The 57,671-nt window shown below is 30.0% G+C and carries 50 protein-coding genes and 1 other annotated feature (1 of these 51 running past the window's edge); of the genes, 28 read left to right on the plus strand and 22 right to left on the minus strand.

The window, feature by feature from the left end; genetic code table 11:
• The first annotated feature begins 171 nt into the window (after positions 1–171).
• On the plus strand, positions 172–1,215 hold the full coding sequence (locus VIM70_RS12475) for a PocR ligand-binding domain-containing protein (protein WP_331946090.1): 1,044 nt from the start codon (positions 172–174) through the stop codon (positions 1,213–1,215).
• Between the two features lie 80 nt (positions 1,216–1,295).
• Here VIM70_RS12475 and VIM70_RS12480 read toward each other — a convergent pair whose 3' ends face one another.
• Together VIM70_RS12480 and VIM70_RS12485 are read right to left on the minus strand one after the other, a co-directional pair.
• A complete protein-coding gene (locus VIM70_RS12480; RefSeq protein ID WP_331946091.1) occupies positions 1,296–1,787 on the minus strand; it encodes a DUF1097 domain-containing protein in 492 nt (163 codons plus the stop codon).
• A 28-nt stretch (positions 1,788–1,815) separates the two neighbouring features.
• The gene (locus VIM70_RS12485; protein WP_331946092.1) at positions 1,816–1,938 is read right to left on the minus strand and encodes a hypothetical protein; all 123 of its coding nucleotides are present in this window, start codon (positions 1,936–1,938) and stop codon (positions 1,816–1,818) included.
• A 774-nt stretch (positions 1,939–2,712) separates the two neighbouring features.
• Between VIM70_RS12485 and VIM70_RS12490 the strand changes: the two genes are divergently transcribed.
• Complete coding sequence (locus VIM70_RS12490) at positions 2,713–3,174, plus strand: peroxiredoxin (RefSeq protein ID WP_331946093.1); 462 nt, start codon at positions 2,713–2,715, stop codon at positions 3,172–3,174.
• A 122-nt stretch (positions 3,175–3,296) separates the two neighbouring features.
• On the opposite strand, the gene VIM70_RS12495 is transcribed toward VIM70_RS12490, so the two are convergent.
• Both VIM70_RS12495 and argB read right to left on the minus strand, forming a co-directional pair.
• On the minus strand, positions 3,297–4,469 hold the full coding sequence (locus VIM70_RS12495; protein ID WP_331946094.1) for an aspartate aminotransferase family protein: 1,173 nt from the start codon (positions 4,467–4,469) through the stop codon (positions 3,297–3,299).
• Positions 4,469–5,347, minus strand: coding sequence for an acetylglutamate kinase (gene argB, locus VIM70_RS12500; protein WP_331946095.1), 879 nt, complete (start codon positions 5,345–5,347; stop codon positions 4,469–4,471). The genes VIM70_RS12495 and argB overlap by 1 nt, the downstream gene beginning before the upstream one ends.
• Before the next feature lie 197 nt (positions 5,348–5,544).
• Here argB and argC point away from each other — a divergent pair, with 197 nt between their 5' ends.
• A complete protein-coding gene (gene argC / locus VIM70_RS12505) occupies positions 5,545–6,582 on the plus strand; it encodes an N-acetyl-gamma-glutamyl-phosphate reductase (protein ID WP_331946096.1) in 1,038 nt (345 codons plus the stop codon).
• Between the two features lie 107 nt (positions 6,583–6,689).
• On the plus strand, positions 6,690–7,208 hold the full coding sequence (locus VIM70_RS12510) for a GNAT family N-acetyltransferase (protein WP_331946097.1): 519 nt from the start codon (positions 6,690–6,692) through the stop codon (positions 7,206–7,208).
• 53 nt (positions 7,209–7,261) lie between these two features.
• Here the strand turns inward: VIM70_RS12510 and VIM70_RS12515 are convergent, their stop codons facing one another.
• Complete coding sequence (locus VIM70_RS12515; RefSeq protein ID WP_331946098.1) at positions 7,262–7,675, minus strand: hypothetical protein; 414 nt, start codon at positions 7,673–7,675, stop codon at positions 7,262–7,264.
• A 78-nt stretch (positions 7,676–7,753) separates the two neighbouring features.
• Positions 7,754–10,708, minus strand: coding sequence for a DEAD/DEAH box helicase (locus tag VIM70_RS12520; protein WP_414648716.1), 2,955 nt, complete (start codon positions 10,706–10,708; stop codon positions 7,754–7,756).
• Between the two features lie 224 nt (positions 10,709–10,932).
• Here VIM70_RS12520 and VIM70_RS12525 point away from each other — a divergent pair, with 224 nt between their 5' ends.
• The 11 genes from VIM70_RS12525 to VIM70_RS12575 all read left to right on the plus strand — a co-directional run bounded on the left by VIM70_RS12525 (position 10,933) and on the right by VIM70_RS12575 (position 20,574).
• Complete coding sequence (locus tag VIM70_RS12525) at positions 10,933–12,000, plus strand: FAD:protein FMN transferase (protein WP_331946099.1); 1,068 nt, start codon at positions 10,933–10,935, stop codon at positions 11,998–12,000.
• Between the two features lie 330 nt (positions 12,001–12,330).
• Positions 12,331–13,359: a 3D domain-containing protein gene (locus VIM70_RS12530; protein WP_331946100.1), complete on the plus strand. Its 1,029-nt coding sequence runs from the start codon at positions 12,331–12,333 to the stop codon at positions 13,357–13,359.
• Positions 13,360–13,526: 167 nt separating this feature from the next.
• Positions 13,527–14,420 (plus strand): ABC transporter ATP-binding protein, encoded by an 894-nt coding sequence (locus VIM70_RS12535; RefSeq protein ID WP_331946101.1) that lies wholly within the window; start codon positions 13,527–13,529, stop codon positions 14,418–14,420.
• Complete coding sequence (locus tag VIM70_RS12540) at positions 14,420–15,673, plus strand: ABC transporter permease (protein ID WP_331946102.1); 1,254 nt, start codon at positions 14,420–14,422, stop codon at positions 15,671–15,673. Before VIM70_RS12535 ends, VIM70_RS12540 begins: the two co-directional genes overlap by 1 nt.
• A gap of 259 nt (positions 15,674–15,932) precedes the next feature.
• Positions 15,933–16,934: a 2-hydroxyacyl-CoA dehydratase family protein gene (locus VIM70_RS12545; protein WP_331946103.1), complete on the plus strand. Its 1,002-nt coding sequence runs from the start codon at positions 15,933–15,935 to the stop codon at positions 16,932–16,934.
• Positions 16,931–17,689, plus strand: a complete 759-nt coding sequence (locus VIM70_RS12550) for an acyl-CoA dehydratase activase (protein ID WP_331946104.1) — start codon at positions 16,931–16,933, stop codon at positions 17,687–17,689. The genes VIM70_RS12545 and VIM70_RS12550 overlap by 4 nt, the downstream gene beginning before the upstream one ends.
• Before the next feature lie 58 nt (positions 17,690–17,747).
• Positions 17,748–18,179: a 6-carboxytetrahydropterin synthase QueD gene (gene queD, locus VIM70_RS12555; protein ID WP_331946105.1), complete on the plus strand. Its 432-nt coding sequence runs from the start codon at positions 17,748–17,750 to the stop codon at positions 18,177–18,179.
• Position 18,180: 1 nt separating this feature from the next.
• Positions 18,181–18,846 (plus strand): putative 7-carboxy-7-deazaguanine synthase QueE, encoded by a 666-nt coding sequence (gene queE / locus VIM70_RS12560; RefSeq protein ID WP_331946106.1) that lies wholly within the window; start codon positions 18,181–18,183, stop codon positions 18,844–18,846.
• Positions 18,847–18,850: 4 nt separating this feature from the next.
• Positions 18,851–19,441, plus strand: coding sequence for a GTP cyclohydrolase I (folE, locus tag VIM70_RS12565; protein WP_331946107.1), 591 nt, complete (start codon positions 18,851–18,853; stop codon positions 19,439–19,441).
• A 35-nt stretch (positions 19,442–19,476) separates the two neighbouring features.
• Positions 19,477–20,157 (plus strand): 7-cyano-7-deazaguanine synthase QueC, encoded by a 681-nt coding sequence (queC, locus tag VIM70_RS12570; protein WP_331946108.1) that lies wholly within the window; start codon positions 19,477–19,479, stop codon positions 20,155–20,157.
• Positions 20,158–20,382: 225 nt separating this feature from the next.
• Complete coding sequence (locus VIM70_RS12575) at positions 20,383–20,574, plus strand: hypothetical protein (protein WP_331946109.1); 192 nt, start codon at positions 20,383–20,385, stop codon at positions 20,572–20,574.
• A gap of 107 nt (positions 20,575–20,681) precedes the next feature.
• Here the strand turns inward: VIM70_RS12575 and VIM70_RS12580 are convergent, their stop codons facing one another.
• Positions 20,682–21,572: a GNAT family N-acetyltransferase gene (locus VIM70_RS12580; protein WP_331946110.1), complete on the minus strand. Its 891-nt coding sequence runs from the start codon at positions 21,570–21,572 to the stop codon at positions 20,682–20,684.
• 23 nt (positions 21,573–21,595) lie between these two features.
• Positions 21,596–22,264, minus strand: a complete 669-nt coding sequence (locus tag VIM70_RS12585; protein WP_331946111.1) for a hypothetical protein — start codon at positions 22,262–22,264, stop codon at positions 21,596–21,598.
• A 275-nt stretch (positions 22,265–22,539) separates the two neighbouring features.
• Here VIM70_RS12585 and VIM70_RS12590 point away from each other — a divergent pair, with 275 nt between their 5' ends.
• Together VIM70_RS12590 and VIM70_RS12595 are read left to right on the plus strand one after the other, a co-directional pair.
• The gene (locus VIM70_RS12590) at positions 22,540–24,627 is read left to right on the plus strand and encodes a helix-turn-helix domain-containing protein (protein ID WP_331946112.1); all 2,088 of its coding nucleotides are present in this window, start codon (positions 22,540–22,542) and stop codon (positions 24,625–24,627) included.
• Positions 24,628–24,774: 147 nt separating this feature from the next.
• Positions 24,775–26,187, plus strand: coding sequence for an MATE family efflux transporter (locus VIM70_RS12595; RefSeq protein ID WP_331946113.1), 1,413 nt, complete (start codon positions 24,775–24,777; stop codon positions 26,185–26,187).
• Between the two features lie 6 nt (positions 26,188–26,193).
• On the opposite strand, the gene VIM70_RS12600 is transcribed toward VIM70_RS12595, so the two are convergent.
• On the minus strand, positions 26,194–26,844 hold the full coding sequence (locus VIM70_RS12600; RefSeq protein ID WP_331946114.1) for a Type 1 glutamine amidotransferase-like domain-containing protein: 651 nt from the start codon (positions 26,842–26,844) through the stop codon (positions 26,194–26,196).
• Between the two features lie 418 nt (positions 26,845–27,262).
• Positions 27,263–27,513, plus strand: a binding site (T-box leader).
• Between the two features lie 59 nt (positions 27,514–27,572).
• Here VIM70_RS12600 and gltX point away from each other — a divergent pair.
• Positions 27,573–29,228, plus strand: a complete 1,656-nt coding sequence (gltX, locus tag VIM70_RS12605) for a glutamate--tRNA ligase (RefSeq protein ID WP_331946115.1) — start codon at positions 27,573–27,575, stop codon at positions 29,226–29,228.
• A gap of 91 nt (positions 29,229–29,319) precedes the next feature.
• Here gltX and VIM70_RS12610 read toward each other — a convergent pair whose 3' ends face one another.
• The 5 genes from VIM70_RS12610 to VIM70_RS12630 all read right to left on the minus strand — a co-directional run bounded on the left by VIM70_RS12610 (position 29,320) and on the right by VIM70_RS12630 (position 39,025).
• Entirely contained in the window at positions 29,320–31,098 is a 1,779-nt protein-coding gene (locus tag VIM70_RS12610) for a methyl-accepting chemotaxis protein (RefSeq protein WP_331946116.1), read from the minus strand.
• A 250-nt stretch (positions 31,099–31,348) separates the two neighbouring features.
• Positions 31,349–33,172 (minus strand): ABC transporter ATP-binding protein, encoded by a 1,824-nt coding sequence (locus tag VIM70_RS12615; protein WP_331946117.1) that lies wholly within the window; start codon positions 33,170–33,172, stop codon positions 31,349–31,351.
• Positions 33,173–33,198: 26 nt separating this feature from the next.
• Positions 33,199–34,989, minus strand: a complete 1,791-nt coding sequence (locus VIM70_RS12620) for an ABC transporter ATP-binding protein (RefSeq protein WP_331946118.1) — start codon at positions 34,987–34,989, stop codon at positions 33,199–33,201.
• 59 nt (positions 34,990–35,048) lie between these two features.
• Entirely contained in the window at positions 35,049–35,867 is an 819-nt protein-coding gene (locus tag VIM70_RS12625; protein ID WP_331946119.1) for a hypothetical protein, read from the minus strand.
• Positions 35,868–35,950: 83 nt separating this feature from the next.
• Positions 35,951–39,025, minus strand: a complete 3,075-nt coding sequence (locus VIM70_RS12630) for a DEAD/DEAH box helicase (protein ID WP_331946120.1) — start codon at positions 39,023–39,025, stop codon at positions 35,951–35,953.
• 204 nt (positions 39,026–39,229) lie between these two features.
• Here VIM70_RS12630 and VIM70_RS12635 point away from each other — a divergent pair, with 204 nt between their 5' ends.
• Positions 39,230–40,138 carry a chemotaxis protein gene (locus VIM70_RS12635; protein ID WP_331946121.1) on the plus strand — a complete coding sequence of 303 codons (909 nt, stop codon included), beginning with the start codon at positions 39,230–39,232 and terminating at the stop codon, positions 40,136–40,138.
• Between the two features lie 60 nt (positions 40,139–40,198).
• On the opposite strand, the gene VIM70_RS12640 is transcribed toward VIM70_RS12635, so the two are convergent.
• Positions 40,199–41,350 (minus strand): alanine dehydrogenase, encoded by a 1,152-nt coding sequence (locus tag VIM70_RS12640; protein ID WP_331946122.1) that lies wholly within the window; start codon positions 41,348–41,350, stop codon positions 40,199–40,201.
• Between the two features lie 349 nt (positions 41,351–41,699).
• On the opposite strand from VIM70_RS12640, the gene VIM70_RS12645 reads away from it, so the two are divergent.
• On the plus strand, positions 41,700–42,470 hold the full coding sequence (locus VIM70_RS12645) for a hypothetical protein (RefSeq protein WP_331946123.1): 771 nt from the start codon (positions 41,700–41,702) through the stop codon (positions 42,468–42,470).
• Positions 42,471–42,513: 43 nt separating this feature from the next.
• Here VIM70_RS12645 and VIM70_RS12650 read toward each other — a convergent pair whose 3' ends face one another.
• From VIM70_RS12650 to VIM70_RS12660, 3 genes are all read right to left on the minus strand, one after another.
• On the minus strand, positions 42,514–43,875 hold the full coding sequence (locus tag VIM70_RS12650) for an MATE family efflux transporter (protein WP_331946124.1): 1,362 nt from the start codon (positions 43,873–43,875) through the stop codon (positions 42,514–42,516).
• Between the two features lie 173 nt (positions 43,876–44,048).
• A complete protein-coding gene (locus VIM70_RS12655) occupies positions 44,049–46,832 on the minus strand; it encodes a bifunctional diguanylate cyclase/phosphodiesterase (RefSeq protein WP_331946125.1) in 2,784 nt (927 codons plus the stop codon).
• A gap of 151 nt (positions 46,833–46,983) precedes the next feature.
• On the minus strand, positions 46,984–47,148 hold the full coding sequence (locus tag VIM70_RS12660) for a zinc-ribbon domain-containing protein (protein WP_331946126.1): 165 nt from the start codon (positions 47,146–47,148) through the stop codon (positions 46,984–46,986).
• 252 nt (positions 47,149–47,400) lie between these two features.
• Here VIM70_RS12660 and VIM70_RS12665 point away from each other — a divergent pair, with 252 nt between their 5' ends.
• From VIM70_RS12665 to VIM70_RS12690, 6 genes are all read left to right on the plus strand, one after another.
• Positions 47,401–48,879 carry a spore germination protein gene (locus VIM70_RS12665; protein WP_331946127.1) on the plus strand — a complete coding sequence of 493 codons (1,479 nt, stop codon included), beginning with the start codon at positions 47,401–47,403 and terminating at the stop codon, positions 48,877–48,879.
• Between the two features lie 43 nt (positions 48,880–48,922).
• Positions 48,923–50,050: a Ger(x)C family spore germination protein gene (locus tag VIM70_RS12670; protein ID WP_331946128.1), complete on the plus strand. Its 1,128-nt coding sequence runs from the start codon at positions 48,923–48,925 to the stop codon at positions 50,048–50,050.
• Between the two features lie 18 nt (positions 50,051–50,068).
• Positions 50,069–50,284: a hypothetical protein gene (locus tag VIM70_RS12675; RefSeq protein WP_331946129.1), complete on the plus strand. Its 216-nt coding sequence runs from the start codon at positions 50,069–50,071 to the stop codon at positions 50,282–50,284.
• A 48-nt stretch (positions 50,285–50,332) separates the two neighbouring features.
• Positions 50,333–51,433, plus strand: a complete 1,101-nt coding sequence (locus VIM70_RS12680; RefSeq protein WP_331946130.1) for an endospore germination permease — start codon at positions 50,333–50,335, stop codon at positions 51,431–51,433.
• Positions 51,434–51,611: 178 nt separating this feature from the next.
• Positions 51,612–52,007: a large-conductance mechanosensitive channel protein MscL gene (gene mscL, locus VIM70_RS12685; protein WP_333783846.1), complete on the plus strand. Its 396-nt coding sequence runs from the start codon at positions 51,612–51,614 to the stop codon at positions 52,005–52,007.
• A 60-nt stretch (positions 52,008–52,067) separates the two neighbouring features.
• Complete coding sequence (locus VIM70_RS12690; RefSeq protein ID WP_331946132.1) at positions 52,068–53,162, plus strand: DUF3810 domain-containing protein; 1,095 nt, start codon at positions 52,068–52,070, stop codon at positions 53,160–53,162.
• A 44-nt stretch (positions 53,163–53,206) separates the two neighbouring features.
• On the opposite strand, the gene VIM70_RS12695 is transcribed toward VIM70_RS12690, so the two are convergent.
• Positions 53,207–54,289 (minus strand): serine/threonine-protein kinase, encoded by a 1,083-nt coding sequence (locus VIM70_RS12695; RefSeq protein WP_331946133.1) that lies wholly within the window; start codon positions 54,287–54,289, stop codon positions 53,207–53,209.
• Positions 54,290–54,677: 388 nt separating this feature from the next.
• Between VIM70_RS12695 and VIM70_RS12700 the strand changes: the two genes are divergently transcribed.
• Complete coding sequence (locus tag VIM70_RS12700; protein WP_331946134.1) at positions 54,678–55,115, plus strand: hypothetical protein; 438 nt, start codon at positions 54,678–54,680, stop codon at positions 55,113–55,115.
• Between the two features lie 165 nt (positions 55,116–55,280).
• On the opposite strand, the gene VIM70_RS12705 is transcribed toward VIM70_RS12700, so the two are convergent.
• From VIM70_RS12705 to VIM70_RS12715, 3 genes are all read right to left on the minus strand, one after another.
• A complete protein-coding gene (locus VIM70_RS12705; RefSeq protein ID WP_331946139.1) occupies positions 55,281–55,790 on the minus strand; it encodes a peptidylprolyl isomerase in 510 nt (169 codons plus the stop codon).
• Positions 55,791–55,963: 173 nt separating this feature from the next.
• The gene (locus VIM70_RS12710) at positions 55,964–56,794 is read right to left on the minus strand and encodes a type I phosphomannose isomerase catalytic subunit (protein WP_331946135.1); all 831 of its coding nucleotides are present in this window, start codon (positions 56,792–56,794) and stop codon (positions 55,964–55,966) included.
• A 20-nt stretch (positions 56,795–56,814) separates the two neighbouring features.
• On the minus strand, positions 56,815–57,309 hold the full coding sequence (locus VIM70_RS12715) for a hypothetical protein (protein WP_331946136.1): 495 nt from the start codon (positions 57,307–57,309) through the stop codon (positions 56,815–56,817).
• Between the two features lie 232 nt (positions 57,310–57,541).
• On the opposite strand from VIM70_RS12715, the gene VIM70_RS12720 reads away from it, so the two are divergent.
• On the plus strand, positions 57,542–57,671 hold the 5' portion of the coding sequence (locus tag VIM70_RS12720; RefSeq protein ID WP_331946137.1) for a hypothetical protein. The gene runs 14 nt beyond the window's last position; 130 of the gene's 144 nt are visible here — the first part of the coding sequence; it begins with the start codon at positions 57,542–57,544; the stop codon falls past the right edge of the window.

The raw sequence follows: 57,671 nt of genomic DNA on the forward strand, positions 1-57,671 counted from the left end.
AAATAAATAGGTAATGCTACGAATAGCATGAATTATCTAGGCTATCCGTACAATATATAGCACGAAAAAATTTTGAGGTGAAGTTGATTTTTGAGCAAAAATGAATCAAGAGTTAGCAATGCCTTAAGAGTTTCCGAGAGTGCACAACTAGATATATGAGGGGGATTTATTATGATTATAAAATTATTAAATGGTGATTTGGATGTAACTAGACTTGAGATTAGTGATATTGTTGATATTAAACTACTTCAAACCTTTCAAGATAATTTTGCTACTTCAATGAATATTGCTAGTGTTACTGTAGACAAAGATGGTACACCTGTAACTAATTCAAGTTCATATACAAGTTTTTGCGCAGATTTTACACATTCCACAAAAATAGGGGATGACCGCTGCGCATTGTCCCATAAAAAAGGTGGAGAAGAAGCTGCAAGAACACTAAAACCATATGTCTATACTTGTCATGCAGGATTAATAGATTTTGCTGCACCAATCCTTGTGGGTGACTATCTAATCGGAACTATTTTAGGAGGCCAAATATTAACCTCAACTCCAGAAGAATCAAAATATAGAAAAACGGCAAATGAAATTGGTGTTGATGAAGAAGGTTATGTAGATGCGGTTAAAAAAGTTTATATGAGTACTGAGAAAAATGTGACAGCCGCTGCACAAGTATTATATATCGTAGCAAATGCTCTTTCAGAGTCCGGCTATGAGAAACTTAGACTAAGTAATATGTCTCAAACTCTAACAGACAACTTTAGTCAAATATCTGCTACTATGGAAGAACTTAGTGCTTCTTCTATAACTGTAACTAATAACCAAAATAACTTAAGTGATGAAATTACCAATGTAAAGAATATCTCAATAGAAATAAATGCAATATTAGAGTCTATAAAAAGCATAGCAGACGCAACAAAAATATTAGGATTAAATGCTGCAATAGAAGCTGCAAGGGCAGGAGAAGCAGGTAGAGGTTTTGGCGTTGTTGCTAAAGAAATAAGATCCTTATCACAGAATTCAAAGGAGACAGCTTTAAAAATATTAGAACTTACAAATAAAATACAAGAATCCGTTGATAAAACAATTGAAACTTCTAATGCTACACTTGAAACTACAGAGCAACAGTCTGCTGCAATTGAGGAGGTTACTTCAAGCCTTATGGAGGTAACAACTTTATCTGAGAAATTAAATGCAATGGCAAACAACAAATAATAATAAATATTATTTAATTTATTAGAGCCTTATACTATATAAAAATTTTATAGTATAAGGCTCTAATATTAAATAAAAAATCAGCTAATACTTCCACTTGATTTATTGGAAACTATTGTTTTCTCTTTTTTCATAATACTTTTTCCTAAAATATCAGAAACATATCCAAGTACTGTACCCAAAATTAAAGATGTAGCAACAGCTAGTAAAATTTCGGGTTTTGCTCCAGCTCCAAAGTATGCTCCTGCTGAACAGAATGCGCCTGGTATGAAAGATAAAATATTAATGTGGGCTTGTGCACACATACAGAATGCAAATATGGCAACTGTAACTCCTAACGCATATGTGAATCCAAGTATTCCTGCACCCCATACCATTAAGAAACCATATAATACTCCCGTCACATTAGAGGCTATTGTTTTTTTCAATCCTTCAACGCCTGCTCCTGATGCATAATAACATGCCCATGAAATGATGCATACCCAACTAATCAAATTAAGGCTTGCAGGCAAGCTTACTAATATTCCAGCTAATATTCCTATAGTGATACCTATAGAATTTAAATAATTCATAATAATGCCCCCTATTCATTTATTTTTACTATTTATACATTTTAGCAATAACATCCACAGGTAATACATCTACTTCCCTCAAAGCTCTTTTAAATAGTGTTGGTCGTCTATTTGATTGCCCTGTATGTTCCAATATTAAGAATGATTTCACTAATTCTCCAATATGGTCTTTGATTTTTGTAAATTATCCACTTCCTTGAGTATACCTTCCTGGTGACATGATAATTTTAGACATAAAAATAGCCCCTCTCTTTTTTTATATTCACGTTTCAATTAAGAAACAGTGTAAACTTTATTAATATTACAGAAGATTGTTAAATACCTCTCTTTTTTGACGATGCAATAACTTCTTTATTTAGAAACATTCATGAATATTAACTCCCATATCCTTAGGCTTTACTTCACCAATTAGTTGTCCTTTAGTAACAAACATCACCCACTGACACAATTGCTTTGGCAGGTTTACCTATATATTGCTTAAGTATTTTGTATACGTTTTCAATGTTTACCTTGGTTATATCATCTATGAATAAACCTAATTAAGTTCCGTTTTTATATCTGCTTTTAAAGTACCTACACTTGGCATATAATCGCTTTTTAAATGTAATATTTTTCTTATTATACCATAATATATAAAATTTACACAAGACTTATTTGATTCCATTGGGGAAATAATGACGCTTAACTCGTAATCTTCCTAAAGATTGTAGAGAGTCCAGATTTGCCAAGGGAGAGGTCTGCCCTTATTGTAAATCAAAAATTAAAGCAGCTGTGCTACACGTAATGTAGCACAGCTGTTTTAATCTTCTCTTATATTAGCATAACTTATTTTTAACATAACAAATTTAAATAAATATTCATATATTACACATAATAGATATATTGTATTAAAAAAATTTAATTATAAAATAAAGGAGATTGAATTATGAAATTAATTGAGGTCGGAGATTCTGCACCCGATTTTTCATTAAGAGATAATAATTACCAAAATGTATGTTTGTCAGACTTTAGAGGTAAACGTGTATTGCTTTCATGGCATCCTCTTGCATGGACACCTGTTTGTACAGATCAAATGAGAGCACTCGAAAACAATTGGGGAAAATTTCAAGCATTAAACACAGTCCCACTAGGTTTTAGTGTGGATCCTGCTCCATGTAAAAAAGCTTGGGCAGCTGCACTACTTCTTCAAAATTTAATTCTCCCATCTGACTTCTGGCCTCATGGAAAGGTTGCACAGGATTATGGAATTTTTATTGAAGAAAAAGGTATATCGCAACGCGCTAATATCATAGTAGATGAAGCTGGTATTGTTAAATGGGTTAAGGTATATCCTAAGGCTCAATTGCCTGATTTAAATGAGGTTTTTGAGATTTTATCCAATATGTAGATTGAATAAACTACATATGTTGTATAAACAAACAGTATCTAATAATAAAACAAAAGCCTCATACTAAATTAATAGTATGAGGCTACAGTTGTAAAAAACATTACTTCAAAGAAGGTGATGATTTAATCATTAATTTCAGATATTACTACCTCAAGGATATCCAAAGCCTCATCAATCTCATCCTTTGAAACATTAAGTGGAGGAAGCAATCTTACAACATTATCTCCAGCTGCAATAACAAGCAGTTTCTTATCAAAACACGATTTACAAAACTTCTTTGTATCTGTTTTTAACTTTATTCCAATTAAAAATCCCATACCTTTTACTTCATCTATTACACCATATTTTTCTTTAATCTTAAGTAACCTCTTTCTTAGATATTTACTTTTCTCATCAATTTCCTCTATAACTCCGCCATCAACTAGTTCTGTTAAAACTGCAACTCCAACTGCACATCCAAGTGGGTTTCCACCAAAAGTGCTGCCATGGTCACCAGGAACAAAAGCCGTTGAAGCTTTAACGTTTGTAATAGTAGCCCCTATTGGGAATCCGCCACCAAGGGCTTTGGCGATGCAAATTACATCCGGAATAACTCCAAATTTCTTATATGCGAAAAGACTTCCTAATCTACCCATGCCGCATTGGATTTCATCAAAAATTAATAGAGCATCAAATTTATCACAAAGATTTCTTGCCTGCTTTAAAAACTCTATGTCTGCTGTATTTATTCCGCCCTCACCTTGAATTGGCTCTATTATTATGCCACATACCTTCTCGTCGAAATTCTTTTTTAAATCTTCTATGTCATTAAACTCTACTTTTTTTACACCCTCCATTAAAGGACGAAAATCTTGTTGATATTTCTCTTGCCCAGTAACCGAAAGCGCACCTATGCTTCTACCATGAAAAGAATTATCCATATATATTAATTGGTTTTTATCCTTCTTCCCTTTTAACTTACCATATTTTCTAGCTATCTTGAGTGCTGCCTCTACGGATTCAGTACCACTATTACAAAAGAATACCTTACTATGATCACAATTATCTATTAATTTTTCAGCAAGAAGCGTGTGGGTAGTATTCCAATAATAATTTGATGTATGAATAAGCTTACTACTTTGCGTTACTATGGCATTTATTATAGCAGGATGGCTATGTCCAAGGCAATTTACAGCAACTCCTGAAACAAAATCTACATATTCTATTCCTTTATCATCATAAATTTTGCATCCAAGTCCACTCTCAAAAGTAACATCATATCTTCCATAGGTATTCATTATACAATTTTTCATCATTAATTTACTCCCTTCGCTGTTATAATTCTAGTTCCACAATTCTTAATTATATTTAATAATAAGCTGTGTTTTTTTCTTCCATCTACCAAATGAACATTTTTTGTTCCCTTATTAATTGCAGCAACGCAGCATTCAAGTTTTGGAATCATACCACCATAAACAATACCTTTATTTATAAAATCTTTAGTTTCCTCTATAGTAATGGATGACAAAAGCGTTGATGGATCTGTTATATCTGTATATACACCGTCAATATCCGTCATAATCAATAATTTTTCAGCTTTTAAAACACCACTTATGGCTGCCGCAGCATAATCTGCATTTATATTATAACTTTTCCCTTGCTCACTTATGCCAATAGGAGATATAACTGGGATATAATCATTTTTAAGTAATGTAATTAATATATTCTTATTAATATTTGTAACTTCTCCAACGAAACCTATATCAATATTTTTACCATCTTCATAAACAATCTTCTTTTTAGCCTCTATTAAATTGCTATCTTTACCACTTATACCAATTGCATTTAGTCCTTTCATACTTAAAATTGAAGATAATCTTTTGTTTACATTTCCTGATAATACCATCTCTACAATCTCCATAGTATCACTATCTGTAACCCTTAACCCGTTTATAAATTTATTTTCACCACCAGTTTTACAAACCCACTTATTAATTAAAGGCCCACCACCATGTACTATAACCACTTTAATTCCAGCTCTTGTCATAAGCGCTACATCTTCAACAAAAGCCTCCTTTGCAGCATCATTACTCATTATACTTCCACCATATTTTATAACAAAGGTCTTACCCTCATATTTATTAATTTGTAAAAAATCTTTTATATTTGTATCATCATCATTTTTTATATTCATTATAACCCCCAACCTTAATGTTTAATTTCCATTAATTTTTATTAATTTTTATTAATTGTACAACTATTAGAAGTAATGTACAACCTTTTGAATAATTATACATCATTATGAATAAATATTCAATATAATATTGATTTTTTTAAAAATTTAATGTATAATGATTTTTATAATAAATTTGAAAGGTGAGGCGTTGCGATATGATTAAGGCGGGTATAATAGGTGCCACTGGCTATGCAGGTGAACAATTGGCGTGGTTTTTATACAAGCATCCAGATGTTAATGTAGAATTTTATGCTTCACATAATTATGCAGACATCCCGTATAATGAAATTTATAGTAATTTCAATAGTTATATAGAAGATGTTTGCATTAATATGGAGACGGCTATTAGTAAATTATCAAATATAAATGTTCTTTTTATTGCTCTTCCACATGGCATGGCATTTAAAATAACTGAAAAAGCATTATCTCTCGGGGTAAAAGTAATAGATTTAGGTGCAGATTTTAGATTGAAATCTAAGGACGTATACGAGAAGTGGTATGGAGTTAGACATGAAAGTCCAGACCTCCTTAAGAGCTCTGTTTATGGTCTTACTGAATTAAATAGAGAATCTATAAAGAAGTGCAACTTATTAGCTAACCCAGGTTGTTATCCAACAGCTACTATTTTGGCACTAACTCCACTTCTAAAAAATAATCTTCTGGATTTAAAATCTATTATAGTTGATGCTAAATCTGGAGTATCAGGAGCTGGTAGATCTGCAAACATTGGATCGCTTTATGCGGAATGTAACGAATCAATTAAAGCTTATGCAGTTGCTAGTCACAGACATACTCCAGAGATCGAACAAGAACTAAGCAATGCTTGCGGCGGCGACGTAATGGTATGTTTTACTCCTCATTTAGTGCCAATGAACCGTGGAATTTTATCAACATGTTATGGTACTCTGACGAAAGGCCTAAGTGCAGAAGATATTATATCAATGTACAGAGACTTCTACAAAGATGAATATTTTGTGAAAATTATTGATGGCTTACCTGAAACCAGGTGGGTAAGAGGCTCTAATTTATGTCATATAGGAATTAGGGTAGATAAACGTACACATAGAGTAATAATAATATCTGCTATAGACAATTTAATAAAAGGTTCCGCAGGTCAAGCTGTACAGAATATGAATATAATGTTTGGCTTGGATGAAACTACAGGCCTTGAAATTATTTCCATGGCACCTTAAAATAGACACTTATTTTTAACAATAACTTAACGATTTATATGTTGATTTTTAATTAAAAAATAATATATAATTACTCAAAGAAATAATATGATATTGGGGGTAGATACATGGACAAAATGTTCTTTGAAGTTAGAAGAGCTGTCACTAGTGACATTGAAGAAATACGATTGCTTGCAAAAAAATCTTTTGATATGTATACCGAAAATGCAGGAATTACAGAATTAGTTGCTCCTCTCGCGGAGACATATAATGATGTATTAAAAGCTATAGAAACTACTAACGTCTTTGTTGCTTTATCTAACGAGGAAGTTATCGGTAGTGTACGAATAGAAATCAAACCTGATAATACAGCATACCTAAGTAGATTTGGTGTGTCAGCAATACATCAAAATAATGGTATTGGTAAAATATTAATGAATGCAGTAGATATCTCAATGAAAGAATTAGGTGTCACAACCTTATATCTTCATACCGCATCTAGAATGTTTTCACTAATTAGATTTTATTATGGAAGATGTTTTTATATACAATCAACAAATAATGATCGCGGATATATTAGAGCACTACTGTGCAAAGAATATGAATCAGTGCCATCCACGTGGCAAGTGGCAAGCTGCAGCTTGTAAAAAGGACTGTAATAAGACTCAAATTTACACTAGTCTTGTTACAGTCCATAATATTATTCTGTTTGTGTTATAAGTCTCTTCATAATATCCCTTAATTTAGGTTCTGTAGTGTCTTCAGGAGCTATAATTATAATAAGCTTTATTCCATCATCTGATCTATCCCATTTATAAGCTTTGATGTCCATAATAGCACCCTCTGGGACGTATTCTTCAATATCCATTGCAATTTCTTCTGCAAGTGACAAGTATTCGTCAAATAATTCATCTTCCGTTAATTCCTTTATGTTACATTCCTCTTCCATTAAATCATTTAAGGTCTTTATCTCTACGCTTAAATTATAAGCTAATATATCATCTCGCTTTGAACCTTTGCTCATGTCTTTAACTACAATAAACTCTGTATTTTCTTCAATAATATCTTTTATATCTTTGCTTTCTATGGTTTCACTATTAAATTCTACGTACATTCACTCATCTCCTTTTAGTGGCATCTATTATATTATACTATTATATTGTAGGAAATCAATTTACTTGGGCGCATTACACTAAAAACTGAAAATATCCAGAAGTTCTTGCTTTGTAAGTTTTCCTAGGAAATCACTACTCTTAAGTTCCCCTGTAATTACACTATCTATTAAATATTTTTTATTTTCCTGAAGTAAAATTATTTTTTCTTCTATAGTTCCCTTAGCAACTAGCTTAATTACTTCTACGATATTTCTTTGGCCTATTCTATGTGCTCTATCTGTTGCTTGATTTTCAACCGACGGGTTCCACCAGGGGTCAAAATGAATAACAAGATTTGCAGAGGTTAAGTTAAGGCCTGTTCCCCCTGCCTTTAGTGAAATTAAAAACACTAATGATTCATTACTGTTATTAAATTCATCTACCAATTTAATTCTATCATTAGATTTGGTTTTTCCATCTAAATAAAGGTATGGGATTCTTTGATCCTTTAAACTCTCCCCTATATTTTTAAGCACAGAAGTAAATTGTGAAAACAATAGCACTTTTCCATGTGTTTCTCTATGCTTTTGAATAAGTTCATTGGCAATTTTCAGCTTTCCACTTCCACCCGTGTATTCATTTATTACAAGTGACGGATCTAAGCAAATTTGTCTAAGTTTTGTTAAATAAGAAAAAACCTCTATTCTGCTATCGCTTCTATTTTTCATTTTATCCCTAATGAGCTTTATATAAGATTTATATACATTTTTTTGAGATCCTGTCATCTCAACTAAAAATTTCTTTTCTATTTTATCTGGCAACTCTTTAAGAACTTCTTTCTTAGTTCTTCTTAATAGAAATGGTTTGATTAGTAATTTAAGTTCCTTTAAATTATCTTGTCTTGTAGTAATAAAGTTTGATTCAAAAATTTCTTTTGAGTATAAATAATTCGGCATTATAAAATCAAAAATAGACCAGAGTTCTAATAAATTATTTTCAATAGGCGTGCCTGTAAGCGCAAATCTTACTTTGGCTCTAACCTCTTTAATTACTTTTGTGTTTTGTGTTAGATAATTTTTTATGTTTTGAGCTTCATCTATTATACAATAGTCAAAAATAATATTTTTATATAACTCTGTGTCCATCCTTAAAGTTCCGTATGTTGTTAGTATTATATCATAATCCTTTAATTTATTAATTAATTTAAGTCTTTCACTTTTCTCTCCATGTACAATCGCAACCTCAAGAGAAGGTGCAAATTTTTCTATTTCCGCTTTCCAATTATAAACAAGGGAAGTTGGACTTATAATTATAGATTTTTTATTTTCTTCTGATAAAAGAAAAGCTATGGTTTGAACAGTTTTGCCTAGTCCCATTTCATCTGCTAATATCCCTCCAAGACCTACCACGCTTAAACTTTTAAGCCATTTAAACCCATCAATTTGATATTCTCTAAGGGTAGCTCTCAAGTTTACTGGCACCATTATGTTTTTATTATTTATATATGAAAAAGTATCTTCTATATTCTTTAATAGCTGCGTACCCTTAATAAATTGGAGATTCTTATCTTTTATCTTTTCATTTAAATATAAAGATTTACTTTTTTCTATCCTCATAGAACTATTTTCTATGTTTTCATTAGAATTTAATACTTTTATTAGATCTAAGAAATTCCTAACTCCCTCATCTTTAAAATCCAGAAAATTGTTATTCTTTGTTTTGTAGAATCTTTTGTTTTGTTTAAATGCAGCAAATACACTTTTTAATTCTCTATTTCCAATGTCATATATACCATAGGAAAAATCATAGTAGCCATCCTTTTCCACAATTTCTGCCTTTATAGAAGTAAAATCATATATTCTCTTTTGTTTAAGTCCATTTTCAAAGGTGACCTTTCCAATAGAATGTAGATTGTTTTTACTATCATTTAACATATCAAACAGTTCCTCATCAGATCCTATAAATAGTAACTTATCATTTCTTTTTATAAACCTATATTTCTCTAACTCCATAAGAATTTTTTCTTCTTTTTTATAGTTGCGTATAATTATATCGAAACTTTTATCAATATTGCTACTTTTATCATTCTTTAAAATATTAATTCTCTCATTACCATAAATCAATTGTATATCGCAATAAATATCGCTTCCTATCTCATATATGCGAAACTCAGGTTTAATAAAATTTGAAACAAAGTTTTTTGTCTCTTCACTAATGTTAATATTATTTGAAATACTACATAAAAATGAAATAAGTTTATTATAGTTTTCTATGTTCTTTCGATATAAAATTTCGCCATTTTTTTTTAATTTTTCACATAGAAGAATATATCTTCTAATCTGATTTTTGGATGGCAAATAAAGCTTCCAATTAAATAAATATACATCATTCTCATCATTTAAAGAAATTGGAAATTGCTTATGGGTTGTTAAAACAAAATATTCATCTCTAATCTTTAATGTGAATGTTAATGGTAAATCCTTATGTAAGATTGAAGCTTCAAATTCAAAACTATCATAAGTTAACTTAATTTTGTTATGGTTAATTCCTATTAAAAAACTATGTAAGTCTCTAGGTTCAAGTTTTGTTTTTTCCTTACCCATTTCATGTTGCACTTCATAATAAGTTGGGCCTTTGGAAACCCTGCGAACTAACTTTATATCACCTTTTGTATTTTCCTCAAATTTCATATTTTTATTTGATTCGTTTTTTTTCTCAGAAACATTGTTTGAAGATAATTTTAAAAAACTATATGCTGTAGCAGTTAGATGGCTACACATAAATAAATGGCCAGTATTCGATAATTCTTTAAAATCCTCACAAGTACATTTTACACCATCTATTTTTTTCAACAATAAATTTATTTTTATATAGGTATTTAATTCACTGGATTTAGTGTTGTTACTAACGCTTCCATATATATGATATATATTTTTTATATTTTTGCCATTAGTTTTAATAACTAATCCACCTTTAAAAGCCTTTTCTCCCTCTCTTCTCATTAGCTCTGAAGATGATTTAAATACTATATTTGTAAGTTCATTTAACTTCAAAAAACCACCTCCAAGTTAATGTTACACATGTATAGCCCTATTGCCATATAATATATATTATATCATATACTTTCCACCCCCTAATGTAGTGTCGCGCTCGTTGCAAGTAGTATATTTGCAACTATATTATAATATAATATTACTTCCCACTATATTATATAATTGTAAAGTATGTTAAAATATTGTTAGATATTTTATAAATGATTTATTTAGGGGGACAAAAGATGATAAAAAAGATATTAGCTATGGGAATGTGTTTGATATTAGTCCTGTCACTTGTTGCATGTTCAGACAAAAATAAAGATGTAAAGGTTGACAAATCAGCTACTAAAATGGATACTGTTATGCAATTAAGTGCCTATGGTTCAAATGCTACTAAAGCCATAGATGCAGCTTATACTAGAGTAGATGAAATTGAGCAGATGGCAAGTAGCCAAATTGCTACAAGTGATGTTAGTAAAATCAATGCCGCTGCAGGAAAAGGATATGTAGTTGTTAATCCTGAGATTATTAAGATAATTAAAACCACATTAATTTATTCAAAACTTAGCAATGGTGCCTTTGATATAACAATAGGCCCACTAATAAAACTTTGGGCAATTGGTACACCGCAAGAAAGAATTCCAAGTCCTGCTGAAATCAAAGAAAAATTAGCACTTGTAAATTATAAGGACATCAGCATAAATGAAGCAGATAATAGTGTTAAGTTAATGAAACCAGGTATGTCTATAGATCTTGGTGGAGTTGCAAAGGGCTATACTGCAGATGAAGTTATTAAAGTTTTCAAAAAATATAAAATTACAACTGCCCTTATAAACCTCGGTGGGAGCTCTATATATACAATGGGCGAAAAACCTGATAAAACTTTATGGTCCGTTGGAATTCAAAATCCAAGAAAAGAAAGAAATGAAGGATTTGTTGGTATAATTAAAATGCCTCAAACCGCACTTTCTACCTCTGGAGATTATGAGAGATTTTTCATAAAAGATGGAAAACGCTATCACCATATATTGGATCCATCTACTGGATATCCTGCATATGCTGGGGTTATGAGCGATACCATAGTTGTAGACAGTTCTATTCCTGATTGTAATATGCTCGCAGATACCCTAACTAAACTTACTTTTGTATCTGGTGTAGATAAAGGATTAAAAATTATTGATAATCTTAAAGGTATTTCATGTATGGCTGAAACTACAGATTATAAAACTACAAATTATAAAATTTATGAATCAACAAATTGGAAGACTCAATTGGATAATATAGATCCTGGATTTAAAGTAGTAAAATAAACTACGTTAAGTATTTTATCTATTTCAAAATATTTAACTTTATAAAAATTAATTATAGCATACTTATTTAAAAAACTTTCTTTTCATAAATAAGTATGCTATAATGTCATTACAATATTTTTTCATTCCATATATTGGTATATATATGTATTAATCCCCTACTTCTCATGCATCTTTTGAGAGTATTTTTATAATTATTCACTTAAAAATACTAGACTTAGGGCATCTGACTTAAGTAATTAAAAATCTTTTAAAAATAGACTATCAGACCGACAATCTGTTTTTTTAAAAGATACTGATTACTGAAATTTATAATAGGAGATGAGTATTATGGTCTACTTTTTAAAAAACAAACAAACGAAAATTATAATTGGTATAATGATGGCTACAATAATTGTAGCTTTAACTATTTTCATGAGTTTAGTAAGAAAAAATGTTACGGTGGTTGTGGATGGCAGCCAAATTAAATTAGTAACATCCCAAAAAACTTTTGGTAGCGCTCTAAAAAAAGCTAATATAAACGTAGACGTAAAAGATAAAATCGACAAATCACTAAACTCAAAAATAGTTAACAATGATGTTATTACTATAACACGCTCTGTAAATCTTAAAGTCTTTGTAGATAATAAAGAACTTAATATAAAATCTGCTGAGAAAGATATTTCCTTAATGTTAAATGCTCAAAATATAGCAATAAGTCCTAATGATAAGATTTCGCCATCAAGAGAAACCAAATTGTCAAAAGGCATGGATATTAGAATAACCCGTGTTAAAACCCAAACAATACAACAATTAAAGTCTATTGAGTTTAAAACAGTTCTTAAAAAAGATAATGGTATATTAAAATCTAAAAGTACTGTTTCACAAAATGGAATCAAAGGTCAAAAAAATGTTACTCTAAATGTAGTTTATGAAAATGGCAAAGAAGTAACTAGAAAAGTTATTAAAGAAACCATAGTTAAAAATCCTCAGAATAAAATTATAGTTCAGGGTACAAAGTCCGCTATAACTTATTCCAGGGGAATTTCAGAAGATCTTCTTAATGTCAATTCTCCTTCAAAATCAGAAAATACTCTTTCTGTAAAAGCTACTGCATACTGGGCTTTTAATGGAATAAATAACACTTATACTGCCTCAGGTCAGAAGGCTGTTCGAAATCCAAATGGGGTAAGTACAATAGCTGTAGATCCGAGTGTCATACCTTTGGGAACAAAATTATATGTTCAAGGATATGGAAATGCAATCGCAGCTGATAGTGGTTCCGGGATAAAAGGTAAATATATAGATTTATTTTTTAATACACGTGAAGAAGCTTTAAGCTTTGGTGTTAGGTACTTAACTGTGCAAATACTAGATTAATTCTTTATATGTTATTTATTACCATGCTCCCATGAAAACTGCCACAGAAGTTATTTCTGTGGCAGTTTTTTTATAAATGAATAATTCTTCATAAATGGATAATTTTGAATAAATTATCCATTTATGTTATCCTATAGATATAATGAAGATAAGGCGGGATAAATTATATGGCATTAAATATATCATCTGTTATTAAAAAATTTGGTGAAAAAACCGTAGTAGACAACCTTTCCTTTAAAATTGAAAAACCAGGAGTATTTGGTTTACTTGGCACAAATGGAGCAGGAAAAACCACTACAATTAGAATGATACTCGGAATTCTAGAAAAAGATGGTGGAGCTATTTCGTGGAATGGACACCCTGTTACAAGGGAAAGTGTAAAATTCGGATATCTACCAGAGGAGCGTGGCTTATATCCTAAGTCTAAAATAGTAGATCAGCTTTCATATTTCGGAAAACTTCGAGGTATGGATGGTAAATCAGTAAAAAAAGTAATAAACTATTGGGTTGACAGGCTAAAGGTATCAGAATACTTAAACTCTACAGCAGAACAATTGTCTAAAGGTAATCAACAAAAAATACAATTAATAACAGCACTTATACACGATCCTGAATTAATAGTTATGGATGAACCTCTAAGTGGACTTGATCCAGTTAATGCTGATTTATTCAAAAGTGTGATTTATGAATTAATAGAAAAGGACAAATTTATTATAATGTCTAGTCATGACATGCAATCAATTGAAGACTATTGTCAAGGTCTTGTAATATTAAAAAACGGAGAAACTGTTCTCAATGGTAATTTAAAAGAAATAAAAGCTAGTTATGGAAGAACAAATCTTACAGTGAACACTCAAGATGATATTGATGTCCTTATAGATGAACATGATATAAAACTTATATCAAAAAATGCAATAGGTTATGAGCTTAAAATCAAATCAGATGAGCAGGCTTATAACCTTCTTGAAAAAATTATAAAATTAAAAATAAGACTTGATAAATTTGAAATTCGTGAACCATCTCTCCATGAAATATTTATTGAAAAGGTAGGTAATCAATAATGAAAGGATTTTTTACTGTTTTAGCATACACATTTAAAGAAAATTCAAGGAAAAAATCGTTTATTATTTCAACTATAATTACACTTATCTTAACAATTACATTAGTTAGTATGCCAGCTATAATAAAAAGCTTTGATAAAGGCGCCACAAATAAAACTCAGCAAGGTTCCAAGGTCTCTGAAAATAAGGGACTTATCTTTGTAGTTGATTCAAATAACATTTTAAATGGAAATTTTGATAAGCTTGGTTCAACTTTTAAAGAATACACATTCAAGTCTGAAACTGCTACTAACATAGCTACCCTAAAAAACAAAGTAAAAAGTGAAAAAAATAATACTCTTATAATTTTAGATATAAAAAATGGAGTACCTGCCTTTAATTATATAGTTAAACAGGCTGGTGATGGGCTAGATCCGTCTGACGTAAGCCGCGTTATCAAAAGCATCTTTGTGACGAATTTATTAAAGAAGTCTAATGTATCTGATAACATAGCGCATTTGGTACAAAGTGATATTCCCTTTAACACTCAAGAATTAGGAAAAGGAAAAGCAATCAGTACTATTTCAAGTATGGTTGTAAGTATGTTACTTTTCTTTGCAATTTATTTTTATGGTTATGGCGTAGCTATGTCAGTTGCTTCTGAGAAAACTTCGAGAGTAATGGAGCTTCTTGTAACTTCAACAAAACCATCAATAATAATTCTCGGGAAAAGTGCAGCTATGGGTCTGCTTGGTTTAATACAACTATCTCTGGTTGTATGTACGGCTCTACTAACCTACAAATTTACTTTTCCAGAAAATTTTAAAATAGCCGGACAAGTTCTTGATTTTTCTAACTTTACTCCCTTAAGCTTTGTAATGATAGTTTCATATTTTATACTAGGTTACTTCCTGTATGCTATGATGAATGCCGTTGCTGGTGCCACTGTTAGTAAGGCTGAGGATGTTAATTCAGCTCTTATGCCTATTTCTATAATATCTATGGTTGAATTCTACTTGGGATTTTATTCACTTCCAGTCCCAAATGGAATTGTAGCAATCGTATCATCTATCGTCCCATTTTCAGCCCCATTTTCTATGCCATCTAGAATTTTAGCAACAGAAGTTCCTATTTGGCAAATTTCGGCCTCTATATTCTCTTTAATAATAACAATTATATTTATAGCTTGGATTTCAATTAAAATATACTCCTCTGCCATACTTCATTACGGCAAACGGTTAAACATAAAAGATTTACTAAAAATATCAAAATAGTAATAAGTCATAAAAAAGTGAAGATAATTAATAATTTATGAAAGTTATTAATTATCCTCACTTTTACCACTTAAGTGGCACTTGCCCTTCCTTTCCCATTTGACATAGTGAGTAACATATAGTAGAATTTATAAATATAAAACCTAAATAAGACAGTTCTAAACCATCCTGTCTATAAAAAAAACTAGGACGTAACTACCGTTTTAGGTAGTTTTTTTGTTTAAATACGGTTTATTCCCTTTTTTTAGGAGGAATTATAATGAAGAAAATAGGCTTAACAACTACCGTTCCTGTAGAGGTGCTGATAGCAGCAGGTTATACCCCTGTAGATTTAAATAATATTTTTATAACCTCTAAGGATTATTTGAAATATATAGACATTGCAGAAAGCGATGGTTTTCCTAGGAGTTTGTGCACTTGGATAAAGGGAATTTATGGGGCATGCCTAGAGAACGGAATTAAAGAAATTGTTGGAGTTGTGGAGGGTGAATGTTCTAATACAAAAGTCCTAATTGAAGTACTTGAGTTAAAAGGAATTACGGTCTATCCTTTTTCCTTTCCACATAGTCACAACCTAGATGACGTAAAACATGAAATAAATAAATTTATGAATGTCTTTAACGTAACTATAGATCAAGTTGAGGTGGTTAGGCAAAGGCTTAATAAAATTAGAACATTAGCTAAAGAAATTGATGAATTAACTTATATAGATAATAAGGCAACAGGCTTTGAAAATCATCTATATCAAGTAAGTGCCAGTGATTTTAATGGATATATAGACGTTTTTGAATCTGAACTAAAAAGTGCCATTATTAAAATTAAAAATAGAAAACCACTTAATAAAAAGCTTAGACTTGGTTACATAGGTGTTCCCCCAATGACATCAGATATATATGAATTTGTTGAAAATCTTAATGCTAATTTTGTATATAATGAGGTTCAAAGAGAATTTTCTTTTCCAAGATTTAATAACTCACTAAATATATACTATCAATATTATGACTATACTTATCCTTATGATACCCAGTTTAGAATTATTGAGTTACAAAAGCAAATTGACTTGCGGAAATTAGATGGTATAATTCACTACACTCAAGCATTTTGTTATAGAGCAGTAGCAGACATTGTCTTAAAGGAAAAACTAGATATACCTATCTTGAATATTGAAGGTGACAAATTAAATGTCTTAGATGCAAGAACAAAACTTAGGTTAGAAGCCTTTCTTGATATGATGCTAGATTTAAAGGAGGCTAAAATATGAGATTACTTGGAATAGACCTTGGAAGTCGGGAAGTTAAAATTATTTTAATGGAAGATAATAAGATAATACAAAAGGTACAAGTAAGTACTATGAACTTTTATAGAAATTATTGTGACTTTGATGGTAAAATTATTGTTAATCTAGAAAAGCTCGGTATTAAGAAAATCGATAAGGCTGTGTCTACAGGCTACGGTAAAAATAATATTGATTTAAAGATGTTCACTCCAATAAATGAGATAAAAGCTCATGTATATGGAGGACTGTATCAAACTGGCTTAAAGGATTTTATACTTTTAGATATAGGTGGGCAAGATGTGAAAGTTATGAAAGTAGAAAAAGGCATTACAACTGACCTAGAGCTTAATGAAAAATGCGCTGCTTCCTGTGGTAGATATTTAGAAAATATGGCAAATATACTTGAGATATCTATTGATGACATGAGTAAATATTACAAAGATCCTGTAGAACTTAATTCAACCTGTGCTGTTTTCTCTGAATCAGAGTTAATTGGCAAAATAGCTAAAGGTGTAAGTATAGAAAGTTTGTGTGCTAGTGTTAATTACTCTCTATACAAAAGACTTCTACCCTTACTTAGTAAATTCAAAGGTAAAAAATTAGTTTTAACTGGTGGCGTTGCCAATAATGTTGCTATAAAAAGATATTTAAAAAAAGATTATGAAGAGATAGTATCCATTGCGGAGCCACAGTTTAATGGAGCCATTGGATGTTGTTATTATGGGAATAAATTTCTATAAATTTATATTTTCTAATAGCACTAAAAAATAAACATAAATATTAGGAGGAGCGTGACCTATGTATATTTTAAAATCAGAACACAGCTTTGATAGTGCACATTTTCTATCTGGGTATGAAGGAAAATGTTCAAATATTCATGGACATAGATGGAAGGTTGAAGTTGAAGTTCGATCAGAGACCTTGGTAAAAGGTGGTCAAATGGCCGGCATGATAATAGATTTCGGTGATTTGAAAAAAGATGTTAAAGCTATGGTAGACTTTTATGACCATGCCTTAATTATAGAAAAAGGTAGCATGAGGGATGAGACCTTAAATTGTTTAAAACAAGATGGCTTTAATGTAATTATGGTGGATTTTAGAACTACAGCAGAAAACTTTGCAGCATTTTTCTTTAAACTAATGAAAGATAAAGGCTACAACGTACATAGAACTACGATTTATGAAACACCTACTAATAGTGCATCATATGAAGAAAGCGAGGCACAATAAAGTGAAATTTAAGGTAGTTGAAAAATTTATAAGTGTTAACGGAGAAGGTCCACTATCGGGTCAACTAGTAGTGTTTATAAGATTTGCAGGTTGCAACCTAAATTGTAGCTACTGCGACACCACTTGGGCTAATAAAAAAGATGTATGTTATGATTTAATGACATCTGTTGATATATATAATTATATTAAATCTACAGACATTAAAAATGTAACCTTAACTGGTGGTGAACCATTATTACAAGAAGGAATTATTGAATTATTAGAAGTTCTGTCTATTGATAAGACTATTCATATTGAAATTGAAACTAATGGAAGTATTCCTCTAGAAAATTTTTTAAGTATAGAAAATCTACCAAGTTTTACTATGGATTACAAACTACCCTCCAGCAATATGGAAGATAAAATGAATTTAAATAACTATAAGTATTTAAGTTATAAAGATACAGTTAAATTTGTTGCAGGTAGCATTAATGATTTACAAAAAACCAAATTTATAATAGATAAATATGATCTTGCTGTTAGAACTAATGTATATATTAGCCCAGTATTTGGGCAAATTGAACTAGAGGATATTGTAGAATTTATGAAGTGCAATAAAATGAATGGTGTTAATCTTCAAATGCAACTTCATAAAATCATTTGGGATCCAAATAAGAGAGGTGTATAAAATTATGGCAATTGATACAAAAGCAATTGAAGAACATATAAAAGGCATTCTAATAGCACTAGGTGATGACCCATCCCGAGAAGGACTTAAAGACACCCCCTCACGCGTTGCTAAAATGTATGAGGAAGTATTTGCTGGAATGTGTTATAGCAATGATGATATTGCAAATATGTTTAATACAACTTTTGAAGATGATTTAGTAGTTAAAGCAGACTCTAGTGATATTGTAATAATGAAGGATATTCAGATCTTTAGTCATTGTGAACATCATTTAGCTCTGATGTATGATATGAAAGTTTCAGTTGCATACGTTCCTAATAAAAAAATTATAGGTTTAAGTAAAATCGCAAGAATAGCTGATATGGTAGGTCGTAGATTACAGCTTCAAGAGAGAATAGGAACGGACATAGCGCAGATTATGCAAATGGTAACTTCCTCGCAGGACGTGGCCATAATTATAGAAGGTGAACATGCCTGCATGACAACCCGCGGAATAAAAAAGCCAGGTACTAAAACAATGTCAACTACTTTTAGAGGAAGGTTTAATACTGATGTAATTTTAAATAATAAATTAATGATGCTTTATAATAAATAAAAGCTTTATACAAAATAAGTGGAGGTGCGTGAATTATGAATAAAGATAAAGCAATAGTAGTATTTAGTGGTGGACAAGATAGCACAACTTGTTTATTTTGGGCGCTTAAGAAATATAAAGAAGTTATCGCTGTATCATTCGATTACAGTCAAAAACACATATTAGAACTTCAATGTGCAAAAAACATATGCAAAGACCAAGGCGTTGAGTACCATTCTTTAGACTTAAACCTATTAAATCAACTAGCACCAAATTCATTAACAAGAAAAGATATAAAAGTTGACATAGAAGCTCCGAAAGATGATGTACCTAATTCCTTTGTAGATGGAAGAAACTTATTATTTTTAACCTTTGTAGCGGTATTCGCAAAACAAAGAGGAATAAGTAATATAATAACTGGTGTATCTCAAAGCGATTTTAGTGGTTACCCTGATTGTAGAGATATATTTATAAAATCTTTAAATGTTACCTTAAACTTAGCTATGGGCTATGATTTTGTAATAGAAACTCCTTTAATGTGGATTAACAAAGCAGAAACTTGGAAAATGGCTTATGATTTAGGTGTACTAGGCATCGTTAAAGAGGAAACTTTAACTTGTTATAATGGAATTAAAGGTAATGGTTGTGGAAACTGCCCATCTTGTAAATTAAGAAAAAAAGGGTATTTGGAATTCAAGGAAAAATATCTTCAAAAAAAAGACCTCTTATTAATTTGATAACAAAAATGAACTGATATTACATTGCTTGACTCTGTAATATCAGTTCATTTATTATGGAGTATATTTCTTTCCAGTTATTAACCCGAACTACATTTTCATTTAATGGTTTTCGATTATATTTTGTTTAAATGTTAGAAATCTTAGTATTATCGAAACTACGAATATTAATCATTAAATATCAAATAATAACTATAAGAATAAACTACAAGGAGTTGTTGTGAATTGACAAAATTACCATATGCCGATTTCAAAGAAAAAGAATTATTAGTTAAAGGCCAACTAATTAACGCTTCAAATAATGAAGAAACTACAGCACATTGTAGTAATACTTGCCCTAAGTGTGGAGTAAGAAAATGTATATTAAGTGAGGGACATTCTGGTAATCATCAATGCTCTGAAGGACATACTTGGTGATAATAAATGAGAGAAAGCATAAAATTACTTTCTCTCAATTAATTTAGTGGATTAAATTTAAATCAAAACAAAAATGACCTTCATAAATACAGTTGAAGGTCATTATGTTAATATACTATATAATAGTCCATTACAGAAATTTCTTCAAAACCACAATCTTCATAAAGGCCAAGTGCAGTTTTATTTTCTGTAGCAACTTCAAGATAGATATTATCTACATTTTTCTTATTTAATAGATCCAGCGCTGAATTTAAAATTTCTCGTCCATAACCTTTACTTCTAAACTTCGGAAGCACTCCAAAACCATAAATAAAACCTTCATTATCAGTTATGCTAATATGAATTTTGCCTATAATTTCTCCCTTAATCTCAGCCATATAGTTAATAAAACTATCATCTAAGATTTTGTATGGTTTTTCTATGTCCTCTTCAGCCTCTTTTTCGGGAATCCCAGAATAAATAGAATTTTGCCTATAAACTTCGGCGGCATCATCACTAGTCTCTAATCTTAGTTTAATTCCATTTACATGAATAACCTCAGATTTTCTTTTATTTAAGCACATTTTGTACTCTGCTGAAGCATATTCGGCTCTAATGGAGTTTATAAAGGCTAAACCTGAAACAGATGTATGGTCACATAACAATAACACCTCTAATGGGCATGTCTTTTTCCATTCTTCCTTAGCTAACAAATATAGTTTCTTAAAAACTCCTTTACGTCGAAACTTAGGGTGTACCATACCGCTGACTTCTAGCGTATTTCCTCCAAAATTACATAAACCTAAATAACCAACTAAAATTTCATTTTCGTAGTAGAGAAACTCTGCCATAAATTTATTTTTTATGGCATTATTCCTTTGACAATTTTTAAAATCAAGTTCTAATTTTAAATTAGTTTTTTGTTTTGCATAACATACAGCTTCTAGAATTTTAACAGCCTCATAGTCTTCTTCATTTAATTCTAACATCATAGAAATAGTATTCTTATAATTGTCCATTGTTTCCCCCTGAATTAATACATTTAAATCCTACTCTTATTCCTTTTACTTTTCCTATCTCTAGAAATAACCTTCCAGAAGTGTCTAAGAGTATGTAACCCTTCATAAAAAAATCCTGTTTTACAAAAGAAAAGCTCATCCCCTTTTGTTTTTACCTTCTGTCTATATGGGTAATCCTTGAGATTTCCCGAATAAAAAGCAAATTGATTTAAAATTTCGCACATATCTGTTGGTCTTATCTGATAAGACTCTAAAGAAGTAAGCTTAATTCCCCCTTGCTTTAAAGCTTCCATGACAAATTCAGAGCATATGTATGTTTTATAAATAGCACGCTTTTTATTGAAAATAAGCCCAATGGCTTGAAGAAAATTATAGTAATACACTTCTTTATCATTATATATATCATATATAAATTTTTTTATTAATTCATATTTTTCCAAGGTTACAGGTATTCTATATACAATAATCGGAACATCTTCCTCCAGTCCTATAGTTAAAGTAAATACACTTTCCCTTATGATACCACCTACAAGAGGATTGCTTATTGATAGTCTACAAAAGGAATACATTTGGCTTAAATTTTCATCTAAACTTATTGAAGAATGATTATATTTTCCTTTTAAAAATTTCCTTATTATCTTTCCTGTAGAAGTTGGTGTTCTTGAAATAACAACATAAACATACTTATCCATCTTACTTCTCCTTGTTACCACTTAATATAATTAAACTTATCATAACTCTTGAAAAAACGAAATCATTTATATTATAAACCTTACCTTAACTATTTAAAATAATTTTTTTATTTAATCTTTTTCCATCTATAAAAGTCTCATTGTAGTATTATTTACTTATTATTCATTTTTTAAGCATATGATTATTATAAATACAAAGAGATTTCTAATTGACAAAATTCTAAATTAAACATAATATTTTCTTAATGGCTATTTAAAATAAAGGAGCGATGACAATGAGAAAAGAATATATAAGTTATATGAATGATTTACCTATAAGTATCTCCCTTGAGAGTATAACCGAGTATCCAATACATTGGCATAATTCTATAGAAATAATTTTTGTTCTTGAGGGTACTATTAATGTACTTATAGAATCTGGGAACTACGAAGTCTTTCAGCGTGAACTTGAAATTATAAATTGTGATGAGGCCCATAGAATTTATTCAAAGGATAAAAATAAGGTTTTAATTTTCCACTTGGACCTTACATTTTTCGAAAAGTATTATGATGATATGGAAAATATCTATTTTTATACAAACTCCAGTGAAGAAGGTGCACAACAGGAAGAAAAGTATGATGTTCTTAGGAAATATTTATCTATTCTCGCTTGTGAAGTAATACAAAAAAGCGAAAATTTTGATGATCAAATAGATGATGTTTTAATAAAGTTATTATTCCATTTAATAAACAACTTTCACTATCTTACTTATGATGAGAAAGAAATAAAAGAAAATCAAATACAATTTCAAAGGTATCATAGAATTATCAAATACATCTATAACAACTACATGAATAAAATAACCCTGCAAGATTTATCTAACCTTGAATATTTAAGTTCTTATTATTTATGTCATCAAATAAAAGATATTACTGGAACAAATTTTAAAGAGTTAGTAAATAACGTACGAGTAGATGAATCTATTAAATTACTATTAGATACAGATAAAACTATATCAGATATTTCAGAAGATGTTGGATTTTCTCATACTAGATATTACAATAAGAGCTTTAAAGATTATTATAAATGTACCCCACTACAATTCAGGAAAAAGTATCATATACCTGAAGATAAATTTGATAGTTTTAAAAAAATGCAGACTTATGATTTATCTGAGTCACTGGAGTATTTGTCTTATTATTTAGAAGACTATGATAGATTCAACTATACTAACAAAATTATAAAACTTCAAACAGATTTTACGCTAACAAGTACGATGTTACAACATAGATGGAAAGAAAAAATAAATTTAGGTGAAGCAGTAGAACTCATTAAAGCAAGGGAACAAGGATATTTGAGATCTATTCAAGAGGCTATAGGATTTAAAGATGGTATAGTTCAAAACCTATTTGTAAAAGAAATGAAAATATATTTTAATGAAAATGTAAAGTTTCTTAATTGGAATGAAGTTGAAAAACTATTAGAATTTTTAATGGACATATCCCTTGTACCACTAATAATTTTGAACAAGATTTTTGAGGATAAAAATTCTTTCATAAAACTTTTAGAAAGCTTTATACTATATTTTGCTGATATATACGGAATTGAGGTGGTAAAACTATGGAAATTCCAGGCCTCAAAAGATTTATCTACAGAGTATATTGAAACTACAAGAAAAATTTTTGAAAAATATGAATTGCAGAATCTAATAGAGGATCCCTTTAATATTACACCAGCAATAAATACTATTTATGATTCTTCTTATATGCTTCCATATATTATTCATAATTTTATTAACAATACTAGTAGCTTACTGACTCTAAAAGCTTTTGATACTGTAGAGGAAAACTCAATTTTAAATAATGAATTGTTCTTTGGCTCACCAGGATTACTTACCTTAGATGGAATAAAGAAGGCTTCCTACTATGCATATTATTTATTGTCAAAACTTGGAGATGAGGTTATAGATAAGGGTGATGGATATATTATCACAAGGCGAGATGAAGATATACAGGTCTTACTCTACAGTTATAGCGATGAACTTAATACCCTAATTAAGTTAGAAGATTTATATAAAGGTAAGGGCAGTAAAAATATTACTGAGAAAAAGATATCCTTATCCATTAAAAATTTAATTCATGACTATAAAGTTATTAAATATGAAATTGGAGAAAAATTTGGTTCAGCTTACGACATTTGGTTACGTATGGGTAAACCAAAAAGACTTGGTTATGATGAGTGGAAAATTTTAGATAAAATTTCAGAACCCAACATTTCTTTGTCTTTCGCTAAAAAAACAGCAGTTTATAATAATATAATAAAGATGGAAGGTTATAGTTCTACCTTAATAGTTCTTCAAAAAGTACAAAAACACCTGTTTTAAGGTGTTTTTTTGTTATTTAAGCATTTTATAAACTTACATGTTAGCAACTTCGTACTTTTTATCTAGCAATTGTGTGAATGTAAATATTTTCATAATAGAGTAGAATTATATTATAGAAACAAAAATTTTTAAGGAGTAGTGGATTTCATGACAATGACAAGTGTCGCAGAAAGTAATAGAATGTTTGGAGAGGAGAAGATTGGAAAATTATTATTAAAATTTTCTGTACCAGCTATAATTTCTTTAATGGTAGCAGAAATGTACAACATGGTGGATTCTATGTTTTTAGGGCAAGCCATAGGAGCTAATGCAATTGGTGCTTTAACCATAGCCTTTCCAATTCAAAGACTGTTTTTTGCAATATCTATGCTTATTGCTATTGGTGCTTCTACTTCCGTTTCAAGAAGTTGTGGAGATAAAGATTTCGAAAATTTAAAAATCATTATACCAAATGCTATAGTTCTAATGCTTATAATAGTATCTGTAATTGGCACTGGTATATTTATTTTCCAAGATAAAATTTTAATTAGTCTAGGTGCTTCAAAAAACACATTCCCTCTTGCAAAAGAATATGTAAGTATAATATTGATTGGTGTACTCTTTCAATCTTTCACAGTAATAGCTTCTTATATAATAACTTCTTTTGGAAACACCAAGATAGTCTTATTAAGTACTTCTATTGGAGCAATTTTTAATGTAATTATAGATTATTTTCTAATAAATGTATTTTCTTTTGGGGTAAAAGGAGCTGCTATAGCAACAGTTATATCTCAAATAATAGCTTTTTTATATGTGTTAATTGTATTTATACAATTAAAAATGGGATTAAAATTTTCTTTTAAATTAACCCTTAATAAAGTAGTATCAATTGGAATAATATATGTTGGATTTTCAACCTTTATAATAGAGATATCAGACGCAGTAGTAGCTGCTATATTAAACAATCTACTATTCTCCTATGGTGGAGATTTGGCCATTGTAACAATCGGCCTTACTACAAGAGTTTCAATGTTTTTATTTATGACAATCATGGGTATAAGCTCTGCTATGCAACCTATAGCCGCCTATAATTATGGAGCTGGAAATTATACGAGATTAAAAGAAGTTGTTAAAAAATCTATAATTGCAGTCTCTGTAAGTTCAACATTATTATGGGCACTATTTATGATTTTTTCAAAACAACTTATAGGCATATTTATAAATGATAGTGCCATTATAGATCAAACCACAAAGGCATTTAGAATGGTTATAGCTGTATTCCCTTGCATTGGAGTATATTATTTAGCAATATCATATTGCCAAGCTATAAATAGGGTTAAAACCTCTTTCAAGTTATCTATCTTTAGGCAGATAATAATATTTATTCCACTGGTTTATTCATTTGTAGGTGGTTTAGGAATGGGAGTACCTGGAGCATGGCTCGCTTATCCTGTATCGGATATGATATCCTTTATTACAGCTACTATATTTATTAATTATACTTATATCTCTTTAGAAATATTAGAGAGACATCAAATTTTTAAAATTAATAAAGCTAAACTTGCTCATGCGTCTATTTAAAATTCGCTAAACCTGCTCTATTTGCCCTTCTTTTATCATATTTATATCTCCATAAAAGTATACTTTTTTATTCATTACAATGATTCCGTCTCCATCATTACATGTATAAATCGTTTTACCCGTATTATTAGAATATTTCTTTAACTCCTCCAAATAATTGCACTGCTTATTCCAATGTGGCATAAAGTCAAAATCAACTAGATCTAAAGATGATAGGTTTGATAATCCTACTATATCCTTTGATCCAAATTGTGCAGCTGAAATATCTTTCGCCATCATTATTGCACCTGCACATAATCCTATAATATAACCGCCATTTTCCACATACTTTCTTAGTTTTGTTATGAAATATCTTTTCTTTAAGTTATTTAAAAAATAATACGTATTCCCACCTGATAGATATATTACATCTGACCTAAATATTTTATCTATTTTATCTATATTACAAAAATCATCTATATCAAAATAATTAACATCAAAATCTCCATATTCACTTAATTTAGTTTTTGCCTCTTCAAAATGTTTTAGTTTTGCATCAGTCATTGAAGGTATATAGCTTAAAGTATACTTTTTATCTAAAAATATATCTTTTATTTTTCTTTTTAAATTTACATTATCTTTATCTGTAAAACCACTGAGAAGAATTAATGCTCCCATATTATTGTCAACTCACTTCCATCTTATAATTATAACACGTTTTCTTGTAAACCTATACATTCCTGAGTTTTTATCACTATAAAATTTTATAAAAACACCTAACATATATTTTTCTAACGCCATTCGGGCACGTAATATTTATATATATATAAATAAAAAAGCTCTACGAAATCACTTTGGAAGTGACTCCGTAGAGTTATCTACGTGTAGGAAAGTCCCCTGTACCTCTAACAAATGTTTGGTGCACTCACTTTATGTGTTATATATTATCATATTATTAATATAATGTATATAAAAACACAATAAAAATACAATTAAGTTAAATTTAAATTTATTAAACTTATATATTTCTATAATTTATATTCAAATTATAAAATGATCTATGTTGACATTATAAATAATACATGTATAATTAAAACTAAATGTTATGAAAGATAAAAGTAAGTAGCTTTTCAATTTAAAGAGAGCCAATGCTGGTGGAAATTTGGTGATTGAAACTACCCAAAGAAGCTCTGGAGCAGTGGACTGAAATATTTGAGTAAGTTCAACGGAAACTTTCCGTTAAAAAAGTGCAATATATTTTTTATTGTTTCGAGTGGATTTAGACATTTAAATATGTCTTTTCATCAATTTAGGTGGTACCGCGGAAGTTTACCTTTCGTCCTATTATATTATAGGACGAGAGGTTTTTTTATTCCAAATAGTTTTTATAAGAAAGGATGATTAAAATGGATTATTTAAAACTAGCAGATTTACTGTTACCTACCATACATGAAACTCCAGAATACTATAGAAATCTTTACCCAAAAAGGAATCTTAAACCGGATGCTAAGGTTACAAGATATGCCCCAAGCCCTACTGGTTTTCAGCACCTTGGAGGCGTATTCGCTGCTCTCATTTCTGAGAGGGTAGCTCATCAAAGTGAAGGAATATTTTATTTTAGAGTAGAGGATACTGACAAAAAGAGAGAGGTGGTTGGTGCCATTGAAGATAGCACCAATACCCTAAGGGATTTCGGAATTAATTTTGATGAAGGAGTCGTAGATTCAGGTAGTGAGAAAGGTGCATACGGACCTTATAAACAAAGCGATCGAATTAATATATATCATGCTTTTGTAAAATCACTTATAAAACAAGGTTTGGCCTATCCTTGCTTTTGCACTGAAGAATCTTTAGATATCACAAGGAAAATTCAGCAGGAACTTAAAATCAATACAGGGTATCATGGGAAATGGGCTGTTCACAGAAATTCTACTCTTGATGAAATTAATAATGAATTATCAAAGGGTACCCCTTTTGTTATAAGACTTAGATCTCCTGAGGATTCCGGCAAAAGAGTAGTTTGTGATGATTTAATTAAAGGAACCATAAGTATGCCAGAAAATGATCAGGACATTGTAATCCTTAAAACTAATGGGATTCCAACATATCATTTTGCCCATGCTGTAGATGATTATTTAATGGGAACAACCCATGTAATACGTGGTGAGGAATGGCTTTCATCTCTTCCTATACATCTGCAATTATTTGAAATGCTTGGTTTTACTGCTCCACACTACGCACATATACCAACAATTATGAAAATGGATGGAACATCAAAACGTAAACTAAGTAAAAGAAAGGACCCTGAAATTTCAGTAGATTTTTATAAATCGCAAGGCTATCCTTTTATATCTGTAACTGAGTATCTTGTAAATCTTATTAACTCTGATTTTCAAGAGTGGAGATCTGAGAATGTTAATATTCCTTGCACGAGCTTTAAAATCAAACTTGAAAATATGAGCAAAAGTGGAGCTTTATTTGATATTTTAAAACTTAATGATATTAGTAAAAGTGTTATAGCTAACATGGATGCAAGCACAGTTTATAATCTTTATCTAAATTGGGCTAAAGAATATGATATAACAATTGCTGATTTGCTAATTAAGAATGAGAACTATTCGAAAAAGATATTTAATATTGAAAGAGAAAATGAAAAACCAAGAAAGGATTTCGTAAAATGGTTAGATGTTGCAGATCATATTAAATACTTCTTTGATGATCTTTATAAAATTAGTATTAATGAAGGTTACAACTTTCCTGCTCATATACCAATGGAAAACGTAGTCGAAGTTCTTAAAGAATATATAGACGTATACAATTATTCTCATGATAATGACACTTGGTTTGCAACCGTTAAAGAACTTTCTGAAAAATTAGGGTATGCAAAAAATGCAAAAACTTATAAAAAGAACCCTGATTTATATAAAGGTCAACTCTCTGATGTTGCTACAATTATAAGAGTTGCTTTAACCAATAAAACACAAACTCAAGATTTACATGAAGTAATGCAAGTTATGGGTGAGAACCGTGTTATAAAAAGATTAAGTCAAGATTTTATTTAATATATATAAACTAAAGTCCAGTAAGAAATTTTTAAACAAACTTCTTACTGGACTTTTAATTGTTTTTAGTTCTATGAAATTTGTTTATTCACTAAACCTGAAATGCATTAACTGCTTCAGTAAGCTTAGCTGCGAGACTTTTTAAGTCTTGAGTGTGTGATACTATTTGATCTATGCTAGCTAATTGCTGCTCAGTAGTTGCTGCAACCTCCTGAGTAGCAGCCGAATTTTCTTCCGTTGAAGCCGAAAGAGTCTCTAAAATGACCACTATCTCATTTTTCTCTGTTTCCATATCAATGCTATAACCCTTAATGCTCTCCATATCTTCTGAAACTTTACCGATAGACTTTAATATTTGGGTAAATATACTTTTAGCATCTATTACAGATTTACTTTGTTCTATAGCAATTGCACTTCCATTTTCCATTGCTTTAACAGCATCTTTTGATTTTTTTTGTATTCCATCGATTAACTCTCTTACTTTTGCGGCAGACACGGCAGACTGTGAAGCAAGCTTTCTTACTTCTTCAGCAACTACAGCAAAGCCTTTCCCCTGTTCACCTGCTCTAGCAGCTTCTATAGCAGCATTAAGTGCCAATAAGTTTGTTTGCTCTGATATCTGGCTAATTGCCTGTGTTATTGCTCCGATTTCTATGGAGTTTCTATCAACCTCTAATATTATATCACTGACCTTTTTCGAAGCCTTGTTGTTTTCTTCTGATTTTTTTAGAAGAAGTTCAAATGTATCGAGGCCCTTATTCCCTATCCCAACTGTAGCAACTGTTGCCTCATTAGTTTTTATAGAAAGTCCTGTAACAAGCTCAATTTTATCTGCTAATCTCTTAACCCTATCTACTCCATTCTGAGTTTCTGTAGCTTGTTCACTTGATCCTCTTGCAATCTCATCAACAGAAGCTGCTACTTCATTTATAGAAGCCGTGTTTTCATCAACAATGGCATCTAATACTTGAGTTGAGTTAAATACAACAGTAGCAGATTTTTTTACTGAGCTTGCTAATTCATTTACATTCTCAACCATTATATTAAATGATTCATTCAACTTTCCAATTTCATCCCTGTTTTTTATATTTAAATTAGGAGGATTTAAGTTACCAGAAGCTACAATATCCACAGCTTCACCTATTTTTCTAATTGGAGCAGATATATGTTTTGCAAATAATACAATTACAGTTGATCCTAAAACAAGCACTGCTAAAAGTACATAAAGTGTAATATCTAAAATTTTATTTGATCCCACATTAAAATCATTTACATAGGTTCCAGCACTAACAACCCATCCCCAATTAGGGTCTGTCTTCTGATAAGTTATTTTGCTTGAAATCTTATCTGATTTAGGAAGAGTCCACCAGTAAGTTAAATATCCTCCTCCAGCATTACCTATTTTAATCTGATTTTGAACCAAATAGCTACCATCTTTCTTATCTTGAACATTTATTACACTTTTTCCCTCTAAAGAAGGATGGGCTGCTTCAACTCCATCTTTTGTATATGCAAGCAAATACCCGTTCTGTCCAAGACTAATGTTTTTATTAATAGGTCTTGTACCGTCTGGATTTTTTTTACCTAACATATATTCCCTGGTTTTCTCTTGCGCTTCTTCAAGCGTTAACTTTCCAGCATCTACAAGTTTTTGATTTGCATCAATTACCATAAGCGTCATTTCTACGCTATTTTTTAACAAAATTTTTCCACTGTTTTCAAGTTCTCCTTTTGCAACTATATAACTAATTATTCCCAAAGCAAGTACAGGTATAAGTAACAGCATCCCTGTCACTAGTATAAGTTTCGTCTTAATATTTAATCCTTTTGTTTTCTTTATTAACTTTAATTTTTTTGCCACCTTTGCCATAAGTTTATCCCCCTCGATTTTAATTCTCTTTATTATCGACAAGTTATGACATTTACTTAATAGCAAATAGAAAATAATTTCTATATTATATTTTATAACCTAAATTTATTCATTTTCTCTCTAAATTCGAATTTTCTAAGTCCACGTTAATTTAATGTTAAAATATAGAGGGGCGGTTAATAACTTTAATATAAGTTATTAATCGTCCCTCTATATTTTCTGAACTTGCCACTTGCCATGTTGGTGACACCTAATTTTCACTTTCCTTTTCCTTCTCTTCTAAGAGCTGATTTGTATACAGGTCATAGTAGTAACCTTTCTTTTTTAATAGTTCTCTGTGATTTCCTGATTCCGTAATCTGTCCATTTCTTATAACAAGAATTGTATCTGCAGATACAATAGTTGAAAGTCTATGAGCAACTACAAAACTAGTTCTACCATTTAGAACCTTATCTATGGCATTTTGTATCATTCTTTCTGTCTCGGTATCTATAGATGATGTAGCTTCATCAAGAACAAATAATGCTGGGTCTGCTACAATGGCTCTAGCAAATGATATAAGTTGTTTCTCTCCAGTAGACAGATTGCCTCCACCCTCGCCAACTTGCGTTTCATAACCTTTTTCTAGTTTACTTATAAAATCATGAGAATTTACAAGCCTTGATGCATTTTCTATTTCACCTTGCGTTGCATTAAGTTTTCCATACATAATGTTATCTCTTATAGTTCCACTAAATAAATGTGGACTTTGAAGCACATAACCAATATTTGATTGAAGCCATAATAATGATCTTTCTCTATAATCTTTTCCATCAATTAATATTTCTCCACTAGTTGGCTCATAAAATCTACAAAGCAAATTTACTAAGGTGCTCTTACCAGAACCAGTTTCTCCAACTAGAGCTATAGTTTGTCCTTTTTCTACTTTTAGATTAAAGTTCTGAAGCACCTTTTCACCGTTTTTATATGTAAAACTCACATCTTTAAACTCTATATCTCCATGTATTTCTTCCCAGTTTTCTTTTTTTGAATCAAATAAATCTCCGTATTTCGCAATTACATCTTTCCTGTCCCATATTTCAGGCTCAGTTTCTATAAGTGATATAATTCTCTCTGCGGATGCCTGTGCATTCTGAAGTTCTGCAATAGTCCCAGCTAACTGACTTACAGGGTCAAAAAACTGTACTGTATATGCGATAAACATTACAAAAGTACCATATGATAAAGAATGCGATATAACGTCTTCTCCACCTATCCATAAGGCGAACCCTGCTCCAACACTTCCCATAGATATGACAATTGGAAGAAACAGAGCCGAAAACATAGCCGCCTTAACTGATGAATTTCGCATTTTACCCGCATCTACCTTAAATTCTTTTAAGTTTTCCTCTTCACGAACAAGAGTTTTAGTAGTTTTAGCTCCAGATACTTCCTCACTAAAATCTGCAGTTAATAAAGAATTTAATTTTCTAACTTTTCTATAAGACTTTAATATTTTCTTTTGAAAAAATATTCCTATTAAAAACAAAATTGGAACAACACTCATACATATAAGAGTTAATCGAACATTATTATAGAGCATTACTCCTATAAAGCCGCTCATCATGACCACTGCCCATACCATATCAATTAATCCCCAGGATATTATTTCACTCAGCCTTGTAACATCTGAGGTCATCCTTGCCATAAGCCATCCCACAGAGGAATTATCATAATATGAAAAAGATAACTGTTGAAGTCTTTTAAACCCAAGTTTTCTTATATAATAAGCTAAATGTGTTTCAATTTTACCTGCCTGTATTATAAATAATCTTACATTTAATGCTTGAAAAACAATTATACAAAAATATACCACTGCAAATGCTGTAAGTCCATTTATAGTTTTTTTTACTATAAAATTATCTATTGCATATCTCGTAAGAAGAGGCATTACTACATCAATACCTGCGACGCCTACCATTAAAAAGGCCAAAAATATAAGTCCCTTTTTAAATTCTGAAAGATATTTAAAGAGTTTTCTCCATATACCTATATCTATCTTTTGAGTTTGTTTATTCTCGTCTATCCTAGCCATAATATTACCTACCTTTTAATCATAACTTACATACATTCATCATTTAGTGCATCTAAAGACGTCTGTATCTCCCATATCCTTTTATATATGCCATCTTTTTTGATTAGCGTCTCATGAGTTCCTATATCTTCTATCTTTCCATGGTTTATTACTATAATTTTATCTGCACCCATTACTGTTGAAATTCTGTGAGAGATTATGAAGGTTGTGTTATTTTTACTTTTCTTTTTAAGTTTTCCTCTTATAACCTTGTCGGTCTGCGTATCTACAGCACTCAATGAATCATCAAATATTAGTATAGGCATTTTGTTAATAAGTGTTCTTGCAATTGCAACCCTTTGTCTTTGTCCACCTGATAATGTAACACCTTTTTCCCCAACTATTGTGTCATACCCTTTTTCAAAGGAAGTAATAACATTATGCACTGCAGCTATCTCAGCTGCATCACGAATTTCTATATCTTTAGAGTGTATTTTTGCCATTTTAATATTTTCCTTTATAGTTCTTGAATATAGAAAAGGCTCTTGAAGCACTATTCCTACCTTACTTCTCATATGCTTTCTTTCAATATCCTTAAGCTCTACTCCATCAACTTTTATAGATCCACTACTGTAATCATAAAGTCTTAATAAAAGATGTACTAGAGATGATTTACCTGAACCTGTTGGTCCAACAATAGCAACCGTTTCACCTTTTTTCACTTTAAAAGTAATATCTTTAAGAATTGGGTTATTTCCCTCATATTCGAAGTTTACATGTTCAAAGCTTATATCTCCTTTAATCTCACTCTTAAGTGCTTGTCCATATTCCTGTTCCACAGGAACATCAAGGATATTTGTTATCCTATGCAGAGAGACTGACATTTTTCCCATATCAGAGAGAATTCTACCTAGCTGCCTTACAGGCCATAATAACATTCCTTCATAAGTGTTAAATACTACCAACGTACCCAAACTTATCTGTCCATTAACTGCAAAATATATTCCTGATACTAAAACCAAACCAATTTGACTCATGCAAAGTATATCTGATGTAGACCAATAACTTGATAATAGCTTTACCAATTTAAAATTTAAATCCCTATATTTCATATTTTCTTTTTCATATTTTTCAATTTCAAAGTTCTGCCTTCCAAAAGCTTTTACTACCCTAACTCCACTTAAATTTTCTTGAAGGACTGTTGTTAGAACGCCCTCTTGTGCATCTGATTTAGTAAAAGTGTTTTTAATCTTGTAAAAAAACACATATGAATATATAAATATAATCGGCACAACAACCATCGCAATAGCTGTCATCTTTTTATTAAGTGACAGCATCATAATAATTGCAAATCCTACTATAAAAAATGCTCTTCCTATTTCAACCATTTGAGTTGCAAAAAACTTTCTAACTGTTTCCACGTCAGATGTACATCTTTGAATAAGATCACCGGATTCTGCTTTTACATGATATCCATATGGTAGATTTTGAATATGATCATAAAGCTTCATTCTCATATTCCTCGCAATGTTTTCAGCAGCCTTCGCCGAAAGGTTTCCTCTTAGAAACAAGAAAACCCCTCTTAAACATGTTAATATTATAAGACATAGTGCGCATATCCATAAATTTCTAGAAAGCACTTTTGTACCACCAAGTACAATAACCAGCTTTTGCATAACTCGTGGAACATCCATAGGTTTATTCCCTATTATTGAATCTATTGTTACTTTTATAACCATAGGCTCTAGCATTGCGATGAATGTAGCTACAGCTATAGAAAGTATTGCTGCAGTATATAATAATCTATTTCCCTTAGTTAACTCTAAAAGTTTCTTCATATAATTTTTCTCCTCGTGGCCAGTCCTAACAAACGATAATCATTTTTTCAGTTTTTCACCTATTTCAATTCTTTACCTATATACTTCCTAGTCTCATCTTCTGTGCTAGTATACGCTGTACTCATTTTGCTTCTGAACTCATCTTCGCTTGTGCAAAAGTCTGGGATTCCCAACGTCTTTATAACCCCGTGTTTAACTTCAGGAGTTACATACGAAAATGTCATATTTAATACATCTTCTTCATTTCTATTGAAATTTTCAAATTCTCTTTTTAAATCATCAATAGTTTTCCTTGACCTACGATGTATTTTTGCTTTTCTTTTAATTTGCTGACCTTCATTGCCACTTCTTAAAACCCTCAAAGCTTTCAAAAATTGTTCTTTGTCCATACCTCTTAGTTTTAAAATAACAAACGGATCTTTATCAAATTCAAGCCCAAGCATGTAATGAACTGCCGCTATATGTTTGCATGGATTTGCAACATCGTGGCATGTACACTGAGTTATTAAATGTATTTGTTTTTTGGGAAAAAGGGAGACTCCCCCTTCCTTAAAAGCTTCTTCTATATTTTCCGGCATTTCTCCATTCAAAAGCTTCGCACAAAATATAGATTTTTGAGACATAATATTCATGATTTTTTTCCACTGTTCCTCTGAAAAACTATCAATTTCCATCTTTACTTTATAAGGAATTAAACTAACACCCTGAACTTCAGCCTTTACTTCGCCCTTTGAAAATTCTAAACTAAGTACATTGCCCGCTCTTGCGTATTCACGCCCTTTATCCATTCTAGAACTTATAGTAAAACTAGAAATCGCATTATTCCATTTTTTAGACCACCAATTACTACCAAATTCATTTCTTACTCTTCCATTCACGAGCTTACATCTCCTTGCCTCAATCAATACGCAAATAACAATTATTAAAAATCCATATTTTTGTTATCTACTATCTGTAAGTTTTAAGACTTATTATCATTCTCTAATACAAATAATTCTTTAAGTTCCTCATTGCTCATCTCTGATATCCAATTTTCATTTGTAGAAACTACACTCTCGGCAAGTGCCTGTTTACGTTCTAGCATTTCATCAATTTTTTCCTCGAGTGTTCCCATACATATGAATTTATGCACATGAACGTTCTTAACTTGCCCTATTCTAAAAGCTCTATCCGTTGCTTGATTTTCCACAGCAGGATTCCACCATCTATCAAAATGAAATACATGATTAGCTTTTGTTAAGTTTAGTCCAAGTCCACCAGCCTTTAGTGATAATATGAATATCATAGGCTCCGTGCTTTCATCTTGAAAAATATTAATTAACTCTTCTCTTTTTTTTCTGCTGATTCCGCCATGCAAAAATAATGTTCTTACTCCTAATTTTTCCTCAAGTTCTGCTTTTAATATGTGTCCCATTTCCGCAAATTGAGTAAATACAAGCGATCTATCCCCTTCTTCTATAACAACTTCTAACATTTCCAGAAGCCTTTCAAGTTTGCCAGATCGACCCTCAATCTCCCCATTATCCTTTAAAAACTGAACAGGATGATTACATATTTGTTTGAACTTTGTTAAGGAAGAAATAATAAGACCCCGACGCTGTATACCCTCTGAATTATCAATTTTGTTTAAACAATCAACTACTACCGCTTGATATAAAGTAGCCTGCTCCTTTGTTAATGATGCATATTCCTTAGACTCAATTTTATCCGGTAAATCTTTAATAATGTTTGTATCAGTTTTCAATCTCCGTAACACAAACGGAGCTATTATTTTTTTCAGTTTATTGCTTTTTTTAGGATCTCCATCCCGCTCTATAGGCACCGCAAATTCGTTTCTAAATGTTGACCAATTATATAAGTATCCTTTATTTAAAAAATCCATGATAGACCATAAATCTGAAAGTCTATTTTCAACTGGCGTTCCTGTTAGTGCAACCTTATATTCTGATTTAAGAGTTTTTATATATTGGGTTTGTTTTGAAGAACTATTTTTAATGTTTTGTGCTTCATCTAATATAATTCCTGCCCACTCTTCTTTTTGAAACAAAATTTTATCTCTTACTATCAGTGCATAGGTGGTAATAACAACATCATTTTTGTGTATCTCCTCACTAAAATGCTCATAACTCCATCTACTATTTCCATGATGAATTGCTGATTTAAGATTTGGTGCAAATTTTTCGATTTCCTTTTCCCAATTCCCAACAACAGACGTCGGGCATATTATCAAAGTAGGTTTATCAGTTAAACCCTTCTCTCGTTCATAAAGCAAAAGACATATACTTTGCACAGTTTTTCCAAGCCCCATATCATCAGCAAGGCATGCACCAATTCCATGAGTTCGTAAAAACGTTAACCATGAAAAACCTCTTTTTTGATATTCACGAAGAGTACCTCTAAATCCTAAAGGAATATCAACTTGTTCTATATTATTTAGATTAAATAATTTTTGAAAAAAATGTCCCACAGCTTCTTGATTATCAATATCTTCAACGCTAACTCCAGGAATTATTTCCTCCTCACTTAAGTTGAGCCTTAATAATTCTCCCACAGGTATTTTCCCATTTAAGCCTTTATTCATTTTCATTTTGGAAAGAGTTTTAATTTGATGTATATCAACCTGTACCCATTGACCTCTTAATTGGATAAATGGAACCTTTAAATTTGAAATTTTTTCAAATTCTTTCTCACTTATCTCATTACCATTTAATGCAAGCTTCCAATCATATTCAAGAATAGTATCCATATTAAATGTGCTCTTTACCGCTAAGTTAGTATTTGTAACATGGTTTTTATCTTTTAATTTAACAGAAAGCCTTGATGGTTTTTTCCACCAAGCTGGTGCTATAATTCCAAAGCCTTTTTCCTTTAAAAAATAAGCGGATTCTCTCAAAAAAGAATAAGCTTCTTCTGCGGATAACTTGCACTCTATAGGTACTGCATCATATAAACTTCTTTCAATAGGAATAAAAACTTTTGATGCAACAGCTAAATCTTCTAATAACCTTTCCTGTGGATTATTAAATTTTTTATTTAGATAAGTTATGGTGTCCACAGATTCTTCAAAAATCATCTTTGCTGGTAACATTAGGCTAGGATCATCCTTTGCTTGAAGCAAATACTCAAGTGTCCAATCCTCTTCTCTTCTTGGTGGAATAACTTTGAAACATGTTCTAAATTTGAAATTGCTATTTTTAATTTTTATAGGTTCTATCCATTTCTTATACTCATTTAGCATTTTAATTTGGTCGCTTGTATCAATGGGTATTTCTGGTAACTTAGAAAAAAGAGAAGACATCCAAGTATTACTTAAGCTATTAGACTCATGCTCTATATAATCATTATCTTTATTTATATCAGTGCAGCTTGATCTTACCATGCTGTCAATCATAGAATCCATGAAATTACTTACCAGTTTAGTACCATTTGTATATACAAATTCCTGATTTTCTAAATGAAAATATGATTTACATTCTGTAGGCATATTGCTACATAGAATCTTTTTTTTATCAATATAATAAGGGTCACTTGTATGCCACCTCCACTGAGAATTTACCTTTTTAAGTAACCTATCTATAGTTAGAGATGGCAAATATTTATGATTAATAATTAGTTCAGCCGTAAATTTGGATACTGTAATCCAAAACTTTAATTCACTTGATAACTCTATCTCCTTTGAGATGTTTGACTCTATATTTAAAATCATATCAAATGCATCTAAATTATTAAAAGTAATACCCCTAATTTCTCTCTTAAGGAGTTCTTTAGATTTATTATCATATTTATATTTTCCATGTTTTATATCTATTGCGTTGTTATTTATTTTGCTACACAATTCTATAACTGAAGACAATTCTTCAACCGAAGCCATCCCTTCATATAGTGGAAGTGCATTTTTAGGTTTCCTACCACGCCTTATGCATTTGGTCTCTCCACCCTCACCCCACAATATGAATGTATGTTTTCCTTCTTTAGTTTCAATCCATCCGCCATTTAATATCAATTTTACTTCACCCTCTAATAATGCTGTTAACATTTTACTACGTACTATACAGTTTACCATATTTAACTGAAAGATTTCACCTTTATATTGTGTTTTATTATTTTAAAATTCGACTTCTCTATAAAAATTTTATTAAATCATTTAAAAGTAAAGTTATTGACGTTTTGTTCGAAATATAAAATACATACAATTATTTATGAAAAGCATGTTTATATCTATTTGAAAGCGAGGGAAATTATGAATAATAATAACATACTATTAGAATCTGGAACTGGCGAGGTTGAAATATTAGAATTTATTATAAATAATAAAAATTATGCAATTAATATTATAAAAGTTAAAGAGGTAATACACTCAAATAACTTAACGAAACTCCCTGAATCTCATCCTGCCATAGCAGGTCTTACGCTTTATAGAGATAAGATAATAACCTTAATTGACTTAAAATATGTTTTAGAGAAACAACATAAAAATGAAATAGATACAACAATTATTCTTTGTGAATTTAACAAACTCAAGGTAGCCTTTAGCATTGATAGTATTGTTGGTGTTCATCGTATTAAATGGGAAGAAATAACTAAACCCGATGACATATCTACTAATTCACTTGTTATAGGAAATATAGTTTTAAGCAACAAAATAATATTATTGCTTGATTTCGAAAAAATAGTCACCGATATTAGTCCCGCAACTGGCATAAGTGAGGACAAAGTTGCAACCATAGCTTATAAAGATAGATCAAAAATTAAACTTGCTTTAGCTGATGATTCTCCTTTAATTAGAAAATTACTAAAGGATACTCTTCTAAAAGCTGGCTTTAATAATTTAAAAATTTTTAATGATGGTAAGCAAGCTTTAGATTATTTACTTACTCTAGTAGGCGAAAAAGGAATAGATTTTATGGAAGATGTTCACGTACTTATAACCGATATTGAAATGCCCCAAATGGATGGTCATACTTTGACAAGAAAAATTAAAGAACATAATATTCTTAGAAAATTGCCAGTTATTTTATTTTCTTCATTAATTACAAGTGATTTAAAACATAAAGGCGAAGCTGTTGGTGCGGATGCACAAATGAGCAAACCTGAAATTGCAGAACTTGTAACTTGCATTGATGGGTTTACTAATAATTATTATAAATAAAAAATATTGATAAAATAATAGAAGCTATTGAATGATTTCTACATTCAATAGCTTTTATTGCTATATAACTATATCTTCTATTTCATTTGTATAGTTATTTAGGCCTTCTTCAAAAAATTCAATAGTTCCCCTGTATATTGCTCTATTAAAATAATCATTATTATATAATTTAAAATCACTTGGAGAATACACTACAAGATTTTGCAGAATATATATAAGTTGTTTACCGTATAAATCCATGCAAGCCTTTGGGTTAACTCCTGGCCAAGCATTACAACTCACTACTGTTCTTTGATTAAGTGTACTCGAAATATTGGGCACAGTGTTATACTCCTTGTCACTCGGATAAATAACAATTTTATCAAGTGTTCCATGTGGTATACCTTCTATTGCTTTTACCTGAAAAGGGAAAATATCTGTTAAGTATGGATCTGATGTTAAATCTAAAATTACTGAATGTTTCTTTAAATACCCTAATAATTCATTGTTTACAATATACTGTGATGCGTCATTTCTAGTAGTTGCATCTACTAAAATGTCTGTTTTTTTCAATATATCTATCATATGCTTTTCATCATCAGTTACATTTCTAGGCAACATATTAACAAGCACCCCTCTAGTTTTCTCTAGAAGTATGACTTCACTTGCTTTGTTATTTCCATATTTGCCTGCCAGCCTTGCTGCTGTTAAACCAACTCGTCCCATCCCCATTATACTCACAATTATAGGTTTTTTCTCTTCAATACAAGTATTTTTATAACCTTTTGCAAGCTCAGTAAATGCTATATTAATTCCATTTCCTGAAGTTCCCTCATAATCTACAACTATTCGCTCTAGAAAGTCATTTCTAATAGAATCCATTGAAACAGCAAATATGCCTTTTTCTTTAAGCTTTTCTACTCTTGTAGCTCTAGTTGGATAATGAAGCATGCTAAGCAAAGTACTACCTGTACTCATATAACCAATTTGTTCAAACTCTGGTGACCTTAAAACTACAACTATATCTTTTTCATAAGCTTCTTTATTTGATACAAACTTTATTGTGTTGTTTTTTATTAAATAATCTTCTTTTGTATAACCTAACGCTGAGCCATATCCCTCTTCAAGAAATATTTGTACTTTTTCCTTTTTAAGAATGCTAAAAAAAGCCGGCAGAAAATCCCTTCTCTCATTTGTTTCTTTATGCATCCTTGGAAAACCTATAGTTTTCAATAATATCATCCTCCTTGTTTTTCGTGGCAATGATAATAACATTAATTATTATCTGTCCTCCTATTCCTTTGGGGTCTAAAAAAAAAGTATAAATTGGGAAATCATTAAATTTTCTATTTTTAAATTTCTTCATTTTGGAAATTAGATATAACACTAAAAGAATTTTGACATGTTTAAAGCATGAAAGTGTTTATGTTAAGTTGCATTATGAAGTATAATATGAATTATTACCAGCTTTTTGACAAGTAACAATTTGAATTGTATAATTAAGTTGTTGCTTACTATAACTTGATTATACAAGACATATTGTAAGTTTGCAATGTTATATTAGGGGGGATTGATAATATTTATGAATTATTTTTTAGATAAGTATCTTAAACAACTAAATTTTGGTTTTATTTTAACTATAGATTGCGAAGGCTACAACTTTGATAAAAACTTAAAAAACAATGTTTTAAACTTAGAAAAAATATTAAAATTGAATTCAGAAAACAATATATATACTCTTTTATTTATAACTCCATATTTTGCAGAAATGATGAAAAAGTTAGACTTAATAGAAAAAATTAAAAATAATTATAAGGTCATATTTGGCCTTCATATTCATCCAAATAATTTGCCAGAAGACATATTAAAACTTTGTCCATTTATAAAAAGTACTGAGGATCTATTATCGTCTTATTCTTATAATGAGCAAAAACTTATAATTACATTATGTTACCAATTTATTTTAAACCTAGGAATTCAGCCTATTCAAGCTTTTCGTGGTGGATATTTTTCAATTGATGATAACACAGAAAAAATATTAAAAGAATTTACTCCTATAAAGTATGAATCTCACAATATTTACAGACCTGAGTATAAAGTTCGTACGAAAATACTAACTTCACTGCCAGTTTATTCAGAAGATGAAAGTGAGGAGTTAAGACTGGAATACTTCAATATTAATAAACTTTCAGAAATGCTAAAAAAAGCAATTGCTAAAAAAAGAAAAGTGTTTGGAATAACTCATAGTTACTTATTAGACCCTTTAGATTTCCATTATAAACGTGATAACATCCAACCAAATATTCATGAAAGAATGAAGATTTTAATAGATATCATAAATAAAGATATATAATATATCAAAAAATTAGATTATTCTATGTAATTATATTTTTTCATTATAATTCCACTGGATTTCGGTTTTTTGATAATTTATTGAATTTGTATTTAAAAAGAATAAACATAAAAAATGCATCTATTCCCCATTGTAGTGCAGTAATCCACCATACCGCTGTAACTGGATACTTTAGCCTAATAATAAAATAATATGTTAATGGCAATCTGATAAACCAACTTGTAAAAAGAGAAATGAAAAACGGACTCTTAACATCTCCTATTCCTTTTAACGCGCCAGCAAATACTAATGATATACCTATAAATGGTTGCTCTAGTGCTCCAATGGCAAGACATCTTCCTGCTAAATAAGCAACCTTCTTTTCATTTTCATTCACAAAAAAATCCACCAAAATATTGGGCATAAATAAGAAAATCATTGCAAATATGCTCATCATAAATAAAGAATAAAAAGCGCAGTTATAAGTAACTCTTTGAGCTGTTTTGTAATCTTTTTTTCCTACATTAAATCCTATTAAAGTGATAACAGCTATACCAAATCCAATACTTGGCATAACTGAAATTCCTTCTATCATATTAGCTATTTCATCAGATGCAAATGCAACACTTCCAGAATGAATTATAATAGAAACGCATATTAATTTGCTTATACTAAAAGCTGCTTCTTCCATGGAGCAAGGAATAGCCAGGGATAATATCTTTTTTATATCTTTAAGAGAAATGAAAAATATAAAAAAAGGTTTGAACTTAATTTTTGACTTAAACACGGTATAATAAAAAGAAAAAGTAAATCCACATAAATATGCAATTGTAGAGGCTATAGCTGATCCATCTATTCCCCTTGGCTTAAACATAATCCCAAAAATTAATAAATAATTAAATATTATTTTAAAAGAAATTACAACTAAGGAACAAACAAATGGTATAAAAGTGTTTCCATATCCTGTTAAAATAGAATTTAAAAGCCTCATATTCATAGAAAAGAATATAGCTATAGAGTTTATTTTTATAAATGAATATCCTATTTCCAAAATTTCATCCCTAGCTCCAAGTATATATAAAAACTCTTTACCAAAGAAAAAAACTAAAATTGTAATAATTATACAAAAGCCAACACCTAAAATAAATCCTATCGATGCAAATTTTTCAGCAGTTTTATGCTGTTTTGCGCCCACTAATCTAGAAACTAGTGAAACAATACTTATACAAAATCCCCCTGAAATAAATACCCCTATAAAAGCATTTGTTAAGTTATTACTTAAACCCACAGCACTTACTGCTATATTCCCCCCATATCTCCCAATGATCATTAGATCGAAAATAGACATTAACGTATATATCGTTATCTCTGCAACTACTGGTAGCGAAATACATAGAACTTCATTGGTTGTATTCTTATTCAGCATACGTAAGCTACCTCCTAATAATTAATTTTCATTATTAAGTATATTAATTAAATCTATTTTAATGAACAATTTTTCAACCTATTAAATCCTACTGAGATATATCTATAAATAAAAATACAAAAAATAAGGATACCAACCTTGGCACCCTTATTTCTTGTATATTCTTATTCTAATTAAAAACGATCTTTTTTAAGCAGTTTTTCAAACTCCTCTGGTAATACAGGGGGACTATAATAAAATCCTTGAATTTGGTCACATTCATTTTCCTTTAAGAAATCAATTTGGTGTTTTGTCTCCGCTCCTTCAGCTATCACTTTGATCCCTAAACTTTTAGATAAATTTATAATTGTTTTTGCTATTGTACCATCATCATTTCCCGGATAATCTTTAACAAATTCTCTATCTATCTTTATCTTATCAAATTTAAATTTTCTTAAGTAACTTAAAGAAGAATAACCTGTACCAAAATCGTCCATTGCAAGTTTTACCCCAATTTTATCAATATTACCGAGCTGTTCCATTATATCAGGATCATTACCTAGAAGTAGCCCTTCAGTTACCTCTATTTCAAGTGATTCGCCTAATAAATCATACTTTTTTAATGTATCTTGTGTTATTTTAAAAACATCTACTTTCTTAAATTGCACCGGAGAAATATTTACTGCCATTAAAATAGGTTTAAGCTTATCTCTTCTCCACTTTTTATTTTGCCTTAAAGCTTCATCCAAAACCCATTCACCAATTGGCAAAATAAGCCCTGTTTTCTCCGCAATAGGAATAAATTTAACTGGTGATATATTTCCAAGTTCTGGACTTTTCCATCTTATTAAGGCCTCTGCTCCCACTATTTGCTCGGTGACCAAATCCACTTGAGGTTGATAAGTTAAATATAATTCACCATTATCTAATGCTCCTCTTAGTAAATGTTTCATTTTAATATCTTCTAGGTATCTCTCCTTAAGATCATCCTTGTAAAACTGCACGTTACTCTCGGCTTGCTCTGCTGCATATAGCTTTGCTAAATTAGCATTTTCGATTATTAACTCTACAGTATCTAAGTAATTATCAAAACTTGCAACTCCCATAGCTATTTGCACGTATATTTCCTGGTCATCAATTACAAAAGAATTTTTGAATCCATTTAAAATATTAGAAGAGAATTCTAAGACATTAGAAGAGAACTCTAATATATTATTTTCATTCTTATCATCTTCTAAAAGAATCATAAATTCATTTTTCCCTGGAGAACCTATTATAAAATTGTCCTTCATATGACTATTTATTATTTTTAACGAAGTTATTATTAAGCCATCCGCTTTTTTTAAACCCAATCCAGCTTTTACAATATCATAATTTGTAATTGTTAATGATACTAGACTATATTTATAATCATTACTATTAGAATTACTATTAATTTTTTCACTAATTAACTGTTTCATTAATGATAAATTAGGAAGTGATGTAAGTCTATCATAATTTTTCAATATATTAATACTTTTTTCTTTTTCCTTTAATAATGTCAAATCTTCAAAAATACCTACATATTGTATTTCCTTATCATTATCCCCTTTTATTTGGAGTATCTTCAGCCACTTAGGATAAAATTCTCCATTTTTCTTTCTGTCCCAGATCTCACCATGCCAATTCCCATAAATTTTTATAGTTTTCCACATGTTTTTATAAAAGTTAACGTCATGTTTTCCTGATTTAAAAGCAGAAGTCTTAACCCCTAAGATCTCAGTTTCTTTATACCCTGTAATATGTAAAAATGCTTTATTCACATATGTAATATGAGTTTCTGAATCTGTAACTAATATAGCTTCCTTGGAATTATCAAAAACATTGCTTGCTGCCTTTATTCTTTTTAATTCTTCTTGCCTTTTAGATAATATATAAGTAATTAAAGAAGAGCATAATAAGACAATTATTAAGAATATATAGCCTACTCCCAGAAAACCATTCGCTCTTAAGCTCTTTATAAAACTAAATTCCTCACTAGGATAGCTAATGATAGTTTTCCAATATGGATATCCAATACTTCGAGTAAAATTAGGGTCTTTTTTATCTCTAATATTGGATAGTGGGTAAATTGTATCATAATAATATATATCATTTTTATTTTCTAATTGTCCACGTTCATTGTGACGTGTTATATCCCACATATCTTTATTTTCACTTTTAAATGATAAAGCTTCTTTACCTTTATACATGAACCCCCAATTATTCTTTTCATCTATACTTCTTAGAAAAAATCCATCAGAATTTATTAATTCAATATTAAACTTATTAAGTTGTTTTACATTCTTATTAATTATGTCTAATACATTTTGACCTGAATAGTTAAAAATTAACACACCGGACTTTTCACCTTCACTACTTGATATTGGCAATCCAAATCGTATTGTAGGTTTAATAGGCTCCTCTATTTTTCCTTTTTCCACATTTAAATCGAATTTTGAAACATATATTTCATCTGGTTTTAAATTAGATGTACCCTTAAAATACTCCTCATTTTTTTTGTTTTTAAGTTGATTTTCTGAAGTTATATACACATTTCCCTCATTATAGTTTACCCTGGCTATCTCCATGCCTTTTATATCTATAAGTCTTAACTGATCATAAAATATTTTATTTTTACTAAATCTCATTAACATTTTATTTAGCTCAGTGAGATTCTTTTTTGTAGGATTATCAACATAATTATTTAGTTCAACTGAGTCCTTTATACCTTTCAAATCTGTAGTTACAGACGTAAAAATAGTCTGAATATTTAATTTAGTAATTTTACCTATGCTATTTTCTCTTTCCATAATTATTTGCTTATCTTTTTTTATTTTCCAATTATTAACTGTAAATAATGCTGATACTAAGATTATCATTAATGGTAAAAATATGACCACAAAATACTTTAATGATTTTGTTTTCTTGTACCAAACTTTATTTTTCTTTTTAATCATTTGACCCCCTCCTCAATGATTATTATACTACACTTTTATGAATATTATGCTATATTTACCATCAACGATGGCATAAATATATATTTGTAATTCCATACAAAAAAAATAACCCTATAGGATTAATCCTATAGGGTTATAAGTGAAATTTCTACTATCTTCTAAATCCATTATCATTTTGTTGTTTTCTTGCTCTTCTGCAATCAACACATCTTTGAGGTTCATTGTCGAACCCTTTTTCTTTATAAAATTCTTGCTCACCTTCAGTGAATACGAATTCTTTAGAACAATCTTTACAAACTAAAGTTTTATCTGCCATTTTAAACATTCCTCCTTTTTCAAATATTAAGATCTATCAACCGATTAACAATTATATTCTAAAAAGAGGATATGTTGTTATCTAGTTTAATCTCAGTAATAACCACTATATAGTAGCTAATATAAATTTATATTACCATAAATAGTGGTAAAAAACAATAAAATAATCATTTATGTATTGGATAAAATATTTATGTATTGGATAAAATATTTATATAAAGTTAATTATTCTAATATAAAGGATGTCAAATTTATGAATACAAATGATTATTCAAATATAAAACTAGTAAATTCATTAAATGAAAATGTTATTTTAATAAAAAATATCTTCAGTAATGATACAACACTTATATTTAGAGAGCTATCACTAGGAAAACTTGCTAACACTAAGTGTATGCTTATCTACATCGACGGAATGGCAAATAAGCCTACAATTAATGAAAATATTATAAAACCAATTTTAATAAGTGAAATATCTGATATAAATAGCAACATTATGGATGTTTTAATGCAAAAAGTGCTTTTAACAGGTGACAATCAAAAAACCTCCATTCTTGATGAAATTGTCAATGGAATTATATATGGGAAAAGCATGCTTTTTATAGATGGTTTTGCTGAAGCAATTTGTATAAATACAATTGGCTGGGAAACCAGGTCAATTTCAGAACCTCAATCAGAAACTATAGTTAGGGGGCCAAGAGAAGGTTTTACTGAATCCATGAATTTAAACCTTTCACTTATAAGACGTCGAGTTATTAATCCAAACTTAAAATTCGAATTTATGAGAATTGGTAAACAAACTAAAACTCAAATATGTGTATGTTATATAAAGGGCATAGCACAGGAACCTATACATGAAGAGCTAATGACGCGACTTAATAATATTGATATTGATGGTATTTTGGATTCTGGTTACATAGAAGAACTTATTAAGGATGCTCCCTATTCTCCTTTTAGGACTATTATAAATACAGAAAGACCAGATGTGGTAGTAGGTAAACTTCTAGAGGGAAGATTTGCGGTTATCTGCGATGGAAGTCCTGTTGTTTTAACTCTTCCAACTATCTTTATAGAGGCTTTTCAGAGCAACGAAGACTATTATGACAACTTTTTATTTTCATCCTTTGTTAGATTACTAAGATGGCTATGTTTTTTTATAGGTACTAGTATTTCAGCCATATATGTTGCACTTGTTACATTCCATCAAGAACTTATTCCTACTCCACTTCTTATAAGTATATACTCAGCAAGAAAAGGTGCTCCTTTTCCATCAATTGTAGAGACTATGGTTATGATGATAGTTTTTGAGATACTTAAAGAAGCAGGACTTAGAATGCCCAAATATATTGGTGGAGCTATTACTATAGTAGGTACCTTAGTTCTTGGTGATGCTGCTGTTAATGCAAGCCTAGTAAGTGCCCCTGTGGTAATAATTACTGCTATAACTGGAATTGCAAGTCTTATGCTCCCCCAAATTTTAGGAATAGTAGAAATACGAATAATTTTTTTATTATTATCTTCTTTTCTAGGTTTATATGGTTACATTTTTGGTGTAATGGGCTTAGTACTGCATATGATGTCTATTCGTTCCTTTGGTATACCTTATATGCTTAACGTCCCTTCTTTTTCCACTCAAGATATAAAAGATACGATAATTAGAGCCCCCTGGTGGGATATGTATTTAAGACCAAAAATGTTTTCTAAAAATAAAAAACGTATGAAAAAAAGATGAAGGAAGGTAAACAAATGAAAAAAAAAAATTAGTTGTGATATTTTTGATTTTAATTATCTGCCCCATTATATTATGCGGGTGCTGGAACTATAAGGAAATAGATCAATTAGCAATAGTTGCTGGTATAGCAATAGATAAAGATGTTGTAACAAATAAATATATACTTACAACTGAAATTGTAACCACACAATCTCAAGGTGTCTCTTCAATCATTAATTCTCAGCTTTTCACCTCTGAAGGTGACAGTATATTTAGTGCAGTAAGGAATGCCATAGAGATAACTGGTTTGAGGCTGTTTTGGAGTGATGCAAAATTGGTTATAATAAGTGAATCAATAGCAAAAGAAGGTGTTATTCCTGTACTTGATTGGACGAATAGATCCAACTTTGTTAGACCAGATATGTGGCTACTAATAGCAAACGGTAATAGTGCTGCTGAAATTTTAGAATATAAAATTAAGCTTAATGAAGTAACTTCCTTCCATCTTGATGATACCATGAATTCTTGGAAGGTTCTTTCTAAATTTCCTGGTTCAATGGTATGGTCATTTATAGATGGGTTATCATCTCCTGGAAACTCTCAAGCAGTAGCTACAGTTAAAAATGAGCAAAACGCTGGCATTATATCTCCTCTTATTGAAGGTTCTGCTATTTTTAAGGCTGATAAGCTTATCGGTTATCTAAATGGAGATGAAACTCTATATATGCTTTTGGCTGAGAATAAAATAAAACAAGGATTAATAGTTTTAAAAAATGTTTCAGGTTCAAATACCAATGTAACCTTAGAAATAAATGATAATAGAACAAAACTAACGCCCCTTTATAATAATGGAACCGTATCAATGATAATCGATATATATCCTGTTGTAAGTATACATGAAATTCAAGGAACTACAGATTTTATGACAGAAGAAAATATAAAAATAGTTCAAGATGAAACAGAAAAAAACATTAAATCTAATGTACAAGAGTTAATAAATAAATTCCAGAAAGATTACAATAGCGATGTTTTGGGTTTTGAAGATACCTTTAAGAAAGAAAAACCAAAAGTTAGTGAGAATCTAAAAAATAATGGAATAGATATTTTTACCAACATAAAAACTATAGTTAACGTCCATGCGCAAATAAAGGGCAGTAATAAAACAATGAAACCTATTATAATAGGGAAATAATTAAAGGAGAATTTATAGATGTTTTTATTTGTAATAATTTTATATGTCATAGTAATGATTTTTGAATCTGTTCCACTATTTAAAGAAAAAAATAGTGGAAAAATAATATTTTATTTTTCTCTTATTACTTTTTCAATGATAATAAGTGTTCTTCTAACTTTAGGAGTAGAGTTACCAAGTCCATCAGATGGAATAAAAAATATTGTAGTTGCAATATTTGGCAAAAACAATTAGTTTTTTAATTAATGTTTACAGTTACAGTAAATGGTGTGGGAGGTTTAAATGAAAAATGAAATTATCTCTGAAAGGCAAGGTGTAATACTTATTATACTTTACATAATTGGGAGTACTTTTTTAATAGGATCTGGAGGAGCTGCTAAACAAGATGCATGGATTGCAGTAATTATTGCTATTTCATGGTCTATACTATTATTAATTATGTACTCTAGAATTTTATCTTTATATCCTGGAAAAGATTTATTTGACATTATTGAAATTCTTATGGGAAAGTTTATAGGTAAAATAATAAGTATACTAATGATATGGTTCGCCTTTCATCTTGGAACCTTAGTTCTTAGAAACCTATCGGAATTCACTAATATTTTAGTGTTCGCCGATACGCCAGTAGTAGTACCTATGCTTTTTTTCACTCTACTGATTATATGGAGTATAAAAGAAGGTATAGAAGTTTTAGGAAGGTGGTCTGAATTTTTCATTTGGGTTGTGTTTATAATATCTTTATTTATAACTGTTTTATTAATTTCTGACATGAATATAAGTAGAATAAAACCAATATTAAACAATGGCGTCATGCCTCTTCTAAAAGGTGCTTTCTCAAGTTTTTCTTTTCCATTTGGTGAAGTCGTAGTTTTTACAATGGTATTTTCAAATATATCAAAAGTTAGAAATTTCAAAAAAACATTTCTATTAGGCCTACTCCTAGGAGGAGGAATTATATTTTTAGCAACATTAAGGAATCTTTTAGTATTAGGTAATGAAACCCTGTCTAGAATGTATTTTCCGACTGCCATGTCAACTACCATTATTAACCTAGGACCTATGATTCAAAGACTTGAAATTACAGTAGTTATTGCATACTTAGTCTGTGTATTTGTTAAAGCAAGCATATGTGCTTTTGCAGTTTGTAATGGAATTGTGAAAGTTTTTGGGCTTAATGATTACAAATTTATTGCAACCCCTGTATCTTTTTTGATGTTAAGTTTCTCTTTTATCATTTACAAAAGTACCATGGAAATGTCATTTTGGGCTTTCAATGTATACCCATATTATTCTTTTGTTTTTGAAGTTATAATACCTTTTGTTATTTTTATTTTGGCGGAGATTAAGAATAGGCACTTAACAAATAAAAATTTAATTAAATAATTTTTATAACATGAAGAAAGGACCACGCCAGTGTTCCTTTTTCTTTACTTACTATTAAAAAACATGAATTTTGGAAATTGTAGACGCATACAATTTATAACTCTTATTTTCTATACAAAAAAATTTTGATAATCTTTGTGTAAATTGATACAATATACTTTGAAAGGAAGTGTTATATATGTTGAAAGAATTTAAAGAATTTGCTCTTAAAGGAAATGTTTTAGATTTAGCAATTGCTGTGGTTATAGGTGCTGCATTTTCTAAAATAGTTACGGCCTTAGTTGAAAATCTTATAACGCCTTTACTTGGTATATTATTAGGTAGAATTAGTTTGAGTAGTCTAAAATATGACTTGCCGTCATCTATATCTGGCGGAGCAGCTGTATCAATTAAATATGGTTTATTTATTGACGCTATTATAAACTTTATAATAGTAGCATTTGCACTTTTTATATTTATAAAAGCTATAAACTCTGTTAAAAAGAAAAAAGTTGAAAAAGTTATCGCTTCTGTACCCTCAAATGAAGAAGTTTTATTAAGTGAAATTAGAGACTTACTACGAGAAAAACATTAAAATAAATTTTACAAGTAAAAATTCCACTTAGAACTTTTCTATATATAAAGGAGGTTTATCTTGAAAAAATTTTCATCTAAAACTCAAATAGTATTAATCTTACTTCTACCCTTAGGAATTATTTCCACTCAGTTATCTAGAATCTTTCCTAACTTTATTGAAAAATACTATTCCTCATTTTTTTATAAAATAATTGCAAATATTTTAAGTACAATTACCGGATTTTTACCCTTTTCTCTTGCTGAGCTTATAATTATATGTTTTTCATTTTTCATGTTATGGTACATTTTAAAAACATTTTTGAAGTTATGTAAATGTAGAAATAAAAGATTTGAGATTTTAAGAAATTTTTTTTTAAATATACTTGCTACATTCGGAGTAATATATTTTTCATTCCAGATTTTGTGGGGATTTAATTATCAAAGACTTACATTAGATAAAATATTTCAGTTAAATGTACGTCCATCATCTTCAAATGAGCTTGCTTTGCTTTGTGAAAGTCTTATAAATAATTCAAATTCTCTAAGAGTAAAAATAAAAGAAAACAAGTACGGAGTAATGGAACTGCCCTATAATAAAAAGTATATACTAAAAACCGCTCATCTTGGTTATGATAAAATTTCAAAACAATTTACGCAATTAAAAGGTAACTATGGGTCACCTAAGGCTATAGTTCTCTCAATTCCAATGAGTTATACGGGAATTACAGGTTTTTATTTTCCTTTTACTAATGAAGCAAATATTAATATGGCTCAACCCGATTCCGATCTTCCATTTACTGCTGCCCACGAAATGGCTCATCAAAGAGGGTTTGCCAAGGAAGACGAAGCAAACTATATAGCATATATAGTCTGTATAAATCATCCTGATATCAACTTTCAATATTCTGGAATACTTGCGGCATTATCTTATTCATTTAATGCATTACAAAAAATTGATCCTAGAAAATATAAAGATTTGCTTTTGACATGTAGCCCCGCTGTACTTAGTGACTTTAAGTACGACCAAGAATTTTGGGAGTTGTATTCTGGTCCCGTAGAAAAAATAAACGACAAAATTAATGACACATATCTTAAATCTCAAAATCAACAATCTGGAACAAAAAGCTATGGTGCAATGGTGGACTTACTTCTCGCTGCTTACAGAAAAAAGTGATTCCTTAAATAACCCACCTATAAATAGACGTGGTATTTAAGGAATCATTTACTTGATTCCTTAATAGATTTTATAAATTCCTTAATAATACCTTGCTCAATATTTTCCGAACCTACTATGGGGTTTATAAGTTCTGTTTTATCTACCAAATTCATAACATCACTTTCTCTTCTATTCCCATTCAAAATATAAATACATGCTAAAATTACAACTATAATATATAAAAAGCCATTATTACTATTTATAATTCTACCTTTATTTTTAATTTTATTTGTAACTTTAGTTTTAACTTTTTTATAAATATTTGTGCTTATAATATAGTCACCTAAAATCATTTTTTTTTCTTTTTTTTCTTTTTTTATTACTTCTAAAATTTCATTTTTTAATGTCTCAACTGAAGTATATCGATCTTTAACATCTATTTTAACACACTTCTGCATTATTATTTTTAGATCATTATTGAAATTTGCTTCATAACTTTCATCCAAAAGGGGTTCAACACCAGTTAAAGGAGACCTTCCTTTAACCATAAAATACAGTAACATCCCAATCCCATATATATCTGTTTGCTTGCAGCATTTGCCCACCCCATATTGTTCTGGAGCTGCATATCCATTTGAACCTGCACATAGCGTATCTTGAGACCTGTCATTCTTATAAATCTTTGAAATTCCAAAATCAATTAAAACGACTTTTTCATTGGTCGTTATCATTATATTAGATGGTTTTATATCCCTATATATGATAGATGGATTTAGATTATGTAAATAATCTACAATATTACATAAATCACATGTAATATTGCAAATTTTTTCTATTTGCATTTTACCATTTACCTTAACATACTCCTTAAGCGTTTGACCCTCTACATAGTCTTGAACCATATAAAAATTATTATTCGCATAGAATGTATAAACTATTCTCCGGATACCTGGATGGTTTAGATCCTTTAAAATGTTTGCTTCTGTGAAAGTATCTATATTTTTTGTATCTTGTTTTACTTCTTTAATTGCCCAAAGGTTCCCAAGTCTTTTATTTTTACATAAGTAAACTACGCCCATTCCACCCTTGCCTAAAATTCTAATTACCTCATATTTTTTATCTAATACATCTCCACTAATTAGCATAATTCACCTCTTGTATAAATGTCTCATAGCTTGTCCATCTGATATTTTATATTATTCTACATTTGTTAATAATATATCAGCAAATGAGAATATAAATCCAAGATGATTATACCAAATTTTCTTTGCATTTGCTAGTTGTTTAAATTAAACATTACAAAAATATTACAAAATGATTAGCATTAAAATCTTTATAAAATTCATAGTATTTTTACAATATAGTTAATAAATAGTTAATAATGTTTACTATTTCTTGTAAATAAAAAAATTTCTTTATTTTAAGTACTATTATTAACATTCTGAATATAATAATACAATAAAGCGATTTGATGGACATTACTCACAATGCTTTATATAATAATTTAATATAATTTTATAAGGAGGATATTTTATGTTTATATCACCACCTAACAATTTTGATCAATCCTCAAAGTGGAATACTAATCCTATCTTTTCAGAACCTCCAATGACACCTATGCCAAGATTTGGTATGAATGATGATGAAAGACAAAATCCTATGTCCACCCCACCTGTTGCTAAACCTGGAAGCTCTGCTACTAGCCCAGACTATGAAATTGCACCTACCTCGCCTATAGTAAATAATCCACTCTATAATCAAGGCTGGTTGCAATCTCAAATAGGTAAATATGTAAAAGTAGATTTCTTACTTGGAACTAGCACTTTCCAAGATAGACAAGGCACTTTACAAGAGGTTGGAATTAGTTTTATTGTCCTTAAAGAAAGTAGTACAAATAATTTAATAATGTGTGATATATACTCTATTAAATTTGTGACAGTTTACAGTAATCAAAATATATGTGCTATGTAACATAAATTATTAATATAATTTTCTACATGTAGCCATACTGGTTTCATCTATGATAAAAGCTATAACCCGATTTTTTTATAAAAAAGGTACACATTCCTATAAATATATTTTATAGGAATGTGTACCTTTTAAGTCTGCTCCATTATCTTTCAATTTCTTGTTATTTTATTTTACTTTTTCTACTTCACCATATTTTACTCCAAATGTGTCCACAGTAACTTTTTTCATCTTTTGATCTTTTATAGGTTTGTCATTATCACCAGTCTTTACAGAAACTATTTTATCTACTGCTGCCATGCCTTCTGTAACCTTACCAAACGTAGCATATTGACCATCTAAATCGCTTCTATCTTTAACCATTATAAAAAATTGTGAGCCTCCTGTGTTAGGCTCACTACTTCTAGCCATGGAGATTACTCCCCTCTCATGTTTTAAAGCATTCTTAAACCCATTTCCGCTAAACTCACCACTAATTTCATAACCGGGTCCACCAGTGCCTGTTCCTTCTGGGTCCCCACCTTGCACCATAAAACCTGGTATTACTCTATGAAAAATTAATCCATTATAAAAACCACTCTGAACTAGTGAAACAAAGTTTCTAACTGTATTAGGCGCGATTTCGGGATATAATTCTATCTTTATAATTGAGTTATCTTCCATTACTATAGTGACCATTGGATTTTTGTCATTAGCTCCTTTTTCTGTTGCTTTAGTAGCACTACCAACCTTATTACCACACCCTCCTACAAAAATTACAAAAATTAAAGTAAATAACACCATTGTTTTTTTCATAAACTTTATCTTTTTCATTTTCAAAATGCTCCCTTTTATCTCGCATAGCATTAACACTACACGCTAGATTTAATTAATTCCATATTTCCTTCAAGTATATACTCTATTCCGTTTGCTATATAAATTGTTTCTTCATTTTTTAATTCTATTGTGTTTTTATTAGCTCTTATAACCCCCTCCCCACATATTACCGTATAGCTATGAAAACTCTCATTAACCTTGTCTGCATAACTATTGTGAACAATAACTTTCTCCACTTTGAAATAAGGTGTCTCTAATTTATCAAATTTATCAATTTTGCCACCTTTATTCTTCCCTTCATAATCTATCACGTCTAATGATTTTTCAATATGCACTTCACGTCCTCGTCCCCAGTCATGAAGTCTATAAGTGATATTGCTATTTTGTTGTACCTCAATAAGCTTTACCCCTGATTCTATAGCATGTACAGTACCCGCTGGTATATAGATGAAATCTCCTCTTTTAATATTAATTCTATCCAAATAATCTTCTAACTTGCCTTCTTGTATAATTTTCCTTAACTTCTCTTTATTTAGGCCTTTCTTTATTCCAGATACTAAAGTTGCACCTTCTTTTGCTTCTAATATATACCAACACTCTGTTTTCCCATTTGAGTTTTCAACCCTTTTGGCATAATCATCATTTGGATGTACTTGTACTGATAATGTATCCTCTGCTTTTATAATTTTATTTAATATAGGAAAATTACTGCCACATCCTAAAATTTCAGATAATTCTTTTCCTTTATAAATTCCTTCTTCGATTGTAGATTTTCCATCTTCATGGCATGAAAGTACCCATTTCTCCCACCCCCATATTTTTTCACTTAAATATGGTTTTAATTTTAAAATTAATTTTCTAGACATTATAATTCCTCCAATAACTCTTAATTACTTTTTTCCATATTTATTGTAATCGCTTTTGCCTCTTCTTTAGTACTACTAGGACCACAAATATTAAATTTGCCATTATATTTACTGTCTATTTCATCCAACCTTATAAGTATTTCATCGAAGTTATTTGATATATTAACTGTTCCAACAACTTCATATTGGCCTGTCTTACTATCTTTGGTTTCTATGAAATTACTATATCCCATAGTTTTAAAAATATTGTTTTTAGCCCATATTCTATTTGCAATAACTGGTTTTTTAATACCATCAACCTCAATGCTTCCAGTAAATATATAATTTAATGATAATTTCTTTTTTAACTCTCCCACAAGTTTAACTTCTGTTGTTTTTTCAACTCCGCCATTCTCAGCATACATATATCCACTATAATTTCTTTCAATATTTATGGGTCTAAAATATACAATAGCTATCAAAACTATTCCTATAATTGCAATTACTATTGATGCTTTTAAGGATGTCCTATCCATGTTTATCACCTCGAATTTTAATCTTTTAATAACATTTAGTATACATAATATTATAAACTAAATTATCTTATTATGCATTACAAAAAAATAAAGTAGTGTAGACAGTAAAAAACAGTATGTCATGAATATTTTAGTTATATTTAAAAGGCATTATACTCTGAATGTTGGAGAAACTAATATAAACAAAAATAAATTAAGCAGTTTATTAAAATTTAGAAAGGTGGCAATATCTATGGCGAGAAAAGATTCAAAAAATTATAATTACACTACTCAGGAGCAAATTATAATCAAGAAAAATGATGATGCTAGATTACCTAAAAAACTTGGTAGCGATGAAAAAATCCAAGCTGCTTCAGAAGGAA

It is taken from the genome of Clostridium sp. (assembly GCF_036569345.1).
In the GTDB taxonomy this organism is placed as follows: Bacteria; Bacillota; Clostridia; order Clostridiales; family Clostridiaceae; genus Clostridium_AD.

What these genes read in the sequence shown, in the direction of transcription:
- VIM70_RS12590 (WP_331946112.1), top strand. Translation starts at nt 22,540, where the DNA reads ATGAGAAAAGAATATATAAGTTATATGAATGATTTACCTATAAGTATC.
- VIM70_RS12580 (WP_331946110.1), bottom strand. Translation starts at nt 21,572, where the DNA reads ATGGACAATTATAAGAATACTATTTCTATGATGTTAGAATTAAATGAA.
- VIM70_RS12695 (WP_331946133.1), bottom strand. Translation starts at nt 54,289, where the DNA reads ATGCTAATTAGTGGAGATGTATTAGATAAAAAATATGAGGTAATTAGA.
- VIM70_RS12610 (WP_331946116.1), bottom strand. Translation starts at nt 31,098, where the DNA reads ATGGCAAAGGTGGCAAAAAAATTAAAGTTAATAAAGAAAACAAAAGGA.
- VIM70_RS12595 (WP_331946113.1), top strand. Translation starts at nt 24,775, where the DNA reads ATGACAATGACAAGTGTCGCAGAAAGTAATAGAATGTTTGGAGAGGAG.
- VIM70_RS12635 (WP_331946121.1), top strand. Translation starts at nt 39,230, where the DNA reads ATGAATAATAATAACATACTATTAGAATCTGGAACTGGCGAGGTTGAA.
- VIM70_RS12475 (WP_331946090.1), top strand. Translation starts at nt 172, where the DNA reads ATGATTATAAAATTATTAAATGGTGATTTGGATGTAACTAGACTTGAG.
- VIM70_RS12490 (WP_331946093.1), top strand. Translation starts at nt 2,713, where the DNA reads ATGAAATTAATTGAGGTCGGAGATTCTGCACCCGATTTTTCATTAAGA.
- VIM70_RS12515 (WP_331946098.1), bottom strand. Translation starts at nt 7,675, where the DNA reads ATGTACGTAGAATTTAATAGTGAAACCATAGAAAGCAAAGATATAAAA.
- gltX (WP_331946115.1), top strand. Translation starts at nt 27,573, where the DNA reads ATGGATTATTTAAAACTAGCAGATTTACTGTTACCTACCATACATGAA.
- VIM70_RS12530 (WP_331946100.1), top strand. Translation starts at nt 12,331, where the DNA reads ATGGTCTACTTTTTAAAAAACAAACAAACGAAAATTATAATTGGTATA.
- folE (WP_331946107.1), top strand. Translation starts at nt 18,851, where the DNA reads ATGGCAATTGATACAAAAGCAATTGAAGAACATATAAAAGGCATTCTA.
- VIM70_RS12665 (WP_331946127.1), top strand. Translation starts at nt 47,401, where the DNA reads ATGAATACAAATGATTATTCAAATATAAAACTAGTAAATTCATTAAAT.
- VIM70_RS12660 (WP_331946126.1), bottom strand. Translation starts at nt 47,148, where the DNA reads ATGGCAGATAAAACTTTAGTTTGTAAAGATTGTTCTAAAGAATTCGTA.
- VIM70_RS12495 (WP_331946094.1), bottom strand. Translation starts at nt 4,469, where the DNA reads ATGATGAAAAATTGTATAATGAATACCTATGGAAGATATGATGTTACT.
- VIM70_RS12480 (WP_331946091.1), bottom strand. Translation starts at nt 1,787, where the DNA reads ATGAATTATTTAAATTCTATAGGTATCACTATAGGAATATTAGCTGGA.
- VIM70_RS12705 (WP_331946139.1), bottom strand. Translation starts at nt 55,790, where the DNA reads ATGGTCACTATAGTAATGGAAGATAACTCAATTATAAAGATAGAATTA.
- VIM70_RS12715 (WP_331946136.1), bottom strand. Translation starts at nt 57,309, where the DNA reads ATGGATAGGACATCCTTAAAAGCATCAATAGTAATTGCAATTATAGGA.
- VIM70_RS12655 (WP_331946125.1), bottom strand. Translation starts at nt 46,832, where the DNA reads ATGATTAAAAAGAAAAATAAAGTTTGGTACAAGAAAACAAAATCATTA.
- VIM70_RS12630 (WP_331946120.1), bottom strand. Translation starts at nt 39,025, where the DNA reads ATGTTAACAGCATTATTAGAGGGTGAAGTAAAATTGATATTAAATGGC.
- VIM70_RS12615 (WP_331946117.1), bottom strand. Translation starts at nt 33,172, where the DNA reads ATGGCTAGGATAGACGAGAATAAACAAACTCAAAAGATAGATATAGGT.
- VIM70_RS12675 (WP_331946129.1), top strand. Translation starts at nt 50,069, where the DNA reads ATGTTTTTATTTGTAATAATTTTATATGTCATAGTAATGATTTTTGAA.
- VIM70_RS12620 (WP_331946118.1), bottom strand. Translation starts at nt 34,989, where the DNA reads ATGAAGAAACTTTTAGAGTTAACTAAGGGAAATAGATTATTATATACT.
- VIM70_RS12585 (WP_331946111.1), bottom strand. Translation starts at nt 22,264, where the DNA reads ATGGATAAGTATGTTTATGTTGTTATTTCAAGAACACCAACTTCTACA.
- VIM70_RS12540 (WP_331946102.1), top strand. Translation starts at nt 14,420, where the DNA reads ATGAAAGGATTTTTTACTGTTTTAGCATACACATTTAAAGAAAATTCA.
- VIM70_RS12545 (WP_331946103.1), top strand. Translation starts at nt 15,933, where the DNA reads ATGAAGAAAATAGGCTTAACAACTACCGTTCCTGTAGAGGTGCTGATA.
- VIM70_RS12645 (WP_331946123.1), top strand. Translation starts at nt 41,700, where the DNA reads ATGAATTATTTTTTAGATAAGTATCTTAAACAACTAAATTTTGGTTTT.
- VIM70_RS12710 (WP_331946135.1), bottom strand. Translation starts at nt 56,794, where the DNA reads ATGTCTAGAAAATTAATTTTAAAATTAAAACCATATTTAAGTGAAAAA.
- argC (WP_331946096.1), top strand. Translation starts at nt 5,545, where the DNA reads ATGATTAAGGCGGGTATAATAGGTGCCACTGGCTATGCAGGTGAACAA.
- queC (WP_331946108.1), top strand. Translation starts at nt 19,477, where the DNA reads ATGAATAAAGATAAAGCAATAGTAGTATTTAGTGGTGGACAAGATAGC.
- mscL (WP_333783846.1), top strand. Translation starts at nt 51,612, where the DNA reads ATGTTGAAAGAATTTAAAGAATTTGCTCTTAAAGGAAATGTTTTAGAT.
- VIM70_RS12510 (WP_331946097.1), top strand. Translation starts at nt 6,690, where the DNA reads ATGGACAAAATGTTCTTTGAAGTTAGAAGAGCTGTCACTAGTGACATT.
- VIM70_RS12550 (WP_331946104.1), top strand. Translation starts at nt 16,931, where the DNA reads ATGAGATTACTTGGAATAGACCTTGGAAGTCGGGAAGTTAAAATTATT.
- argB (WP_331946095.1), bottom strand. Translation starts at nt 5,347, where the DNA reads ATGAATATAAAAAATGATGATGATACAAATATAAAAGATTTTTTACAA.
- VIM70_RS12650 (WP_331946124.1), bottom strand. Translation starts at nt 43,875, where the DNA reads ATGCTGAATAAGAATACAACCAATGAAGTTCTATGTATTTCGCTACCA.
- VIM70_RS12600 (WP_331946114.1), bottom strand. Translation starts at nt 26,844, where the DNA reads ATGGGAGCATTAATTCTTCTCAGTGGTTTTACAGATAAAGATAATGTA.
- VIM70_RS12680 (WP_331946130.1), top strand. Translation starts at nt 50,333, where the DNA reads ATGAAAAATGAAATTATCTCTGAAAGGCAAGGTGTAATACTTATTATA.
- VIM70_RS12535 (WP_331946101.1), top strand. Translation starts at nt 13,527, where the DNA reads ATGGCATTAAATATATCATCTGTTATTAAAAAATTTGGTGAAAAAACC.
- queD (WP_331946105.1), top strand. Translation starts at nt 17,748, where the DNA reads ATGTATATTTTAAAATCAGAACACAGCTTTGATAGTGCACATTTTCTA.
- VIM70_RS12700 (WP_331946134.1), top strand. Translation starts at nt 54,678, where the DNA reads ATGTTTATATCACCACCTAACAATTTTGATCAATCCTCAAAGTGGAAT.
- VIM70_RS12525 (WP_331946099.1), top strand. Translation starts at nt 10,933, where the DNA reads ATGATAAAAAAGATATTAGCTATGGGAATGTGTTTGATATTAGTCCTG.